Raw genomic sequence first — 43,519 nt, 5'->3', positions numbered from 1 at the left:
TCCACACCAAGTTGGGTGGCGCAAAGGTGTTTAGATGCCCAAAGTGCAACCATAGGCTACCACGAGATTGGCAAGGCGCTCTGGGTGTTATGCTCAGGGCTTTGCGGGATACCGCCTTTCTGTTTGGACTCCGTCCGAGTAGCGCGGTCGCGTCAGCGTCGCGTAGTGACAACGGAAACGGACAGAATGCTATCGCTTCACCGCTGAGCAGTAATGCTCAGCAGTGTTCAGCGTAAATGTATCAGGACGGTCAAACATGGCGGCCAAGCAACTGAAGTTCTACTGGAGCCCTCAGTACCAGATCTTTAGCTGTGACGGGGCCAAGCTGGAGGGGCACGGCTCCATCCAAACCAATCCCTCGCATGACCTGGTTCACTTGTTCATTGCCGCCAACGGCAAGATGCCTTGGCAGCCGGTAGAAAGCCGCGAGCAAACCTGCTTTGCCGAGTACAACGCTGTGCTGCTGGAGCACCTTTTGGTCAACTGCTTCAACGCGGCAGCGCTGGGATCCATGGCCCCAGAGCAGATCGTTCCGGAGGCGCGAAAGTTTTTGCAGTGGTTTGTTTCCGAGCATTATGCGCCTTTTCCGGTTTCCGAAGAAGAAGCCTTTCGGCGCTTTGCCGAACACTTGGATATCGAGCGCATGGTGCGGCTATTCCCCTACTTCTACAGCCTGCGCGCCTGGGAGTGCTTCAGCCCCACTTACCGCAACGAGGTTTACGATTTGGAATTCACTTCCGAAGACGATCCGGTCAAAGAAGCCCCGGAATGGGCGGCGGATCCCAATATTTTGGAGACCCAAGAGCTGGTGCGGCAAAAGCTCGCCGAAGCTGTGGCGGAGGCAAGATCGATCCGGCCCCGGCCAGAGCCCGTGTTAGCTTCGCCGCTGTTTAACCCCTCAGCCAAGACCAAGCAGAAGAAAGCCGGGCTCGGCTTTAAGCCCATCCCCACCTGTTGAATAGTTGTGGAACCATCGAGCTCCCCTCATAGAGGGGTTGGGGGTGAGGGGAGAAAACCAAAGCTGACTAGTTTGTGCCGACCACCAAGCGGCAGAAGGCCTTCTTGCCCACCTGCAAAACCCGCCCGTCCAGCTCAGAGGCTTGGGCAAACTCCAGGTCGGGATCCTCCACCTTTTGCCCGTCCAGCCGCACGGCGCCCCCTTGGATTTGCCGACGGGCCTCGGCAGCGCTCTTGCAGAGGCCGGATTCGCGCAGGATGTAGCTCAGTTTTACCGGGTAAGACAAGCACTGGATGGCAAAAGTGGGGATGGATCCCGTTTCAACGAGATTGCCTTGTAACACCAGCGCTTGGGCGGTGCGCTGCGCCTCTTCTGCGGCTTCAGAAGAGTGAAATTGGGCCACGAGGGTCTTGGCCAAGAGGATCTGGCGCTGGCGGGGATCCGCCGGCAGCTCCGAGGGGGGCACCGAGGTGAGCAGCTCAAAGTAGCGCTCCACCAGCTGATCCGGCACCTTCTCTAGCTTGGAGTACATGGTGAGGGGATCCTCGGTCAGGCCCACGTAGTTGTTTTTGGACTTGGACATTTTCTGGTAGCCATCTAAGCCCTCCAACAGGGGCACCGTCAGGCAAAATTGAGGGGTTTGGCCCTTCCACAGTTGCAGCTCCCGGCCAACCAGGAGGTTAAAGCGCTGGTCAGTCCCCCCTAGTTCCACGTCGGCTGCCAGGGCCACCGAATCATAGCCCTGCAGGAGGGGGTAGAGAAATTCGTGGAGATAAATTGGCGTCCCCGAGCGGTAGCGCTGGGCAAAGTCTTCCTTGGCCAACATCTGCCCCACCGTCATCTGAGCCTGCAGCTCGATTAGCTCGCTCAAGGTAAGGCGGGCCAGCCACTCGCTGTTGCGGCGCACCTCCAGCCGGCCAGGGGTGGCAAAGTCCAAAATCTTGGCAGCCTGCTCCAGATAGGTGCGGGCATTTTCCTCCACTTCTGCCGGCGTCAGACGGGGACGCGCCTCCGATTGGCCAGTGGGATCCCCGACCAGGGCTGTAAAATCCCCGATGAGGAGGATGGCCACATGGCCAGCATCCTGGAATTGGCGCAACTTGCGCAAGACCACTGCATGGCCCAGGTGCAGATCTGGCCGCGTGGGATCGATGCCCAGCTTCACCCGCAAGGGGCGATCGGTGGTGGCCAGGCGCTCCGCCAAGGCTGCCGCTCCCCCTGGGAAGACCTCGGCCACTCCCCGCTGCGTGATCTCGGCGATGCGGGGATCTCCCTGGGCTGACGAGACAGCAGTTGGAAATGTTCTCGAAGTTGGCTCCATCCACTTGGCTCGATGAGCACCATGGGCTATTTTAAGCCCATCAAAACCTTCGGGGTACTCTGGCGACGGGGGATAGAGACTGAGGAGGGCAGCTCCCCTTGGGTCTCACAACTAGCGGGGGAATTCCCAAGGCCATTGGGGAACTACTGGGCCCCCCTTTCATCCCCCCGTGTACGAGGGGACAGAGGGGGGTTAGGGAACGCTTGGGGAGATCTGGCGTAGTGACAAGTAGGTGAAGAAGTTAGTGGCCCGTCACTAATTACTAACCACTAGCCACTAGTTAGTAAGTGCTGTCGTGGAACCAAGAACAAGAATCCCCGCCCTTTAGGGATGGGGGGTATGTCGACGCAGGCTTCATAAAAGCTGCAGAGAAGCAGAAAGCTTTCTCCCCTGCAGACCCTGCCAGGATCAGCCGTAGTATCCCTGGTTGATCCGGTTTTCCAGTTGGTTGGCTCCCTCTTGGTACTCCCCAAACACGAAGTTCTCCGCGTTCGCCTTGATCAAGGCCTTCTGTTGCTCCGTCAATTCTGGGATCTGCAGCATGTCCTCCAGGCTGTTGTAGGGAGCATTTTTTACTAGGATGCGGGCCAGGGTGGGATAGAAGCCGGGCAACTGGCGGTAGTTGCGCAGGATGGTGTTGTTCACGTCGATGGGAGTGTCAAGATGTTTCACCGGCGGCAGCTCCGCCGCCACCGCCGGGATCCCCAAGGGGACCAAGCACAGACAGAGCAGCAACAGGATAGACACCAAGGCGGACAGGAGCCGACGCATAGCACCACCTCTCCAGACAGAGTTGAAAGCAGTCATGACAACGCTCAGGGGATAGGTCGCTAACATTCTCCGACCATTTAGTGTCTCATCCCCGCTCCCCCGAATCGAGACCCAGATTCAAATTTGGATCCCGACAGAAACAATTTTTAACAACTATGATCGGGGAATAGCCTTTTGGCGGCTGACCGACTTTCCATCGCTTTTGTTTTGCCCCATGTCCGACTCCACCATCCTCCATCCCCTCAGCCCCTCTGGACGGGAGACGCCTCAACCCCTCTCTGCCGTCGATGCCGAGCTGGAGCTGCTAGAGCAGCGAGAACTCTTCCTCTGGCGGCACATCGGGCCGGACGCCCAGCAAATCCGTCAGATGTTGCACGCCTTAGGGCTGAGCTCTCTACGGGAATTAGTGGATAAGGCGGTACCGGCGGCCATCCGCAGCAGCCGACCCCTGGGCCTGGGATCCCCCTGCAGCGAGCAACAAGTATTGGCGGAGCTGAGGGCGATGGCGGCCCAGAACCAGGTGTGGCGCTCCTTTTTGGGTATGGGCTATTCCAACTGCCTGACGCCGCCGGTGATTCAGCGCAACATTCTGGAGAACCCCGGCTGGTACACCCAGTACACCCCCTACCAGGCGGAGATCGCCCAGGGGCGGCTAGAGGCCCTGCTCAATTTCCAGACGATGGTGATCGATCTAACAGGCATGGAGATCGCCAATGCCTCCCTGCTGGACGAAGCCACTGCCGCCGCCGAAGCGATGAGCCTGGCCTACACCTTAGCGGGCAAGCAATCCCCAGTTTTTTGGGTGGATCGCGGCTGCCATCCCCAGACGATTGCCGTCGTGCAGACGCGGGCAGAGCCCTTGGGGATCCAGGTGCGTGTGGCCGATCCTTCGCAGTTGGAGCTGGAGAACGGCTTTGGATTGCTCTTGCAGTATCCCAACACCTATGGAGAGATCCGGGATTACCGCGAGCTGGTGGAGCGGGCCCACCAAAGGGGGATGGTGGTGGCCGTAGCTGCCGACTTGCTCAGCCTGACTCTCCTGCAGCCGCCGGGAGAATGGGGGGCGGACATCGTGGTGGGATCCACCCAGCGCTTTGGGGTGCCCCTGGGCTACGGCGGCCCCCATGCCGCCTACTTTGCCACTCGCGAGGCCCACAAACGGCTGCTGCCGGGGCGCCTGGTGGGGATCTCTCAGGATGCTCAGGGCAGGCCGGCCCTGCGCCTGGCTCTGCAAACCCGGGAGCAGCACATCCGCCGCGACAAGGCCACCAGCAACATCTGCACCGCCCAGGTGCTCTTGGCCGTGGTGGCCTCCATGTATGCCGTCTATCACGGCCCCCGAGGCCTGCGGCAAATCGCCGAACGCATCCACCGCCAGGCCCATCACCTAGCGGCCGCGATTCGCCAGCTGGGCTACAGGGTGGGGCCAGAGTATTTCTTCGACACGTTTTGGGTAAGGGCAGAGTCCCCCGCCCAGGTTGGGCAGATCCAAGAGCGGGCCGCCCAGCGGCGCATCAACCTGCGCCGGATCGACGAGATGACCCTGGGGATTAGCTTGGACGAGGCCACCACCGCTCAGGATCTGCGCGATCTCTGGCAGATCTTTGCCGGCTCTGAAGAGCCAGCCTGGGATGTCGAGGGCCTGGGTTTGGATGCCAACCAAAGCCTGCCCCCCCAGCTCTTGCGCACCACTCCCTACCTCACCCATCCGGTGTTCAACCGCCACCACTCGGAAACGGAGCTGCTGCGCTACATCCACCGCCTGCAGAGCCGGGATCTCTCCCTTGTCCACTCCATGATCCCCTTGGGCTCCTGCACCATGAAGCTGAACGCCACAGCCGAGATGCTGCCGATGACCTGGCCGGAGTTTGCCCAGCTCCATCCTTTTGTGCCCCTGGAACAAGCTCGCGGCTATCAAACCCTCTTTGCCCAGTTGGAGCAGATGCTGGCGGAGATCACGGGCTTTGCCGGCGTCTCCCTGCAGCCCAACGCCGGCTCCCAGGGGGAATACGCCGGCTTGCTGGCCATTCGCCGCTACCACCAGGCGCGAGGGGAAAGCCAGCGGCAGGTGTGCCTGATCCCCACCTCTGCCCATGGCACCAACCCCGCCAGCGCTGTCATGGCTGGGATGCAGGTGGTGAGCGTGGCCTGCGACAGGGCCGGCAACATCGACCTCGAAGACCTGCGGGCCAAGGTGGAGCAGCACCGGGAACGCCTGGCGGCTTTGATGATCACTTACCCCTCCACTCATGGGGTATTTGAGGAGGGGATCCGCGAGATTTGCCAGATGATCCACGAGGCCGGGGGGCAGGTGTACATGGATGGGGCCAACCTCAACGCCCAGGTGGGCCTCTGCCGTCCTGCGGAGCTGGGGGCCGATGTCTGCCACCTCAACCTGCACAAGACCTTCTGCATCCCCCACGGCGGCGGCGGGCCGGGGGTGGGGCCCATTGCCGTTGCCCGTCATCTGCTGCCGCATTTGCCCGGCCACCCCTTTTTGCCCGGCTGCAACGGCCCGGTCAGCGCCGCCCCCTGGGGCAGTGCCAGCATCCTGCCCATTGCCTGGGCCTACATCCGCCTCATGGGATCCGCCGGCCTTACCCTAGCTACCCAAGTGGCCCTCCTCAATGCCAATTACATCGCCAAGCGGCTGGATCCCTACTACCCGGTGCTCTACAAAGGGCCGGGGGGATGGGTGGCCCACGAGTGCATCCTGGACCTGCGCCCCCTCAAGAAAAGCGCCGGCATTGAGGTGGAGGATGTAGCCAAGCGGCTAATGGACTACGGCTTCCACGCCCCCACCATCTCCTGGCCGGTGCCGGGGACAATGATGGTGGAGCCCACCGAGAGCGAATCCCTAGAAGAGCTGGATCGCTTCTGTGAGGCAATGATCGCCATTCGCCAGGAGATTGCTGCCATCGAGCGGGGCGAGATGGATCCCGTGCGCAATCCCCTTAAACTTGCCCCCCACACCGCCGAGGTAGTGGCCGCCGACCACTGGGATCGCCCCTACCCTCGCTCCCTAGCCGCCTATCCCCTCCCGTGGGTCAAGGAGCGCAAGTTCTGGCCCAGCGTCAGCCGCATTGACAACGCCTACGGGGATCGTCACCTGGTGTGCAGTTGTCAGCCCTGGCTGGAAGGCTAACCCTCAGATCAAGCCGCTTGTGGTTTCACTTGGACCAGCTCTGAGCAAGAGGAGAGGAGTTGCTCGGCCTCTTGCATAAGGCGCTCAGTCTCTGGCAGCGAGGCCAGCACCAGGGGCAGCACCTCCTCATCGGCCTTGACGGCATTCTCGGTTTCTTGCAGGAGATTGATCGAGTCCTCGGTAAGCAGGTCAGCCACCTGCGACAGTTGCGCCTTCAGCGAGGCGTTCTCTCGCTCCAATTGCGCCAGCCGCGCTTGCAGGCTATCCACTTGCCGATCTCGCTCTCCCAGGGCTGCTTCCAGCTCACGGTTGCGGGCCTCCAACGCTTGGCGGGCTGCCTCTGCTTGGTTCAGCCGTTCTGTCAAGCTGGCCAATTCCTCCTCCAAACTGGTGAGGCGACTCAACTGTTGCAAAAGTTGGGCATTCTCTGCTTCCAGTTTTTCAATCAACGCCTGACCGCTCAACAGATCTGCTTTGGTGGACTCCAGCTCGTGACAGACTTGGTCATAGTTGGCAATCAGCTCGCCCAGCCGAGCTTCTCTCTCCCGAAGTTCTTCTCGCAGGGAACGGACCAAGCGATCCCTTTGTTCGACGCCCTGTTGTAACTGTTCGACGTCCTGCCGCAGGATAGGCAGTTCATCCAAAGCTTTCCGGGCCGTGACCAGAAGCCTCCTGAAGCTCTTCTGCAGGCGGCTGTGGGAGTGATCTAATTTGGCGAAGGCTTCGTTGAGCGAGAGATAAGCCTCGCACAGTTTCGTGTAGCGCTGGGCCAGAAAAGTAGGGTGATCCATAATGCAGAGTCCAGGTGGGGGTGCCATGTCCATTTTATGCCGCTCATTCTATCGACCCAAGCCGGAAAAGAGGTTATTCGCTACAACAACCGTGGGATTAATTTTACTTTAAGATTTTCCTCTCTCTGGGCAAACAGCTCACGTCCTGCCCCGACAAGATTCAAACTCTCTGGCAAAAACAAAGGGGCAAAAGCGGCCCTCAAGAGTGGCACATTTTTACCCCTATCGAGGAGATTATAAATTTAGCGTCTGGAGCAAAGGATTCAAAATTAAAACACTAGATATGGTTCAAACGCGCCTAGAGGGAGCATCTCCTGGCTCAGGCAGGCCGCGCATCCGGGATCCCCAGCGCTTCCAGATGGGCGGCGGCCCGCAACAGGTTGGCCTCTTGGTAGGGGGCAGCCACCAGTTGTACGCCAAAGGGCAGGGATGTTGGCAGGCCGACAAAGGAGAGGGGCTGGGTTAGAGGCTCATCTTCTCAACCGTCGGCAGCAACGGAAACTCCAGCAGCTGTTGAGCAAGGGGCAAGAAGCGGGCGAAGTTTTCGATCACCTCCGCTCGATGGTCGGGATGCAGGAGTTGGGCCCTCTGATCGATGTAGGTTTCGGGATCCCAAGGTTGCATCGATGCAAGGGGTCGGCTGGGGAAAAAGTACCACAAGCCAGCTTGCCAAAACCAGCAGAAAGTTACCCAAGGCAAAATCCAAAGACAAGACCGTCCTTGGCTAAGGGGTGGCCATCGACGCCGTGCTACCTTGCGGAGGCCAAAGGCGTTCGTGGGGAAAGACAGGGCGAGTCACTGCCTGCCGCTCCCATTCCTCCAAGCTGGGGCGACGACCGGCAGCAGAACTGGAGGCGCTGGCCTGCAGGCGCTTGCGGAACAGGCGCAACTGCTGCTGCTCTGCAGCGGGGGAAACATGCTGGGCAAAGAGGGGATGCAAGAGCTTCTCTTCCTGCTCGAACTGGGCCCGCAACTGCCGATAGAAGTGAAGAGCAGAAGTGGGATCCAACTGCTGCGGGTCGCGCTCCGCCTGGTGCAAAAAGCGCGTCAGCTCCGGGATCTGATCCCGCAACTGCTGCTCCAGCCGGTCAATTTGGGCGCTGCGGTGGGGATCCGCCGCCAGAGCCGTCCTGAGCAGCGGGTAAAGGACATGGCGCTCCAGTTGAATGTGGCGGGAGAGGCGCTGCCGCAACCTTTGCACACAGAGACGCCGCTGCTCCAGATCTAACTCCGGAGCTCGAGAGAGGCGAGCCAAGAACTGCAGGGTAACACGGTGCTGTTCAGCACAAAGGACAACCAGTGTACCGGCAGAGGCCGAAGGAGACATAGCAGCTCACCGGAGAGAGGGCTTCACTTTAGCTTAACTTTGTCAAGACACGGCAGCTTGCGTAAGGGTACGGGACTGGTGCAGGTGTCTTGGATACACTCAGACAGCAATTCCGGCAAAAGCTGCCCAGATCTGCACTCCGGTCGCTAGGCTTGCACAGGCCAGCGGCGTTTCCAGGCGGAAGTGGGCTCAAGGGGTGAAGTTTGCTGTTCTCGCTGGCGTTGCAGCCGAATCTGGGCTCTATCCCCTTGCAAGGTAGGATCCCGGTAGGGCACCGCGGCGCGGGTTCGCAGGTGCTCCCACTCCATGGGCGAGAGGGGCGGCAGGTGATGCGGTTGGGGCGAGGCCACCGTGCCCGGCCAGGGGCGGCCCACCGGCGGCGTCGAGCCAATGAATAGCCCCGCCTCCAGCAAGGCCGCCCGCACCGCCGCCGCACAGGAATAGGTGGCCAGGATCCCGCTGGGGCGCATTCGCTCGGCCACTGCCCGCAAGAAGTCCACCGTCCACAGCTCCGGGCAAACCGAAGGGGAGAAGGGATCCAAAAACACCGCATCCGCCCATCCCGGCGGCACCTGGAGCAGGGTTTGCCGGGCATCTCCCCACAGCAGGGTTCCCCGCCAGCGCGGCGATTGCCAGGATCCCTGCTCGATCAAGTGTTGCCACTCCTGGCCAAAGCTCCAGGTGGATCCCACCCCCACCTGCCAGGCCTGGCGGGGCACCTCTGGGGATCGCTCCAGGCCAATGACTTCCACAGGGCAATCGGGCCGCACCTGCCAAATCGTCTCCAAGGCCAGGCCGGAGTTGTAGCCGAGGCCAAAGCAAATATCCAAGAGGCGAATGGGATCGTCCGGATCCCGCTCCAACGGCAGGCGATCCAGCCGGCAAGGGCGGACAAACTTCTCCAGCGCTTCCTGGGCAGCGCCGCTGGTGTTATGGAAAGCCTGCCCGAACTCTTGGGAGAAAAAGGTCAGGGATCCATCCCCTGTGGTCAACACCTGCCACTGGGTTTCTGCGGTCATGGGCTATTGCAAGTCTCTATTTCCAGCTTGGCGATTCTTTGATAGCTTGAGAACGTTAAGATGAGTTTCGCAGCTCACCGGCAGGGCTTACAGATTCAGCTCTGGCCATCCCTAGCTAGGGGGGTACCTCAGCGGCTATGTCTTTACTGGATTGGTTTGCCGAGCGGCGCAAGCAGACTTCCCTTAACTTGACCGGCAGCAGCCCCTTCGACAAAGAGCGGCAAGTGCGGGAGATCGCCGACGGCCTGTGGCAGAAGTGTCCGGCTTGCGACGCCCTCACCTACACCAAGGATCTGCAGCAGAACTGGCAGGTTTGCCCGAGCTGCGGCTATCACCATCGCATCACGGCCCCGCAGCGGCTGCAGCAGCTTTTGGATCCCGGCTCCTGGCAGCCCCTTGACGAGCACCTGGCCCCCACCGATCCGCTGCACTTTTTCGACCAAAAGCCCTACGCCGAGCGACTGGCCTCTTATCAGGAGCGCACCCAACTTAAAGATGCCGTCTTGACCGGGCTGGGCAGCTTGGAAGGGATCCCAGTGGCGATGGGCGTGATGGACTTCCGCTTTATGGGCGGCAGCATGGGCTCGGTGGTGGGCGAGAAGATCACCCGTCTTACCGAACGAGCTACCCGCGATCACCTGCCCCTAGTCATCTTCTCCGCCTCGGGGGGAGCCCGCATGCAGGAAGGGATCCTCAGCTTGATGCAAATGGCCAAAACGGCAGCCGCTCTGCAAAGGCACCGCGAGGCCGGGCAATTGTTCATCTCTGTGCTCACCCATCCCACCTATGGGGGGGTGACTGCCAGCTTTGCCATGTTGGGGGATTTGATCCTGGCCGAACCCGGCGCCCAGGTGGGGTTTGCCGGGCCCAATGTTATTGAGCAAACCATCGGCAAGGGCAAGCTGCCGGAGGGCTTCCAGACGGCCGAATATCTGCTGGCCCACGGGCTCATCGACGCAATTGTGCCGCGAACCGAGCTGCGCAGGCGCCTGGCCCAGTTGCTGGCCATGCACCGTCCTCGCCTGCGTATGTCCCTTCCCGCCCTCGAGCCGACTTATGCGCTCGATCCGGCCAGGATCTGAGATGGGGAGCCAAGGTTGGATCCCTCTGCCTGCAGGCGGAGCGGCTAGCTCCCCTCTCCCAAAGGGAGAGGGGTAGGGGGTGAGGGATTGCTCCCCGTCTGAAGAGGAAGTGAGGGTAGCTGCCTCAACGCTGGGCCCCGCAGACAATCTCAACCAGTTGGAAATTGCCATGGCAAAGAGGGATACCCTCTCTTTCTGCATAAGAGGGATTTCCTGCCGAGGGGGTAATAGCAGCAACCGATGGTGCTAAGGTGGGGCATGAGGTCTTGACTGGAAACGATGGATTTTAAGCTGCGCATCCGTACTGCCGAAACCCCCCAGGGGCAAAAGCTGGCAATCGTGCCCTTAGAGGGTCGCTTTGACGCCAAAGCCGCTTCTGAAGTCCGGCAGTTGCTGCAGCAGGTTTTGGATTTTGGCTACCACAACCTGTTGATCGACATGTCGGCGGTTACCTTTATGGATAGCTCCGGCCTGGGAGTGCTGATCTCGGCCTTGCGCAAGTGCCGGGCTGCCGGCGGCAACCTCAGCCTCTGTTGCGTTCCCGAAAGTGTCTCCCTTGTCCTCAGCCTCACCTCCATGGAAAAGGTCTTGACCTGTTTTGACGACCTAGAGACGGGCATCGCCAACTTCTCCACCGCTTCTTCCGCTCGCTAGGCCGACATTCCTTTTTGATTTGCTTCGATGCCCTTCCTGCGCTGCTGACCTGGTTCCCAGGATTCGTTGAGAATGCTCAGCCATGCCCCAAACCGGCCTCGATACCTTTCAGCTTCTTTACCAGCACCACCGTGGCCCCAGCTTTTGCGAGCGCATGCTGGCCACGGCTCCTGGGCGCTTCAACGAGGCCTTTTGGCGGTTTTGGCAGCAGCACGTTGAGCCTTGCTTGCCTGCTGCGCCCTGCCTGCTGGATCTGGGAACGGGGCCGGGGTATGTCCTCCGGCAGTGGGCCCAGCGCTACCCCGGCGGACAGTTGATCGGCGTAGATCTGATGCCCTACATGTTGGAGCGGGCTAAAGCCGACCTCAAAGACATCCCCGGCATCCAACTGCTGCAAGCGGACCTCCACGATCCCCATTTGCCCCTGCCCGATAGCAGCGTTGACGCGGCCCAGGCGGTGGTGGTGATCCACGAGATGGTGCAGCCGGTGCGCCTGTTGCAAGCGGTGCGGCGTCTACTCAAGCCAGGGGGACGATTTTTGCTAGTGGACTGGGTGCGCGCCCCCCTCAGCCTCTACTTCGATGCCGCCACCGAGGTCCAACTGTTTCAGCCGGACACCCCCCTAGATACCTTGGTGGATCAATTTACCCACTTCTACGAGCACAACCGCTTCAGCGCCGAGGACTTGGCCTGGCTGTTGGAGAAGGTTGGTTTAAGAGTCGTGGCCCAGGAGCTCTACGGGCAAAATCGCTTTGTGCGTCTTGTGGCCGAAAAGCCCTAGAGGACTTCAAGGATCCGCCGCTCGCCGGACTGCACCTGGGCAAACACCTGCACCTCGGTGCTCATTTTGCGCAGTTGGCGGGCCAACTTAATCGCCTTGTCGCGGGGGAGAGGGGGGCTCACCACCGCCGGCAGACAGCGCAACAGCGGCTTCAGGGCCGTCTTGGGCAGCCGCGCATAAAACGCCAAGGTGGAGAGGATCTCGTCTTCAAAGTAGGGGTTGCGACATTCCAAAAGGCGCACTTGATACAGCTCCGGCGGCAGAGGGCGTCCCTGGGCCAGGCGAATCAGAGATCCCACCGTCCCCATCACATACAGGCGATCCCCCCGCTTCAACACCGTCTCGCCCTCTTTCTGCCAGATCTTGGGGAAAACACAGGGCCGGCCCGGTCGGGAGTGATGCAGCAAAATTGCCAGGTCGTAATCCTGGGCCAGTTGCCGCAGGGACAGCCCCAGGTAAGGGCTGGAAGGCGAGACCTCCAGCAGCGTCACCAGCAGCGTTTCCCCCTCCCAAGTTAAGGTGCCGTAAACGGATCCCACCAGCGCTGCCGTGGCAAAAGCGCGCGCCCCCAGGGCGGTGGTGCTGTAGCTGGTTCCCAGCGTCTGCAGATGCCGCTGCATCCGCGCCGCCACCTGGGGATCGGTAACCCGCAAGATGGTGCGGATCCCCGGTTGCAGGCTGTGGGCGGTCAGGGCGGTCTCGAGGTTGGTGAGATCGTCAGGCGTCGTGCAGATCAGGCAGCGGCTGCTTTGGATGCGAGCCTGTTGCAGCGTGCTGGCCAGAGCGTAGTTGCCCCGAATCACCACCGCCCCCTCCCGTTCCGCCGCTTCCACCAGAGGGTTGTCGCTGTCGGGCTCCACCACCACCACCTCATAGCCCATCTGCCGCAACAACTGCAGCACCAAGTAGCTTAGCCGCCCCAAACCGGCAATCACCACATGATCCGCTTTGGGCATACGGGCGGCTCGGCCCAAGCCAAAGCGGCTGCTCACCAACTTGTCGGTCACCAACCCGTAGATCAACCCCACCAGGGCAGCTCCCACCAAGGTCATGACCACCGCCACCACCTTCACCCCCAGCGGCGTCTCCGCCTGCTGAAAAGCCTCGATGTCGCCATACCCCCCTGTCAACACCACGATGGTCAGCAGCAGCCCGTCAACCACAGATTTGCCGATAATTCTGAAATTAATGACCCCCAGCACCAACATCGCCCCCAAGGTGAAGGTGAGGGTATGCACGATGGGCTTGACCTGCAGCAGTCCCTGCAGGCTTCTGCGCAGCCAAGATAGGAGGCCCCGCCCGAACGACTTGCCTCGCCGTTGTTGTCGCCTGTCTTGCGCCTGTCCGCTGGCCCAGCGTTGGGCCCGCGAAGAGCCGCGCCGCCCGTTGCGCTCCAACAGTTGCAGATAGGATCTGGGGTCGCAGATCACCAAAATGCGATCCCCCTCCAGCAGCTCTGCCTCGTGGTCGAAATCGTCGAAAACCCGAGACTCGGAAAAGTCGGACAGCCCGTCCACCGGGTAGTGGAACAGCACCCGCGCCCCAAAGGTTTCCTCCAGTTCCGCGAGGGGCATGTGCAGCAGACGGGAGTTGTAGCCGATGGTCAGCTCCACCACGTTCCAGAGGGTGGTCTCTTGGGGGGCGCCCAAATAAAGCGGATCGGCCAGCTCCGGCGGCAGCGTGGCCGGCTGAGCCTCCAACTGGGGCAGCTCGAAGTAGCCGACAAATTCGTCCGAGACAGCCTTGAGGGCAAAGGCCGGAGCCGCTAAGCCGGCAACCGATAGGGAAAAATGCTGCGGCAAAATCGAGTCCAGGTAGCGGGCAAGGCCGGTGTTAAACAGACGAGAGACAATGCGCGCCTGCGGGTTGAGATCTCGAATCAAGAGGGCCAGCTCGAAGTTGGCCTGGTCGTTGTCCTCCAGCAGCAGCGCCACCTTGATCCGCTCGATCCCAGCCCGGCGCAGCACCTCCGGCTGATGGGGATCCCCCTCTACGTATTGCCACGGTTCCTTTAACAAAGAAGGCCGCGGGCCAGGAGCCACCACCACCGCGCGCTGTCCAAAGTCTTCCAGAATCTGCAGCGTCAACGCTGCCAAGTCGTTGTAGCCACAGACTAGGAGGAAAGCACCTGGATCCCGGCCATTGTCTTGCAGTTGCTCATCCGGCCCTTGAGAAGGGGAGCCCACCATACTCCACCATCCACCCTGCTCCCTTTATACCCAAGGCAGCTCTAAAACCCCGACCTACCCAAAATATTCTATTCCAGTAAGGGATCCCCTTGCCCGGCCAGCCGCATGAGGAGCGACCTTGGCTCTTGTTTCCAGCGAGAGTTGGCGGATCTGAGGCCAAACGGTTCAAAGATGAGAACAACTCCCAACAGCTTGACTCGGTACTTAGGATCCTCTATCATTGCCCCAGAGCAAAGTTCTTGAATAAAAATCTCAATAAGCTTGGCCTAGACAAAGATCAAAAGGCCGGCATTTGGGAAAACTCCCCTGCTTTCAGGGGAGGGACTTTCAAGTGCTTTCTCGGGTAAAGGCATTGCTGACTGGGTCAATGCAGCAGCCTTTCTTGAAATGTTTTTGAGTTTAGGAGTTGGGTATGCGCTTATCGCGACGGCAATTTGTCAGCTGGGCCGCTCTGGGCTCTGTAGCCTTGGCGGCAGGCTCGTTGGGGCGTCCGGCCCGCGGCGCCAACCGGGAGGTGAACCTCTACACCTCTCGGCACTACGGCACAGACGAAAAATTGTACGACCTCTTCAAGCAGAAAACGGGCATTACGGTGAACTGGGTGCAGGGCAACGCCGATGAGATCGTCCAGCGCATCCGCAGCGAGGGCTCCAACAGCCCCGCCGACATCTTCATGACGGTGGATGTTGCCCGGTTGTGGCGCGCTCAGAACGAGGGCTTGTTTCAACCCATCCAGTCGGAGACGCTCTCCAAAAATATTCCCGAGTTTCTGCGGGATCCAGAGGGGTACTGGTTTGGCCTCACCAAGCGGGCGCGGGTGATCATGTACAACAAAGACAAGGTGGATCCCAAGGAGTTGTCCACCTATGAGGACTTGGCAAACCCCAAATGGCGGGGCAAGGTGCTCACCCGCTCCTCCAGCAATGTGTACAGCCAATCTCTGACGGCCTCGATCATCTTGGCCCACGGGATCCCGGAAACCGAAAAGTGGGCCCGCGGCCTAGTGGCCAACTTTGCCCGCCCGCCGGAAGGGGGAGACATCGATCAGATCAAAGCCGTAGCTGCTGGCGTGGGGGATGTAGCCTTAGCCAACACCTACTACCTGGCGCGCTTGATCAAATCCGACAATCCTGAAGATCGGGCCGTAGCGGAAAAGGTGGGCGTCTTCTTCCCCAACCAAGAAGATCGCGGCACGCACGTCAACATCAGCGGCGCCGGAATTTTGAAAACTGCTCCCAACAAAGAGGCGGCCATCCAGTTTCTGGAGTTCCTCTCCGGCCCAGAAGCGCAGGCTATCTTTGCCCAAAGCAACAACGAGTACCCGGTGCTGCCGGGGGCTGAGATCGACTCGGTGGTGGCCAGCTTTGGCACCTTCAAGGGAGACACGATCAACGCCGCCAGCATCGGTCGCGTGACCCCCGATGCCCTGATGGTTATGGATCGGGCCGGTTGGAAGTAGATCATGCCTCCAGGACAGGCCCTGAGCGCAGCCTCCCGTTGGTAGAGCCGCAAACGTTAAGCAGCTTGACAGTTTTTGGCCAAACGTTGATACTCTAGGACGGCGTTGCCTCCGTTCGAGGCCGCTCGGGCCTTTTGTCTATACTTTTTCAAGGTTTCTGGAGGCTCAGCCAATGAAGCAACTGCGCACTGCAGTCTTGTTTTTGCTCCTCCCTTTTTTAACTTCTTCCTACAGCAGTAGCCCGGCAGAGGCCATTGAAAGCCTCCCCGAAAAGGCTCCCGTTCCCAAGCGGGATCTGCTTTTAACCACGGAAAACGGCGTCAAAATCTATAATGGCGGGTTTGGCTCTGGCCTTGCCTTTGATGGCCAGTACTTCTATGCTCTCACCGATCGCGGCCCCAATATCGACGGAGCTGAATCCAACGACAAGATCTTTCCTAAGCCCGACTTTACCCCTCAAGTTGCCAGATTATCCCTGGAGGGCGAGGGCTTCAAGTTAGACAAAGTCATCCTGCTGCAAGACGAAACCGGCAAAAATCTCACGGGGATCCCCAATCCATCTGATTTGGGGGGAACAGGAGAAAAAGCTTACGATCTCAGTGGCAAACAGATAGCGCCGGATCTCAAGGGCATCGATCCAGAAGGCATTGCGGTGGCCAAAGATGGCAGTTTTTGGGTTGCCGACGAATATGGACCTCACTTGATCCACTTCGACGCCAACGGCAAGGCCATCGAGTGGCTAAATCCTTTTGGGAGCGGAGTCGGTGGCAAAAAGCTGCCAGAAGTCTACAAACATCGGCGCCCCAATCGCGGCATGGAGGGGCTGACGCTGACGCCCAATCAGAACTATCTGGTTGGCATCATGCAGTCGCCGCTTTTGAACCCAAACAAAGACGTTCAAAAGACTGCGACCGTTTGCAGAATACTCTTCTATGACCTGACCACGGGCAAGTTTAGGGAATACCTCTACCCTCTGGAGGGAACAGGCACGGCCGTTAGCGAAATTGCCGCCATCACAGACACGACTTTCCTAGTCCTCGAGCGGGACGGCAAAACTCCGGGAGCCGACAAAGACGTAACCAAGAAAATCTACAAAATTGACATCTCTGGCGCTACCGATGTCTTTGATCCTGGCCCAAACGGCCGGTTGGTCGACGGCAAAACGCTGGAGCAGTTGACCCAAGAGGAAAAGGCCGCAGCAGGGATCAAGCCTGTTGCCAAAGAAGAAGTCTTTGACATCACGTCGATCCCCAATTATCTCCACGATAAGCCAGAGGGATTGGTCATTCTCGACGCAAATACTCTGGCGATAGTGAACGATGACGACTTCGGCATTGTCTCGGAAAAAGGCGTGGTTCAGGAGAAAAAGATGCCCTACCTAGACAACAAGCTAGACGAGAACATTGTCTATTTTGTTAAGTTGCCAAAGGGTTTGTTTTGAAAGAGAACCTAGCTGTCAAAAGGGGGAAATTCCCTACGGATTTCCCTTTTTTCTCAGAGCTTGCCGGAGCAGGTGTCCCTGAAAAATTGAGATGCACACAGGAACTGGGCTAAAGTTGTTGAGCAAATCTCTGCAAAAAGTTGGCTTCCCCCCTCTCAGCGGATGGGCACTCCTGACTTTAACCCTCAGCGGCCTCATCCTCCTTCCCGTCCTGACGGTGCTGCTCAGCCTCTTTGCCGATGAGCGGCAGGTTTGGCAGCACCTGGCCGACACGGTCTTGGGGCTATATGTGCGCAATACCCTGGTGATGATGGTGGGTGTGGCAGTGGGCGTTATCCTGGTCGGCAGCGGCACCGCCTGGCTGGTGACGATGTGCGAGTTTTGGGGGCGGGCCTGGCTGGAGTGGATGCTGGTGTTGCCCCTGGCAGCTCCTACTTATGTGTTGGCCTACGCCTACACGGACTTTTTGCAAGTAACCGGCGGCTTCCAGATCTGGCTGCGGCGGGTCACCGGCTGGGGCATCGGCGACTACTGGTTCCCTAACATTCGCTCCTTGTGGGGGGCGATCCTGCTGCTCGTCCTCACTCTTTACCCCTATGTGTATCTCTCGGCGCGGCTGGCCTTCCAGGAACAGTCGGTGGCCTGTTTGGAGGTGAGCCGCTCCTTGGGCTATGGGCCGTGGGCCAGCTTTTTCCGAGTGGCCTTGCCGCTGGCGCGGCCGGGGATCGTGGCCGGCTGTCTGCTGGCTTTGATGGAGACCTTGAACGACTTTGGGACGGTCAGCTACTTTGGGGTCGATACCTTTACCACCGGCATCTACCGCACCTGGACGGCCTTGGGCAATCCGGTGGCTGCCGCCCAGCTCTCGGCGCTGCTGCTGCTGTTGGTGCTGCTGCTGATGGCCCTGGAGCAATTTTCCCGCCGGCGGGCGCGCTACTATCGCCAAGGGTTCAAGCCGTCCCTCACCCGCTACCGTCTGCAGGGGATGCGGGCGGTGGGGGCGTGGCTGGCCTGTGGGATCCCGATTGAGCTGGGCTTTGTCGTGCCGGCCCTGATCCTGCTCAACATGACTCTGCGCCAGGGAGAGTTGGGCCGCCGCTTTTGGAGCTACGCCCAGAACAGTTTTCTCCTCTCGACGATCACGGCGGTGATTGCCGTCTTGGTGGCGGTGGTGGTGCTGTACGGTTTGCGGCTGCAAGGGTTCGAGCAGGCGAGATCTGTCCGGGGCCTGCGGCTGGCGGTGCGGCTGTCTTCTCTGGGCTACGCGCTGCCCGGGGTGGTGATCGCGGTGGGGGTTCTGATTCCCCTAGGGCGGCTGGATCAACTGCTGAGCGACTTGCGGCAGGTGGTACTGCAACAGCCGCCCGGCTTGGTGATCAGCGGCACCATTGTGGCGTTGGTGTTTGGCTACCTGGTGCGCTTTTTGGCCGTTGCCCTGGCCACGGTCGAGGCGACGCTAGCGCGCATTCCTCCCAGCCTGGATGAAGCAGCCCGCAGCTTGGGGCAGGGATCCCTGGGCACCTTGCTACGGGTGCACCTGCCCCTGATGGGAGGCGGGATCCTGGCGGCGATGCTGCTGGTGTTTGTGGATGTAATGAAGGAGCTGCCGGCAACGATGGTGCTACGCCCCTTCAACTTCGATACCTTGGCCGTCCACACCTACCGCATGGCTGCCGACGAACGGCTGGCCGAGGCCGGCGCTCCTGCCTTGGCGATTGTCCTGGTGGGGATTTTGCCGGTGATCCTGCTCAACGCCCAGATAGCCCAGCGACGCAATCTAGGCTCCTCAAATGAAATGAAACGTCTCCCTACTCCCCTCTCCTAGAGGGAGAGGGGTTGGGGGTGAGGGTCGCGGCGCGAGGCGCTTGGCTTTTCTGGGCTAGAGAAGGCTGCCCTCTATGCGTCAGCTTGAGTGCAGGAGTGGGTCACTGGAGGGAAGTTTACAGGGCCTCAGCCCCGGCAACTACCTCCAGGATCTCCTGAGTGATGGCCGCCTGCCGAGCTTTGTTGTAGGCAAGGCCCAGTGTGCGGATAAGCTCGGTGGCGTTGTCGCTGGCGTTGCTCATGGCCGTCATGCGGGCCGCCAACTCGCTGGCCGCTGCTTCCTGCAAAGCCCGCAACAACTGGTTATTCAAGTACAGCGGCAGCAGCGCGTCCAAAATCTGCACCGGATCCTGCTCGAAGATCATGTCCGGCGGCGGAGCGGAAACAGCAGCCACGATCTTGCTGCGCTCGACGGTGAACTCTCCCCCGCGCACCAGAAGGTTAAAAATCTCGTCGTCGCGGGCAGCCAGGCGCGTGGGATCCAGAGGAAGCAGCGACTGGACCACTGGCCGCGAGCTAATCAGCGAGACAAAGCGAGTGTAGATGAGCTCCACCTTATCCACCTTCTCGGAGAGGAAAGCGGAGAGCAGCTCATCCCCAATTTGAGCAGCTTCAGCGGCAGTGGGGATCTGGGACAGATTCACGTAGGTCTTGGCGATGGGGGCAGAGCGGCGCTGAAAATACTGCACCGCCTTGCGGCCCACCAGGTAAAGCCGCACCTGCTGCCCCGTCTCCTGCAGCTCGCGCACCCGCTCCTCGGTGCGCTTGATAACGTTGGCATTGTAAGCGCCGCACAGGCCCCGATCCCCGGCCACCACCAATAGGCCCACGGTCTCAATGGGCCGCTGCTTCAGCAGGGGCAGGTCGACATCCTCCAGCCGCAACCGCGTCTGCAGGCGGTAGAAAACCTGGGCCAGGCGATCGGCAAAGGGACGGGTGGCCATCACCTGCTCCTGAGCCCGTCGCACCCGCGCCGCGGCCACCAGGCGCATGGCCTCTGTAATCTTGCGGGTGTTCTTCACCGCCTTGATGCGGTCGCGAATCCGCTTTAGGTTTGCCATAACCGATCCTCTCTGCTGTGGTCACTGGATGGGGATCCCCGGCAACTAGGCCGCCTTGGCCAGGAAGCTTTGCTTGAACTCCGCGATGGCGGTTTTCAAGATCTCTTCCGCCTCGTCGGTAAGCTGCTTGGTGGAGAGAACGATCTCGCCATACTTGGGATGGGCGGTGCCCAAGTAGGACAGCAGGCCCTGCTTAAAGCTGGAGACTTTCTCCACCGGAATGTCGTCCAAATACCCCCGCGTCCCGGCGTAGATGATGGCCACCTGCTGATCCAAAGACAGGGGCGAGTACTGCGGCTGCTTGAGGATCTCCTGCAGCCGTTGGCCGCGGGCCAGTTGCTTCTGTGTAGCTTCGTCCAGGTCGGAGGCAAATTGGGCAAAGGCTTCCAGGTCGCGATATTGCGCCAGTTCCACCTTGATCGAGCCGGCCACTTTCTTCATCGCCTTGGTCTGGGCTGCCGAGCCGACGCGGCTGACAGAGATGCCGACGTTGATGGCCGGGCGAATGCCGGCGTTGAACAGATCCGACTCCAGGAAGATCTGCCCATCGGTAATGGAGATAACGTTGGTGGGAATATAGGCCGACACGTCGTTGGCCTGGGTTTCCACAATCGGCAGCGCCGTCATGGATCCCTCGCCCAGCCGGCTGTTCAGCTTGGCGGCCCGCTCCAGCAGGCGCGAGTGCAGATAGAACACATCTCCTGGGTAGGCTTCCCGTCCAGGTGGGCGCCGCAACAGCAGCGACATCTGCCGGTAGGCCACCGCCTGCTTGGACAGATCGTCGTAGACCACCAGGGTATGCTTGCCCTGGTACATGAAGTACTCGGCGATGGTGGCGCCGCAATAGGGGGCCAGCCACTGCAGCGGGGCCGGGCTGTCGGCGCCGGCAGCCACCACAATGCTGTAGTCCATCGCCCCTCGCTCGCTCAGGATGTTCACCACCTGGGCGATATTGCTCTGCTTCTGGCCGATGGCCACATAGATGCAAATGACATCCTGTCCTTTTTGGTTGAGGATGGTGTCGACAGCAAGGGTGGTCTTGCCGGTTTGGCGGTCGCCGATGATCAGCTCCCGCTGGCCCCGCCCGATGGGGATCAGGGCATCGATGGCGGTGATGCCAGTCTGCAGGGGCTCGTAGACGGAGCGGCGATCGACGATGCCAGGGGCCGGCGACTCAATGAGGCGCGTCTCGGTGCAGTGAATCGGCCCTTTGCCATCGATGGGATTGCAGAGGGGATCCACCACGCGGCCCAGCAGGGCTTCTCCCACCGGGATGCTGGCAATCCTGCCCGTGGCTTTGACGATAGATCCTTCTTGGATGTTGCGCCCGGAGCCGATCAGCACCGCGCCGACGTTGTCTTCCTCCAGGTTGAGGGCAATGCCCACCGTGCCATCCTCGAACTCCAGTAGCTCGCTGGCCATCACCTTCTCCAAGCCGTAGATGCGGGCAATGCCGTCCCCCACCTGCAGGACGGTGCCGACATTGGAGATCTGCATCTCCTGGTTGTACTGTTCGATCTGTTGCTTGATGATGGTGCTGATCTCGTCTGGGCGAATTGTAGGCATGGCAGTCCTCTCGAGGGAATGGGAAGGGATCCAAAATTAAGGAAAAACGCTCGGCCAATCTAGGCTAACTGCAGCGCCAGCCGGCGCAACTGGCCGCGCAGGCTAAGGTCGATCACCTGGGATCCAATCTTAATGATCACTCCACCCAGCAACGTGGGATCTTGGCTGGTCTGGAGCTCCACGCCGCTGGCTTGTGTGAAGTCCCTCACCCGCTCGCGGATCGACTGCTGTTGCGCCTCGGTCAAAGGTACCGCTGTGGTCACCTCGGCCAGGACGATATTTTTGAGCTTCCGCTGCAGCTCCAAGAACCGCTGGCAGACGGCCCCGAGGAACATAATACGGCGACGGTCGCTCAACAGCTTGAGCGCGTTCAGCAGCAGCGGGTGGATCTGGTCGGCAAACACCTGCTGCAACAGGTTTTTCTTGGCTTCCGCCTTGACCAGGGGACTGGCGAGGAATTGGCCCAGCTCCGGCGTGGCCTGCACAACCGCGGCAATGAAACGGATGTCGGCCTCAAAGGTATCCAATAATCCCTGCGCAGAGGCCAGCGAAACAAGGGCTTCGGCGTAGGGATCCACCACTCTGGCGGCCATGGTGCTGCTGATCATAACTTCCCCTTTCCTCCTAGCGGGCAATCATCTGGATCCCCCGTTCAATCAGGCGCTGGTGCACCTGCTCGTTGAGGTGTTGCGGCAGCTCCTGCTCCACCTTGCTCAGGGCTTGGCGCACGATCTGGCGGCGCAGCTCCTGGAGAATTTGCTCTTGTTCGGCAGAGAGATCCCTTTCGGCGTTGGCGCGCAGCCGCTCGATCTCCCGCTCCGCCTGCTGCAACAGCTCCTGCCGGCGGGCTTCCGCATTGGCCTCCGCCTGTTTGCGAATGCGCTCCGCCTCCTGCTGAGCCTGCGCCAGCTTTTGCTGCTCCTCCGCCAGCCTCTCGATCGCCTCCTGCTTGCGCTGCTCCGCCTGGCGCAGCTCCTCGAGGATGCCTTCTCGCCGTTTGGCCAGAGCTTCCCCCACCACCCGGCGGCCCAAAATGTACAGCAGGCTGAGGATGATGGCGATGTTGATTAAGTTGCTTTCCAGAATCGCATCCAGGATCCCCTTTTCTGCAGAACCCTCAGTGGCTTCCGTCACCGGCTCGGCAACGGCCAAAAGCCAAGCGGGCACAAGGCTCCACACCAGCATCACGCGCTACTCCAAAGGAATGTTCAACTGGCCACTTAACGGGCGCTGCCCAACAGCTTCTCGGTGATCTGGGCGGCAATGGCATCCACTTGCTGCTGCAGTTGTTCGAGCGCCGTCTGCTTTTCCTGCTCGATTTGCCGCCGCGCCGCCTCCAGCTTAGCTTGGATCTCCGCCTGGGCCGCCGCCAGCTTCTCCGAACGGATACGGGCCGCAGCCGCTTCCGCCTCGGCGATCACCTGCTGCGCCTGGAGGCGGGCCTGGCCGATCTCAGCCTCGTACTGGCGGGTCAGGGCCATCGCCTTGTCCAGCCGCTCCTGGGCCTCCGCCTGGGTGGTGCGGATGTAGTCGTTGCGGCTGTCGATAACCCGAGTAACCGGCTCGTAGAAGAGGGAGTTGAGCACGGCCACCAGCAACAGAAATTGGACGGCAATGATGGGCAAGGTGGCGTCGAGATCGAAGAGGCCATTTTTCTCGGCAGCTTCAACGGCCAACAGGGTTGAACAGATCATGGGGCCGCACCAACAGAAACGGGATCCAACATCGAACAAGGCAGGGGGCGAACCGGCGCAACAGAGCTATTGATCCGGGCCGCCCCCAGAGACATCAGGCGAAGGGGTTGGCGAACAAGAGCACCAGCGCCACCACCAGGCCATAGATGGTCAGGGCTTCCATGAAGGCCAGGCTAACCAACAGGTTGCCGCGGATTTTGTCTTCTGCTTCCGGCTGACGGGCCAGCCCCTCCATGGCAGCGGCAGCAGCATTCCCCTGGCCCAGACCCGGGCCCAGGGATCCCAGGCCAATTGCCAGAGCGGCAGACAACACAGAAGCAGCAGAGGTTAACGGATCCATAGCAAGATGCTCCTTGTCGTTACAAAACAGATGTTGACACGAACGCAACAGCGTCTTGAGCTTGAGGTGATCTGACCGGAGTAGTCGAGCCGATCGCCTCTTTGTCGGCGGCCTCCAGGCTCAAGCCCTCGGCCCCAACAAACCTTACCAGAGAAGGGATCCCTTGCGACGACCTTTGAAGGAGAGGGGGCGTTGAACTGAGTAGAAGTCCCCACCTTCCCTCCGCAGGTCAATCGTGGTGATCCCCACCCCCATGACCTTCCAGCGCCTCTCCAATGTAAGCGGCCGAGAGGGTGGAGAAGATCAAAGCCTGAATGGCCCCCGTAAACAGAAATAGGATCATCACCGGCACCGGGATCAACAACGGCACCAGCAACACCAACACCGCAATCACCAGCTCTTCTGCCAAGATGTTGCCGAACAGACGGAAACTCAGGGAGAGGGGCTTGGTGAAGTCTTCCAGGACGTTGATGGGCAACAGAACTGGCGTGGGCTCGATGTACTTCTTAAAGTAAGACAGCCCTCGCTTGCTGATACCGGCCACGAAATACATGACGCTGGTGAGCAGCGCCAAGCCGGCGGTGGTGTTGATGTCGTTGGTGGGAGAGGCCAGCTCTCCTTCCGGCAGGGGAATCAACTTCCAGGGGAAGAGATTGCCCATCCAGTTGGAGACAAAAATAAACAGGAACAAGGTGCCAACGTAGGGCACCCAGGGCCGGAAGTTTTTCTCACCAATCTGGGCACGGGCAATGCTTTGGACAAACTCCAGGGTGTACTCGATAAAGTTTTGCAGACCAGCGGGCTCCCGCTGCAGTTGACGAGTCCCCAACAGCACCACGGTCAAGATCAGGGCGATGGCAATCCAACTGGCAATCAAAACTTGCCCGTGAACCGTAAATTTGCCCAGGTGCCAGTAAAGGTGATGACCAACCTCAAGTTCTGCTACCAGAGGAGGAGCGGAGAAGAACAGGTTCATGAGCATCACGCAGAAGAAGATAAACGGGTCAAGGTCTGAACAAGATAAATCAGCAGGGTGACCTTGTAGGTCATGAACCCCAAGAAAATGGGCAAAATCTGCAAAGACTTCACCTGGGTGGCCAGGACGATTAGCCCGACAAACAAAGCCAAACGCGTTACCCCCAGTCGGCTGCGACTTTTGCCCAGTTCCGCGACGCCGCGGCCCAGCATGCGCAGATAGACTACGCCGACGATTGCCCCCAGCAAATAATTGGCAGCCACCGCCGGCGAGTAAACCAAAGCCACCCCCACCGCAATGGCCAGGCTCACCCCCAAGGTGACCAGCACCAACCATAGCTGCAGTGCTTCATAGCTCCTGCCAGCCGTTGTCGCCTTCTCCCGCAAATCCGCTTTGCCCGGGGCAAGCGACGGCTGCAACGCACTCTGGCAGCCCAGACCCGCCTCCTGCTGTGGCGGAGGCGCCGCCTCCTCCAGGGGCGGCAAAGGCTTAGGCTTCCACGGGGTCGCCTTCCAACGGGCAGGACTGTGGGAGAGGAGTCGGGAAGAACGTGCCATGGGAATGAGGTCACCACCTCTGAGGATCTGGCCTTAACCCAAAATAACACGACTAAGTAACAATACTTAACGAGTTGGGCGAGGCCAGGGCGGGATGGAACCTTGCAACTATCGCCTCGAAAGACGACTAGCCCTTCGACAGACGGAGATGTTCCTCTAAGAATTTACCACCTTCGTGGATCGGCAACGGCAAAAATGGAAAACTTTCTGAAAGACCGCGGATGTAAAGTTTTGCCTGGGGTGGCTGAGAAGCTGCAATCTTCTGTTACCTCCTGTTGTTTTGAGGTGGATCCCGCCGATTCTGTTGCTCTATATACTATGGGGCAGTGAGAAGAAAGGGCGAGGATGATCCCAGTGAGTTGGCTGGTCAAGGCGATCTGGGTGGACTACAGCTTGGCTGTAGCGCTGACGGTGGTGCTGCCGTTGGCTCTCCTAATTTGGGCCTTTGCGGTGGGGTTGCGTCCTCTGATTCAGCTCTTGATCGTCTACTGGCGGGTATCCAGCCTATTGGCGGTGACGGTGTATTTGATGATCGGCGGTCTGCCCATCAGTTTCTTGAGCGGGGCGATGGCGCGGCTGTTGATCCCAATGGGTCTGTGGTTCTGGCAGGATTGGAGCACTGCCCTTGAGCAGTCGAGAAGCGGGGCGGCGCGAGCTTTTTTGCTCTGGCGCTGGATCTTGACTGGCTACATGGGGATTGGGATCCTCTTTTCGGGGGCCTTTGTGCCCTGTGCCTTCCGGGCTTCCCTATCGGCAGAGTGTCGAGCTTGGTTTGAGCCGCCGCTGGGGTTTCGAGAAATTTTCCATCCCAATGTGCCGCCGGAGCTGCTGGGGAGCGTGGGGGCCTGGGGCTTGGTGGCCTACCTGCTCTACAGCGTCTACTTTGTCTGGCGGCTGCGGCCTGGCGCAGACAGGGGGGAGCTGGCATGAGTGCTCTGCCCTGGCCGCTGGCTCTAGAGCGCTACAGCCAGGCCCACCCCCAGGAGGTGCTGCGGGTAGAGGTGGAAAGCGAGGGGGAAGCTGATTTGGTGTTGATCTACCGTGGCTATAGCTGCTCCCTGCAGCGGGCTACGCCCCCCGATCCAGAAGTGGCGGTGATCCCTCCCCAGGCTCGCTTTTTGCAACTGGAGCGCCTGAGCGCTCCTTATCACCCTGAGCGCTCGCAGGTTTTGGCCCTCTACCGAACCTGGGAGGAGTTGAGGGCTTGGCTGATCCAAGAAGGGATCCCCGTGGCCGAGTGAGCAATTCCCGGTCTCAGCGCCCCACTGGACTGGGCTGGCGCTGCAGGATGGTGTATTCTGCCGGCTGCAGAAGAGATTGCCCTGTCATCTCGGGGGGCTGAGGCAGGCCTAGGATCTCGAGCAGGGTGGGGCCGACATCGGCCAGGGTGCCGCCAGAGCGCAGCTTGACATCGCCACCGCGACCAGGGATCTTGCGCCTTTCCCCCTCCACCAGGATGCAGGGCACGGGGTTGTTGGTGTGGGCCGTCCAAGGGTTGCCCTGCTCGTCCCACATCAGCTCCGCATTGCCGTGATCCGCCACGATTAAGGTGGTTCCCCCCACGTCCACCACCGCCGCCAGCAGACGGCCCAGGCAGCGATCCACCGTCTCCAGCGCCCGCACCGTGGCCTTGAAGTTGCCGGTGTGGCCCACCATGTCGGGGTTGGCGTAGTTGAGCACCACCAGGCTGTATTCGCGGCGGGCGATAGCTTCGATGGCTTTGTCGGTCACCTCCACCGCTGACATCTCCGGCATTTGGTCGTAGGTGGCCACCAGCGGGCTTTGCACCAAGATGCGATCTTCCCCAGGGAAGGGCTGCTCAATGCCGCCGTTAAAAAAGTAGGTGACGTGGGCGTACTTTTCCGTCTCGGCAATGCGCAATTGCTTGAGGCCGGCCTCGCTCACCACTTGGCCCAGCAGGTGATCCAGGTTCTGCGGCTTAAAAAGCACCTGCACCGGCAAGGTCGGATCGTACTGGGTCATGGTGATGAAGGTGAGATCCGGAATCAGACGGCGCTGAAAACCGGAAAAGTCGGGACAGACAAAAGCTTGGGTAAGCTGGCGGGCGCGATCCGGGCGGAAATTGAAGAAGATGACCGCATCTCCCGACTGCACCGCCCCCGGAGCCAAGCGAGTGGGGGGAATAAACTCGTCGGTAATATCCTGGGCGTAAAAGTCTTCCATCACCTCGGCGGCGCTGCGGCCACAGCCAGGGCCGTCTTCCGTCAGGATCTCGTAGGCCTTCTGGGTGCGCTCCCAACGGCGATCCCGATCCATGGCGTAGTAGCGGCCGCTCAGGGTGGCGATGACGCCGCTGCCCAGCCATTGCAGCTCTTTTTCCAGAGCGGCCAGAACCCTGGCTCCATCGCGGGGCAAGGTATCGCGGCCATCGGTGATGGCGTGGACATAGGCAGGGATCCCCGCCTGGGCTGCCAGCTTCAGCAAGCCGTAGAGATGGTCGATGTGGGAGTGAACCCCCCCCTCAGAGCAGAGGCCAATGAAATGAAAACGGCCCCCCTGCTCCTTGAGCCGATGACAAACCTCCACCAAGAGGGGCTCGTGAAAAAGGGATCCCGTCTCGATGGCGTCGCTGATACGCACCAACTCCTGCGGCACCACCCGCCCCGCCCCCAGGGTCAGGTGGCCCACTTCTGAGTTGCCCATTTGCCCTGACGGCAGGCCCACGGCTCGCCCCGAAGCTTGCAGCAGGGTATGGGGGTAGGTAGCCCATAGGCTGTCCACGACAGGGGTTCGGGCGGCCAGCACCGCATTGCCCTCAGGGGCTTCGCGATAACCCCAGCCATCCAGGATTACCAGAACCACAGGTGCCACCGATTGTGCATCCATGAAATGGCCTCTCGTTTTTTAAGACATAATACCAGCCCAGGCAATACGATACCGAATCCTCCATTCCCTCTCAAGATTTCACCTTTCTTGTGAGGGGAAAAGAAGCAACTCCAATAGTCGGGATTGAGCAGCTACCGCCAATCGATAGGCGAGCTGCCATAAGTATTTATACATATCTGCGCAGACATCTACCCAGATAAAACACGGTCAGCCGCGGGGGCTGGGCCGCAAACGTTTGCGCAGGGACTCGGCGCGGCGCTTGGCAATGGCATTCTTCGGATCCAGTTGCAGCACCGTCTCGTAGGCCTCGAGGCCAGGGCCGTAGAGATTTTTCTTCTCGTAGGCATGGGCCAGATTGTTCCAAGCGGTTACATAGCCGGGATCCGCTGCCACCGCGTCTTTGTAGTAGCGGATGGCCAAGTCGTATTGCCCCTGGCTGAAGTAGGCAAAGCCGAGGGCGTTGCAGACGGGGGGAATGTTCTCCCCAGCCACCTCTAGAGCTTTTTTAAGCTGGACGATAGCCTGGTCGTAGAGGCGCTTTTGCAGATAGACGCTGCCCAACTCGTAGTGCTCCTGCGGGGATCCCTTGCCTTTGCTCAGGCGGGGCTGGAGCTGCCGGATGACTCTTTCCTGGGCCCGTATCCGCAGCACCTCGCGCAGGACGAAGTAGCCCACCACGCTGAGGATACCGGCCAAAGCCACCAGGTACAGGAGGGGAGCGTTGACGCCCATTTTGCCTATCCCGCTTGCCTCTTCAGATTTGCCTTGCCAGCGTTACGCCTGCAGGTGAGCCTCGATCAACCAAAGATCTTTGTCGATCTGGCGCGAGATCTCGGTAAACAGGTCGGCGGTATCGGCGTCCCCCAGTTCGGTACTGCGGTCGATGTTGCGGCGCACCGAAGCGGCATACTGGCCGTAGCGGGCCGCCAAAGCCTGCAGGTGAGCCCGGCCGTCTTCAGCCGTCAGGTCGTACTCCGGCAAGGCTGAGGTTTGGGCGACGATGCGGGCCGTGCCGCGGGCAATGCCCCCCAAAGCTGTAACCCGCTCCGCCAGCATGTCCACGTAGTTCTCCAGAGTGCCGGCAAAGGTGTCGAACATCTCGTGCAGGGCGATGAAGTTCATGCCTTTGACGTTCCAGTGGGCCTGCTTCACCTGAGTTTTCAAATCCAGCGTGTCCGCCAAGGACTGGTTGAGCAGCTCCACCAGTTGCGCGCGGGCCTCCGCCGGCAAGTCGATCTGGGTGGGGTAGAGACGGGTTTTTGCGGCGGTAACCATAGCCAACCTCCTAAGTTGTGTTTCCATTATCTGGGATCCGCCTCGGCTCTGGGGCCTGCTGATTCCCGACTGAGTCCATACTAACACAAACTCGGAATGAGTATGAGTTAGCAAGCGCTTACTTGCCGATGCAGAAGCGGCTGAAGATCTGATCCAGCACCGCTTCGGAGATCTCCTCGCCGGTGATTTGGCCAAGGGCGTGCAGGGCGCCGCGCAGGTCGATGGTCCAAAAATCGAGGGGGAGCTGCGCCTGCATAGCCTGAACGACTTGTTCCAGGCTGGCTTGGGCCTGGCGGAGGGCGGCGGCCTGGCGTTGGTTGAGGCTCACCTCCAGGTTGGGCTGGGGCCGCCCCTGAGTCACAAGCTGCTCCAAGGCCTCTTCCAGCTCCGGGATCCCTTGGCCTTGGGCGGCGACGGCGGGGACGCGGTAGGCGATCTCGGGCGGGAGGCGGATCTTGTCGGCGGGGGCGAGGTCGGTTTTGTTGATCACCAGGATGAGGGGGCGGTGGCGGATGGAGGCATAGATAGCCGCATCAGCCTCCGTCCAGCCGGCCTGGGCGTCGATGACCAGCACCAGCACATCGGCGGTCTGGGCCAGCCGTTGGGAGCGCTCCACCCCTAGCCGTTCCACCGGATCGTCGGTGGCGCGAATGCCGGCGGTATCCAAAAGCTGGACAGGCATCCCTCTGACCACCAACTGGGATTCCACCACGTCGCGGGTGGTGCCGGGCAGGTCGGTGACGATGGCGCGATCCTGGCCTGACCAGGCGTTGAGCAGGCTGGACTTGCCCACATTGGGCCGCCCGACGATGGCCACCTTGACCCCGGTGCGCAGCAATTGCCCCCGCTCGGCGGTGGCCAGCAGGGCCTGCATCTGGGCCTGGATGGCTTGCAGCCGGGCCTGCCAAGCGGGGACGTCCAGGGGGGGCAGATCCTCTTCAAAGTCGAGGCGGGCTTCGATCTCGGCCAATAAACCCAGCAGCTCCTGGCGCAGGGCGCGGATGGACTGCCCCAACTTGCCCTGCAGCCCCGCCAGGGCCATTTGGGCCGCCTGCGGGGAGCGGGCCGCCACCAGATCGGCCACGCTTTCGGCCTGGGTGAGGTCGATGCGGCCGTTCAAGAAAGCGCGCAGGCTGAACTCCCCCGGCTGCGCCAGCCGTGCCCCCTGGCGCAGGCACTGCTGCAGCGTGGCCTGAACCACCATGATGCCGCCGTGGCAGTGCAGCTCCACTACGTCCTCGCGGGTGTAGGAGCGGGGAGCCTGCATCCAGACGGCCAGGGCCTCGTCCAACCGCCGGCCCTTCTCGTCGTGGATCCAGCCGTAGAGGAGGCGATGGCTTTCCCAGACTGCGTTGCGGCGGGCGGGAGTAAAGATAGCCTGGGCAATGGCCAAAGCCCGCGAACCGGAGAGGCGTACAATGCCAATGCTGCCCTGTTCGGGCACCACTGCCGTGGCAATGGCAGCAATGGTATCGGCCAAGGGCGCAGTCAGATCCATCCTCGACAAAGCCCGGCTTGAATTGTCGCAACTGTTGGATTCCCCATCGGCTTTCCCCGATCCCCTGCAGAGGTCTCTTGCGCCTATTGGCGCGCCTCCCCGAAGTCGGAAAAAGCTATAAAAAGCCGTGCGACCCGGTGAAGGCCGGGGTAGCCTGACAGTGGCAACTCACGCTCGTCCCGGATACTTATGAAGCCGTTACGCACGTTCAAGGTCACTCCCTACCTGCCGGCTGCTCTGGAAAGTCTGCGCTTGTTGGCCTATAACCTGCATTTTAGTTGGAACGTGGAAACCCGCAGCCTGTTTCGGCGCATGGATCCAGATCTGTGGGATGCCTGTGGCCACAATCCGGTGGCTTTGTTGGGGCAGATTCGGCAGGAGCGGCTGGACGAGCTGGCGGAGGATCCTGGTTTTTTGGCCCACCTGGAGCGGGCCAGCCAACAGCTCCAGAGCTACCTGCAGGAAGACACCTGGTATCGCAAGTATCGCTCGGCCCAAGCGGTGGAAGGGGAGTGCTACGCCTATTTTTCAGCCGAGTTTGGTCTGGCAGATTGTTTGCCCCTCTACTCAGGAGGCCTGGGGGTCTTGGCCGGGGATCACCTCAAGGCGGCCAGCGACCTGGGCCTGCCGCTGGTGGGGGTGGGCCTGCTCTACCAGAAGGGGTATTTTCGCCAGTACCTCAACCCCGACGGCTGGCAGCAGGAGCGCTATCCCGTTAACGATTTTTTCAATATGCCCCTGGAGCTGCAAAGAGATGCGGAGGGCCGCGAGATTCGCATCGAGGTGGACTACCCCAAACGCAAGGTGTTTGCCCGCATTTGGAAGGCGATGGTGGGGCGGGTGCCCCTCTACCTGCTGGACACCAACATCGAGCCCAACAGCCAGTACGACCAGGACATCACCGATGAGCTGTACGGCGGCGACCAGGATGTGCGCATCCACCAGGAGATCATGTTGGGGATCGGCGGCGTGCGGGCTTTGCGCGCCCTCGGCATCCATCCCACCGTCTACCACATGAACGAGGGGCACTCGGCTTTTTTGGCGGTGGAGCGCATCCGCCTGTTGATGGTGGAGCAGGGGTTGAGCTTTGAAGAAGCCTGGCAGGTGGCCAAGTCCAGCCAGATGTTTACCACCCACACGCCGGTACCTGCCGGGATCGACCTGTTCCCGCCCGACAAAATCGACTACTACCTGGGCTCCTACTACCGCCAGATGGGCCTAAGTCGGGAGCACTTTTTGGCCCTGGGTCGAGAAAATCCAGGCGACTTCCAGTCCCCTTTCAGCATGGCGGTGCTGGCCATCAACATGGCCTCGTTTGTTAACGGCGTCAGCAAGCTCCATGGGGCGGTCGCCCGCAAGATGTTTGGCCCCCTCTGGCCTGGGATCCCGCAAGAGGAGGTGCCGATTACCTCCATCACCAATGGCGTGCATGTCCGCACCTGGGTGGGGGAGGAAAACCAAGCTCTCTACGACCGCTACCTGGGGCCGGATTGGGCGGAGGCTCCCCCCTCGGATCCCCTGTGGCAGAAAGTGGATCGGATCCCGGATGGGGAGCTGTGGCGGGCCCACGAGCGCAGCCGCTCGCGCCTGATCAACTTCGTTCGCGAGCGCCTGGTGGAGCAACTGCAAAAGCGGGCGGCCTCAGCGGTGGAAATTCAGTGGGCCTCTGAAGCCCTCAACCCGGAAGTGCTCACCATTGGCTTTGCCCGCCGCTTTGCCACCTACAAGCGGGCCACCCTCTTGTTTCACAACCTGGAACGGCTCAAAGCCTTGCTCAACCATCCCCGCTACCCGATGCAGTTTATCTTTGCCGGCAAGGCCCACCCTCGCGACAACCCCGGCAAGGAGCTGATCCGGCAAATTGTGCAAGTGTCGCGCCAGCCAGAGTTCCGCCAGCGGCTGGTGTTTATCGAAGACTATGACATGTACATCGCTAGCTTAATGGTGGCCGGGGTGGACGTGTGGCTGAACACCCCCCTGCGCCCCCGCGAGGCCAGCGGTACTAGCGGCATGAAGGCAGCGGCTAACGGCGGACTGCACCTGAGCATCTTGGACGGCTGGTGGGATGAGGCAGATTACTACCAGACTGGCTGGCCCATTGGCCGCGGCGAGGAATACGAGGATCGCGCCTACCAAGACGAGGTGGAGTCCAACGCCCTCTACGACCTGCTGGAACAGGAGGTTGCCCCTCTGTTTTACCAGCGCGGTAGCGATGGCCTGCCCCACGCCTGGATTCGGCGCATGAAGCAGGCCATTCAGCTCAACTGCCCCCGCTTTAGCACCCAGCGCATGGTACTGGAGTATGCCGAGCGGGCCTACATTCCCCTCAGCAACTACTTCGACCGCATGCGCCGCGATAACTTCGAGTCGGCTCGCCAGTTTACCCGCTGGCGCAGCCATCTGCAGGAGAACTGGTACAACATTCGGGTTGTCAATGTCCAGGTCGAACCCCCCAAGAAAGCTTCCGCCGCCGGCCTCCCCTCGGCGCAAAACGACCAAGTGGTGATGGCCCGCGATCCCCTCACGGTGACCGTTGAGGTGCGGCTGGGATCCCTGCAACCCCAGGATGTCATCGTCCAGGCCTACCAGGGGCCGGTGGACGACAACGGCCAGATCCGGAACGGCCAAGCAACCCCCCTGCGCTACGTGGAGACGGTGGAGGATCGGGCCATCTTCTCCGGCCAGATTCGCTACGAGGCCAGCGGCTTGCAGGGGCTGGCCATCCGCCTGCTGCCCTTTCATCCTGACATGCACGATCCCTATGAGCTGCGGCTGATGCTCTGGGCCTAGAATGTCCGTTCCACCCAAAAGGGAGAAGGAAGGGGAACAGCAGGGATCCCCTTCCTATGCGGATCCAGCCTGAACAAGAGAGACTCCCCAAATTCGTGCGGATGGGTGTTTCTCGCTGCCCAATCAGGCAGAATCAGAGAAACCAGCTCCGGGTTGATGCCATGCTCAAAGCCCACGACTCGGCCGGTTTGCGCCTGTTGCTCGCGGCTGCCCTGCTGTTGGGGGGCTTGGCCAGTTGGCGGCAGGATCGCCTCTCGGCAGTGATGGGTCTGGCCAGTGCGGCAGCCATTTCAGCCTTCACCCGCCCCGCCATCTTGGCTTACAACCGGGGTCGCGAACGGTGGCTGAACCGGGATCTGATAGGGGCTGTCGAGCAGCTCAACCTGGCGCTGCAGCAGGATCCCTGTCTGACCAACGCCCACCTTCTGCGCGGCCAGGTTTACCTCGAACTCGGCCAACTTCCCCAGGCGCTGGCGGACTTCGACCAAGCCACCCGGTTGGCCCCGCGCCGGCCAGAGTCCTATCTCTACCGCGGCCTCCTTCTTCAGTTGCAGGGGGATTTGCAGGGGGCAATAGCCGAGCTTGCCGAGGTAGTACGCCGGCATCCCAGCGCCCCCCACCACCTCCGCTTGGCCAACCTGCTCAGGCAACAGGGATCCCTGCCTTCAGCTCTAGCTCACCTGGACGAGGCCATTTGTCGGGATCCCACCTCGGCGCCTGCCTATGCCTGCCGCGCTACGGTGTACGGCTACCTGGGAGAATGGGAGGCGGCTGTGGCCGATTGGTCCCAGGCCATCCGCTGGGATCCCTGTCCGGCCCACCACTATGGGCGGGGCGTTGCCTATGCTTGGGCCGATTGCTATGACGAGGCCATTGCCGACCTCAGCCGCAGCCTCGAGGCAGAACCCTGCCAACCCCACGTTCTCTACATCAGGGGCAATCTTCTCTACGAGCTGGGGGAGATCAAAGCTGCCCTCGACGATTACGACCAGGCCTTTCGCTTGGAAGCCGACGGCAACCTCGGGGATCCCACCGACGAGTACGGCTTGTACGGTCGGGGGCTGGCTTACGGAAATATGGGAGATAGGGCAACGGCTATTTCCAGTTGGCAAGCCGCTTTGCAGGTCAGCCGCCAACACCACAACCTAGTTTTGCAGGAACAGGCGCATCGATCTTTGCGGCAGCTCCAGGATTTGGACGGAGATCCCGGAGCCTTTGGCTAGCGAGGTCGAAGGGATCCCCTCAGAACATTGCCGCGAAACTGGCGTAAAATTTGCTTATCGCCATCTCAATTCCCCTGATCTGCAGTTGGATTTTTCCCACCTCCTTCTGTGGCTGCCGTGAAACACACCCTCAGCGCTCTTGTGCAGGATCAGCCCGGGGTCTTAACCCGCATCGCCGGCATGTTTGCCCGCCGGGGCTTCAACATCGACAGCCTCACCGTTGGCCCCACCGAGCGGCCTGGCATCTCCCGCATCACCATGGTGGTGCAGGGGGATGAGCACGATGTGGAGCAGATGACCAAGCAGCTCTACAAGCTGATCGACGTGCTGAAAGTAACCGACATTACCCATGTCCCCTGTGTAGAACGGGAGCTGATGCTCGTCAAGGTCAACGCCAGCATCGAAACTCGCTCGGCCATCATGGACGTGGCGCAGATGTTCCGTGCCCGGATTGTGGATGTGGCGGAAGAGTCTTTAACTTTGGAAGTGACAGGGGATCCGGGCAAAATGGTGGCCATCATCAAGATGTTAACCAGCTTCGGCATTCGGGAGATTGCCCGCACCGGCCTGGTAGCTCTCACCCGCGAGTCGGGAGTCAATACCGAGTACTTGAAGCAGCACCCCACCGTGGCAGTCGTCTGAGGGGCTTGGCCACGATGCCAACAGAGATTGCTTAGGGAGGAGGCCATGGCAAAACCGGAGAGAAGCCGGCGCCATAGGGGGCAGGCCCTGCGCAATAGCCTGCGTTGCCTGATGAGCCTCCTGGCCATTGGGCTGTTGGGGTTACTGGGGGGCTGTGGCCCCCGACCTCCCAAGTCGGTTGTGCAGCAGGCTCTGGCCTACCAGATCTCCCACCCGGCTGAGCCGGTTGCCTCGCTGGTGGGCAGCGACCGCTTAGCAGGCCGTTTGGAAGTGCAGGATGTCCAAATTCGTCAGGATAGCCGTGAACCCCTGCTGTTGGCCTCAGGAGAGAAACTGGAAGGCCACCACCTCAGCGGCACCTATACCGTAATTGTCAAGCCACCGGGATCCCGCCGCCCCTACCGCCGCAAGGGGGATCCCTTCCAGCTCACCCTGGCCCACCAGAAGGCGCAAAGTTCCCCTTCCCCTGGGGGAGCGCAGCCCAAAACCCTGCCCGAACGGTGGCTACTGGCCCATCCCTCTCCCGATGCCAAGAGCTGGGAGGTCATCGACTTTTTCCCCCAGCCGGCACCGCTGCCGGAGCTGCCTCCTGCCGAACAGGCGTACCGACACCCGACTGACCTTGACGCTCTCCCCGCCCCTATAGCTGGCTTTCGCCCAGGGGTAAGCCAGAGAACTCTTTCCTAGGCTGGAGGACTGCTCCCACCGGAGAAGTCAGCTACCTTCCCTGGGGAGGAAGAGATCCTTCGCGGCTACCTGGCCACAACAAAGCGCTACGTAGAAACTCCAAACAACGGTAGGCAGGCTCCTCTGCAGGCCTCAATGTTGTCCCTTGCGCCGCCATTTTCTGGGTCAGCACCGCAGAGGTGGTTGGCTCAGCGAAGCAAGGCCGCCCCCCACAGAAAGAGCCCATCCACCAACAGGGTATTCAGCACTGCTCCGGCAAAGGCCCAGTGGTGCAAGCGACGGGATCCCTGAATGACCCACAGGCCAACCCCAAGGAGCAGAAGGCTTAAGCCGATGCCCCAAGCTACCCCCCAAGGGGCGGCCATTTTGTCGAGCGCAGCCATAAACGGGACGGTTGCCTGATCCAGCCGGTCAAACCGCATCGCCTGCCGCCACTCCGGCAACAGCCCCACCGAGTAAATGTAAAGATCTGTAACCGCTGTGCCCCACAAGGAGCCGAGATAGAACCAGGTGCCGATGCGGGCAAAGCGTTGCCGTGCCCCCCACCAGACCATCGGGATCCCCAGAGCTTCCACCGGCATGTGCCAGAGGGGCTCCCAGCGCAGCCAGCCCCAGTAGAAGGATCCTGCCAGCCAAGTCAGCGTGAAGCCGTAGAGCAGATCCCCCCAGATGCGGGTGCGGGGCCGCGAGTAGAGCCGCCAGCTAAGGCCCAGCCAGCCTAGAGTCATCGCCAAGCTCAGCCAAGGGCTATAGCGCACCAGGGGCGCTGCCACAAAAACGGGTAGGCACACCAGCACAGCCGCCGCTCCCCCGATGGCGTGGTGAGAGGGAAACCGCCTTCGCAGAGAAGAACGGGGAATCTCCCGTCCGACTGGGCCCTGGGAGGCCAGGGAAGGCTCTTCTTGGAGAGGCGGCGAACAAGAGGTAGGAAACAAAACGCAATCTTAGAAACTTTTACATCAGTTAACATAGCATCTTCCCTGCCCTTTCCCGCCCCGGCCGAGAGGGGCCGGCGTTGCCAGGGTACTGCCGAAAATGTCAGGGTGAGAATAACGCGCTGCCCGGAAAACACTATGGAGTTGCTGTTGGCGGGAGATATCGGGGGCACCAAGACCAGCCTCAGCCTCTTCAATGCCCAAGATCCCGATCACAGCCTCTACCACTGCCGCTACGCCAGCCAGAGCTATCCCAACCTCACCCCGGTGGTGCTGGAGTTTCTGGCCCAGGCACGGCAGGAGCTGGGGCGAGATCCCCAACCGGTTGCCGCCTGCTTTGCTGTGGCCGGCCCCGTAGTGGAAGAAAAAAGCAGTCCAGGAGCCGGGGGACAGAGGGCCAAAATCACCAACCTGCCCTGGAGCCTGCACTCAAGCCAGTTGGCGGCGGAGCTGGGGATCCCCCGCCTAGCGTTGATCAACGACTTCAGCGCCGTAGGCTATGGGGTGCTGGCCCTGCGAGATCAGGATCTGGAAACGCTGCAGACAGGAGAGCGGCAGCCCCAGGCGCCCATCGGCGTCATCGGGGCGGGCACAGGGCTGGGGCAGGCCTACCTCACCTGGGGAGAAGGCGGCTACCAGGTTCATGCCAGCGAGGGGGGGCATGTGGATTTTTCTCCACGGACCCCTTTGGAATGGGAGCTGCTGCGGTATCTGCAACAACGACATGGGCGCGTCTCCACCGAGCGGGTGGTCTCGGGGCAGGGGATCGTGGCCATCTATCAATTTCTGCGGGATAGCCGCTGGGGCCAGGGAGAGGAGCAGTTGCTGGCCCAAATTGCCGCCTGGGAAAGGGGAGCCAGCCCCGTCGACCCAGCCGCCCAAATTGCCAATGCCGCCCTGGAGGGACGGGATCCCTTGGCGGTGGAGTGTTTGCGGCTGTTTACCAGCTTGTATGGGGCCGCTGTCGGCAATTTTGCCCTGCACCTGCTGCCCCGTGGGGGCCTGTTCATCGCCGGCGGGATCGCGCCCAAGCTCCTGCGCCTGTTGCGGGAGGGAGAGTTTTTGCCCTCCTTTTTGGATAAGGGACGGATGCGCACTCTGCTGGAGCAACTGTCAGTGCAGGTGGTGGTGAACGCCCAGGTGGGCTTGATAGGGGCTGCCCACTATGCCGCCACTTTGCTGTAGAGGTTAAGCCTGTTGGCGGCAGGGATCCCCCGCTCCCTTCTCCCAGGGGGAGAGGGGGGCTGGGCAAGGCGCAGGATGGCCATGCCTAGGGCTTGTTCCTGCTCGCAAAGGCCGCATTTTCCGCTGCCAAAAACAACTGGGCCCGCCAAAAGCAGGTGATGGATTTGCTGTCGAAATCCAGGCCAAAACGGGCCATTTCTGTCAGTTCGGCAGGCGAAAGCTCCACCACCGCAATGTCTTCATCTTCATCCTTGGCCGGTGGAGCATCCAGCACTTCCAGATCCCGCGCCAGGTAGGCGTACATGATCTCGCTGGAATAGCCGGGGCACAGATAAAATTGGCCGAGGGGATCCCAGCGGTGGGCGCGCAGGCCGGTTTCTTCTTCCAGCTCGCGGCGAATGGTTTCATCAGGATGTTCCCCTGGCTCGACGGTACCGGCGGGAAACTCGTAGAGGTAGGCGGCGACGGCAAAGCGATATTGGCGAATGCAGACGAACTTGCCTTCGGCAGTGACCGGCACGGCCACCACGCCGCCGGGGTGGAGGAGGTACTCCCGCTCCCCTTCGGTGCCGTTGGGAAAGCGCAAGCGCTGGCTGACAAAGGTGTACTTGTGGCCTTGAAAGCGCAGGCGCTCGCGAAGGATCTGCGATGGGGTGTGCATGGCAAGGTTGCTTAGAGAAAGGCCCCCCTCAGCTTAATCGGTGGCGGTGCTGTTGGAGCATGACTCTAGTCAATAATAAGCTCAACTATACTGAAAATAATGTATAATATGTTCAGTACGGATTACTACCAGTTGATCTTTCTGTTTACTTTCGAGTCTGCCAACATGGTAGCCAAAGCAAAGCAGAAAATTGGTAGTAAGACGACACGGAAACTGCGCTTTGGGTATTCTACTCAAAGCTTTGCGGGATACCGCCATTCTGTTTGGACTCCGTCCCGCTAACGCGAATGGAAACAAGCAGAATGCTATCGCTGCATAGTTGAACAGTGATGTTCAGCAGTGTTCAGCGTAAATGTATCAGCTCCCCCCTTAAGGTAAAGTCAGAGGGGCAAGCGAAGGTGCAGGCCATGATCTCCCCTTCTCTGAAGGAGTTCCTCGCCCTCAGCCAACAGGGCAATTTCATCCCGGTCTACCAAGAATGGGTGGCGGACTTGGAAACGCCTGTCTCTGCCTGGTACCGGGTCTGTGCCGGGCGGCCCTACAACTTTCTGCTGGAATCGGTGGAGGGAGGGGAACAGGTGGCCCGCTACAGCTTCCTCGGCTGCGACCCTTTGTGGGTTTTGCAGGTGCGCGGGGATCAGGCCTTGCAGATCCACCGCGATGGGCATCGAGAGCAGCACCAAGGGGATCCCTTTGCCGTTTTGGCCCGCTGCCTGCAGCCCTATGAGCCGGTGCACCTGCCGGAGTTGCCCAGCAGCATCGGCGGGCTCTTTGGCTACTGGGGCTATGAGCTGATTCGCTGGATCGAGCCCAAGGTGCCCATTCACCCCCTGCAGCCGGGGGATCCCCCCGACGCTATCCTCATGCAGGTGGACAGCATCCTGATCTTCGACCAGGTCAAGCGCAAGATCTGGGTGGTGGCCTTTGCCGACACACGCCAGCAGCCGGCGGAGCAGGCCTACGCCCAAGCCTGCCGGCGGGTGGAACAGTTGGTGCAACAGCTCAGCGCCCCCCTTTCTCTTGCCCACCTCAGCCTCGACTGGAAGCCGCAACTGCCCGATGCCATTCCCCCCAGCACCCTCAGCCGCGCCGCCTACTGCCAGGCGGTGGAGCAGGCCAAAGCCTACATCCGGGCTGGCGAGATCTTTCAGGTGGTGCTCTCGCAGCGCTTCACCACCCCTTTTGCTGGAGATCCTTTCCGGCTCTACCGCTCCCTGCGGCTGATTAACCCCTCCCCCTACATGGCGTTTTTCCAGTTTGGCGATCTCTGCCTTGTCGGCTCCAGCCCAGAAGTGATGGTCAAGCTCACTCGGATAGGGGAAGAGCGCATCGCCACCGTGCGTCCCATCGCCGGCACCCGCCCCCGCGGCGCCACCCCCGCCCAAGACCGCCAGTTGGAGCAGGAGCTGTTGGCGGATCCCAAGGAGCGGGCAGAGCATGTGATGCTGGTGGACTTGGCCCGCAACGACCTGGGGCGGGTCTGCCGCCTGGGATCCGTGCAGGTGGACGACCTGATGCAGATCGAGCGCTACAGCCACGTGATGCACATCGTCAGCAATGTGGTGGGGCAGTTGGATCCCCGCTACAGCGCCTGGGATCTGCTGCGGGCCACCTTTCCTGCCGGCACGGTTACTGGCGCTCCCAAGATCCGCGCCATGCAGATTATCCACGAGCTGGAAGGGTGTCGCCGCGGCCCCTACGCCGGCGCCTATGGCTACTACGACTTTGCCGGCCAACTGAACACCGCCATCACCATCCGCACCCTGCTGGTTCAGGGGGACCAGGTGAGCATCCAAGCCGGGGCGGGCATCGTGGCCGACTCGGATCCGGAGCGGGAGTACCAAGAATGCCTGAACAAAGCGCGGGGCATGCTCATGGCAGTGGCCAGCTTGCAGAAGGAGTAAAGGCTCGTGTTAGCCCAGGTGCACTTTAGCCATGCCGAGCGGGAGCGCCGGCAGCCGGATCCAGAGACCGTAGAGCAGGCGTTTCACCTGTTTTCCACCGAGGGCTACCTGGTGCTGCCGGAGATCTTCCCCACGGCGCTCATCGACAAGCTACACAGTAGCTTTCTGACCACCTACAGCCGCTACTGCACCCACGAAAACCACCCCGACGCCCTGTTGGTGGGCAATCGACGAGTGATGGTGACGGTGCGCCTGGAGGGGCCCTTTAACGATCCCCTGCTCTATGCCCATCCCTTAATCCTGCCTATCTTGCAGCGAATCTTGGGATCAAGCCTGATCCTGAGCGGGCTGGGGGTGGTAGTTTCTCTGCCGGGATCCGCCGACCAACAGGTTCACCGGGATCTCTCCCACCTCTTCGGCGACGCAATTCTAGATGCCATCGTCCCCTGCTATGCCCTGAATTTGCTTATCCCGCTGGTGGAGGTCAACGAAGAGAACGGCATGACCCGCCTCTGGCCTGGCAGCCACGCTGTTTTCGAGGCCCACTACACCGAGCTGGCCCGGCAGATGCCCTTTGTCGATCCGCCGCTGGCCAAGGGATCCTGCCTGCTGTTCGACTACCGCTTGATTCACCTGGGCCGGGCCAATCGTTCTGCTGCTCCCCGGCCCCTCCTCTACAACACTTACAGCCGACCTTGGTTCCGGGATCCCGTCAACTATACCCGACAGCCCCCCCTGGTGATCCCGGCAGCCGAGAAAGAGCGGATCCCGGCCCAGCACCACTCCCTATTCGTGGCAGCGCAGATTGTGTAGAGGAAAGTTTTGAGGAATGTGGGAAGATGCCTCAGAATGGGGGTGGGTATCCCCGTTGTTGAAGTTTGATTGCGCACCCCACCATGAGCGAAAGCACCTCTCAAGAGCCATCTTGGGCGCCGACGGCAGACGAAATGGCCCCTGCTGTGGGTCCTGGCGCAGAAACCGCCCCGGCTCCTGAAGCCGACAAGGGATCCGCCGCCCGGCGTGTCCGCCAACTCTTGGGCATGAAAGGGGCAGAGGTGGAGTCTCGCTCCGTTTGGCAAGTCCACCTGCAACTGATGAAGCCCGTGACCTGGATCCCGCTGGTGTGGGGCCTGATTCCGGGAGCGGCCTCCTCCGGCCACTTCACCTGGACTTGGGAAAACGTGGCCCTCATCTTGGTGGGCATGATCCTGGCCGGCCCCTTGATGACGGGCTACACCCAGACCCTGAACGAATACTACGACCGCGACATCGACGCCATCAACGAGCCCTATCGCCCCATCCCTTCCGGGGCCATCTCCCTGCGGCGGGTGGTCATCCAAATCTGGGTGCTGCTGATCCTGGGGCTGGCGTTGGCCTATGCCCTGGATTGGTACACCGGCCACGACTTTCCGGTGATCACCTGCATTGCCCTGGCGGGAGCCCTAATTGCCTACATCTACTCGGCGCCGCCCCTGAAACTAAAGCGCAACGGCTGGCTGGGGAACTACGCCCTGGGGGCCAGCTACATCGCCCTGCCCTGGTGGACGGGACATGCCCTCTTTGGCGAGCTGAACTGGACAATCTGCATTCTGACCCTGATCTACAGCTTGGCCGGCCTGGGGATCGCCGTGGTCAACGATTTCAAAAGCATGGAGGGGGATAGACAATTTGGCCTCGCCTCCTTGCCGGTGATGTTTGGGGCGATGGGGGCGGCCTGGATCGCGGCGCTGATGATCGACCTGTTTCAGTTCGGCATGGCCTCGTTTTTGCTGGGAGCTGGCCTAAAGCTCTACGCCGCAATTTTGGTGCTGCTGATTATCCCGCAGATCACCTTCCAAGACATGTACCTGCTGCGGGATCCCCTCAACAACGACGTCAAATACCAGGCCAGCGCTCAGCCTTTTCTGGTGTTGGGCATGCTGGTGGTGGGGCTGGCGCTGGGCCGCTTGGGGCTGGGGTAGTCGAGCCGAGGCCAAAGTGCCCATCCTGGCAACCGAGGTGACGGCTTCCGCCCTGGGGTGCTCCCTCTGCCTGGGCCAAGATCAAGTCAGGATCCCATCGGGGATGGCCGATGGATCCCAAAAAGTGGGATGGCCCTGGGCCAAAGGAGATATCCGATGAAGCTGTCTATTCCCCTCCAACTCAGCCTCAGCCTGGCTCTGCTCTTGGGGGCGGTCGTCCCTGCACAAGCCCAGCGGATCGTCATCGACGGGCGCGGGATCCTGGTCGAACCCAGCACCGGTGGCTCGGTCATCCTCAACCCCGACCAGCCGCTCTTGGCTCCGATCCCGCCTGGGGGAGTTCCTTTTTCCCTCGATGCAGAGGGCCAAGTGGTCTCTGCCCCTGGCTACCGCTGCAGCGCCGCCACCGCTGCCGACAACTCTCCCATCATCTGCCGCTCCCAGTTCAACCCCAACGACGTGGTGGTCTACGAGCGGGATGGCCGCTCCAACACCTTCTTCGTCAATACTGACAACCCTGTGATCCAGCCTTCCGGCAGCGGCCTGCGGATTCTGCCCAACTCCGAGCCGGTGCAGCCCTCCGGCAGTGGCTTGCGCATCATCCTCAACTGACAGACGGGAAGCGGCCCCCTGTCTAAGGGGATCCCTCAGGAGCAGCTGATACATTTACGCTGAACACTGCTGAGCATTACTGCTCAGCGGTGAAGCGATAGCATTCTGTCCGTTTCCGTTGTCACTACGCGACGCTGACGCGACCGCGCTACTCGGACGGAGTCCAAACAGAAAGGCGGTATCCCGCAAAGCCCTGAGCATAACACCCAGAGCGCCTTGCCAATCTCGTGGTAGCCTATGGTTGCACTTTGGGCATCTAAACACCTTTGCGCCACCCAACTTGGTGTGGATGTGCCCGCACTTGGTACAGGTTTTGCTGGTGTACGCTTCCGATACTTCCACG

42 protein-coding genes and 1 pseudogene are annotated in these 43,519 nt (G+C 60.8%); 21 read left to right on the top strand and 22 right to left on the bottom strand.

What is annotated here, in order from left to right:
- A pseudogene (locus SYN63AY4M2_RS14255) lies at positions 1–236 on the top strand (RNA-guided endonuclease TnpB family protein); the annotation flags it as partial.
- Positions 237–256: 20 nt separating this feature from the next.
- On the top strand, positions 257–958 hold the full coding sequence (locus SYN63AY4M2_RS11025; RefSeq protein ID WP_011430909.1) for a hypothetical protein: 702 nt from the start codon (positions 257–259) through the stop codon (positions 956–958).
- A 67-nt stretch (positions 959–1,025) separates the two neighbouring features.
- Here SYN63AY4M2_RS11025 and tyrS read toward each other — a convergent pair whose 3' ends face one another.
- Together tyrS and psbU are read right to left on the bottom strand one after the other, a co-directional pair.
- Positions 1,026–2,279: a tyrosine--tRNA ligase gene (tyrS, locus tag SYN63AY4M2_RS11020; RefSeq protein ID WP_099812990.1), complete on the bottom strand. Its 1,254-nt coding sequence runs from the start codon at positions 2,277–2,279 to the stop codon at positions 1,026–1,028.
- 408 nt (positions 2,280–2,687) lie between these two features.
- Positions 2,688–3,050, bottom strand: coding sequence for a photosystem II complex extrinsic protein PsbU (psbU, locus tag SYN63AY4M2_RS11015; protein WP_041438474.1), 363 nt, complete (start codon positions 3,048–3,050; stop codon positions 2,688–2,690).
- 214 nt (positions 3,051–3,264) lie between these two features.
- Here psbU and gcvP point away from each other — a divergent pair, with 214 nt between their 5' ends.
- Positions 3,265–6,195 carry an aminomethyl-transferring glycine dehydrogenase gene (gene gcvP / locus SYN63AY4M2_RS11010; RefSeq protein ID WP_099883741.1) on the top strand — a complete coding sequence of 977 codons (2,931 nt, stop codon included), beginning with the start codon at positions 3,265–3,267 and terminating at the stop codon, positions 6,193–6,195.
- Between the two features lie 8 nt (positions 6,196–6,203).
- On the opposite strand, the gene SYN63AY4M2_RS11005 is transcribed toward gcvP, so the two are convergent.
- Positions 6,204–6,986: a hypothetical protein gene (locus tag SYN63AY4M2_RS11005; protein WP_240527933.1), complete on the bottom strand. Its 783-nt coding sequence runs from the start codon at positions 6,984–6,986 to the stop codon at positions 6,204–6,206.
- 283 nt (positions 6,987–7,269) lie between these two features.
- Between SYN63AY4M2_RS11005 and SYN63AY4M2_RS13835 the strand changes: the two genes are divergently transcribed.
- Positions 7,270–7,452 (top strand): hypothetical protein, encoded by a 183-nt coding sequence (locus SYN63AY4M2_RS13835; RefSeq protein WP_168174230.1) that lies wholly within the window; start codon positions 7,270–7,272, stop codon positions 7,450–7,452.
- Here the strand turns inward: SYN63AY4M2_RS13835 and SYN63AY4M2_RS10995 are convergent.
- From SYN63AY4M2_RS10995 to SYN63AY4M2_RS10985, 3 genes are all read right to left on the bottom strand, one after another.
- On the bottom strand, positions 7,449–7,610 hold the full coding sequence (locus SYN63AY4M2_RS10995; RefSeq protein ID WP_099883740.1) for a DUF4089 domain-containing protein: 162 nt from the start codon (positions 7,608–7,610) through the stop codon (positions 7,449–7,451). The two genes, SYN63AY4M2_RS13835 and SYN63AY4M2_RS10995, sit on opposite strands and share 4 nt — an antisense overlap.
- 100 nt (positions 7,611–7,710) lie before the next feature.
- Positions 7,711–8,313, bottom strand: a complete 603-nt coding sequence (locus SYN63AY4M2_RS10990) for a hemerythrin domain-containing protein (protein WP_099883738.1) — start codon at positions 8,311–8,313, stop codon at positions 7,711–7,713.
- A gap of 146 nt (positions 8,314–8,459) precedes the next feature.
- On the bottom strand, positions 8,460–9,332 hold the full coding sequence (locus tag SYN63AY4M2_RS10985) for an MnmC family methyltransferase (protein ID WP_041438476.1): 873 nt from the start codon (positions 9,330–9,332) through the stop codon (positions 8,460–8,462).
- A gap of 137 nt (positions 9,333–9,469) precedes the next feature.
- On the opposite strand from SYN63AY4M2_RS10985, the gene accD reads away from it, so the two are divergent.
- The 3 genes from accD to SYN63AY4M2_RS10970 all read left to right on the top strand — a co-directional run bounded on the left by accD (position 9,470) and on the right by SYN63AY4M2_RS10970 (position 11,849).
- Positions 9,470–10,414: an acetyl-CoA carboxylase, carboxyltransferase subunit beta gene (gene accD / locus SYN63AY4M2_RS10980; protein ID WP_011430918.1), complete on the top strand. Its 945-nt coding sequence runs from the start codon at positions 9,470–9,472 to the stop codon at positions 10,412–10,414.
- Between the two features lie 279 nt (positions 10,415–10,693).
- The gene (locus SYN63AY4M2_RS10975; RefSeq protein ID WP_011430919.1) at positions 10,694–11,068 is read left to right on the top strand and encodes an STAS domain-containing protein; all 375 of its coding nucleotides are present in this window, start codon (positions 10,694–10,696) and stop codon (positions 11,066–11,068) included.
- 82 nt (positions 11,069–11,150) lie between these two features.
- Positions 11,151–11,849, top strand: coding sequence for a class I SAM-dependent methyltransferase (locus SYN63AY4M2_RS10970; protein WP_011430920.1), 699 nt, complete (start codon positions 11,151–11,153; stop codon positions 11,847–11,849).
- On the opposite strand, the gene SYN63AY4M2_RS10965 is transcribed toward SYN63AY4M2_RS10970, so the two are convergent.
- The gene (locus SYN63AY4M2_RS10965) at positions 11,846–14,038 is read right to left on the bottom strand and encodes an NAD-binding protein (protein ID WP_011430921.1); all 2,193 of its coding nucleotides are present in this window, start codon (positions 14,036–14,038) and stop codon (positions 11,846–11,848) included. The two genes, SYN63AY4M2_RS10970 and SYN63AY4M2_RS10965, sit on opposite strands and share 4 nt — an antisense overlap.
- Before the next feature lie 412 nt (positions 14,039–14,450).
- Here SYN63AY4M2_RS10965 and SYN63AY4M2_RS10955 point away from each other — a divergent pair, with 412 nt between their 5' ends.
- The 3 genes from SYN63AY4M2_RS10955 to SYN63AY4M2_RS10945 all read left to right on the top strand — a co-directional run bounded on the left by SYN63AY4M2_RS10955 (position 14,451) and on the right by SYN63AY4M2_RS10945 (position 18,763).
- Entirely contained in the window at positions 14,451–15,497 is a 1,047-nt protein-coding gene (locus SYN63AY4M2_RS10955) for a Fe(3+) ABC transporter substrate-binding protein (protein ID WP_099887376.1), read from the top strand.
- A 172-nt stretch (positions 15,498–15,669) separates the two neighbouring features.
- On the top strand, positions 15,670–16,938 hold the full coding sequence (locus SYN63AY4M2_RS10950; RefSeq protein ID WP_099812978.1) for an esterase-like activity of phytase family protein: 1,269 nt from the start codon (positions 15,670–15,672) through the stop codon (positions 16,936–16,938).
- A gap of 115 nt (positions 16,939–17,053) precedes the next feature.
- Positions 17,054–18,763 carry an iron ABC transporter permease gene (locus SYN63AY4M2_RS10945; protein WP_240530375.1) on the top strand — a complete coding sequence of 570 codons (1,710 nt, stop codon included), beginning with the start codon at positions 17,054–17,056 and terminating at the stop codon, positions 18,761–18,763.
- Between the two features lie 115 nt (positions 18,764–18,878).
- Here the strand turns inward: SYN63AY4M2_RS10945 and SYN63AY4M2_RS10940 are convergent, their stop codons facing one another.
- The 8 genes from SYN63AY4M2_RS10940 to SYN63AY4M2_RS10905 form a co-directional block, all read right to left on the bottom strand.
- On the bottom strand, positions 18,879–19,823 hold the full coding sequence (locus SYN63AY4M2_RS10940) for a F0F1 ATP synthase subunit gamma (protein WP_011430926.1): 945 nt from the start codon (positions 19,821–19,823) through the stop codon (positions 18,879–18,881).
- Between the two features lie 45 nt (positions 19,824–19,868).
- A complete protein-coding gene (atpA, locus tag SYN63AY4M2_RS10935; protein ID WP_011430927.1) occupies positions 19,869–21,389 on the bottom strand; it encodes a F0F1 ATP synthase subunit alpha in 1,521 nt (506 codons plus the stop codon).
- Between the two features lie 59 nt (positions 21,390–21,448).
- On the bottom strand, positions 21,449–21,997 hold the full coding sequence (gene atpH / locus SYN63AY4M2_RS10930; protein WP_011430928.1) for an ATP synthase F1 subunit delta: 549 nt from the start codon (positions 21,995–21,997) through the stop codon (positions 21,449–21,451).
- A gap of 16 nt (positions 21,998–22,013) precedes the next feature.
- A complete protein-coding gene (locus tag SYN63AY4M2_RS10925) occupies positions 22,014–22,574 on the bottom strand; it encodes a F0F1 ATP synthase subunit B (RefSeq protein WP_049749774.1) in 561 nt (186 codons plus the stop codon).
- A gap of 35 nt (positions 22,575–22,609) precedes the next feature.
- Positions 22,610–23,083, bottom strand: coding sequence for a F0F1 ATP synthase subunit B' (locus SYN63AY4M2_RS10920; protein WP_011430930.1), 474 nt, complete (start codon positions 23,081–23,083; stop codon positions 22,610–22,612).
- 94 nt (positions 23,084–23,177) lie between these two features.
- Positions 23,178–23,423 carry an ATP synthase F0 subunit C gene (gene atpE, locus SYN63AY4M2_RS10915; protein WP_011430931.1) on the bottom strand — a complete coding sequence of 82 codons (246 nt, stop codon included), beginning with the start codon at positions 23,421–23,423 and terminating at the stop codon, positions 23,178–23,180.
- 229 nt (positions 23,424–23,652) lie between these two features.
- Entirely contained in the window at positions 23,653–24,399 is a 747-nt protein-coding gene (gene atpB, locus SYN63AY4M2_RS10910) for a F0F1 ATP synthase subunit A (protein ID WP_011430933.1), read from the bottom strand.
- Positions 24,400–24,404: 5 nt separating this feature from the next.
- Entirely contained in the window at positions 24,405–24,956 is a 552-nt protein-coding gene (locus tag SYN63AY4M2_RS10905) for an ATP synthase subunit I (RefSeq protein ID WP_228375272.1), read from the bottom strand.
- Between the two features lie 345 nt (positions 24,957–25,301).
- On the opposite strand from SYN63AY4M2_RS10905, the gene SYN63AY4M2_RS10900 reads away from it, so the two are divergent.
- A complete protein-coding gene (locus SYN63AY4M2_RS10900) occupies positions 25,302–25,886 on the top strand; it encodes a DUF3177 family protein (RefSeq protein ID WP_099812974.1) in 585 nt (194 codons plus the stop codon).
- The gene (locus SYN63AY4M2_RS10895) at positions 25,883–26,197 is read left to right on the top strand and encodes a hypothetical protein (protein WP_099812972.1); all 315 of its coding nucleotides are present in this window, start codon (positions 25,883–25,885) and stop codon (positions 26,195–26,197) included. Before SYN63AY4M2_RS10900 ends, SYN63AY4M2_RS10895 begins: the two co-directional genes overlap by 4 nt.
- 13 nt (positions 26,198–26,210) lie before the next feature.
- On the opposite strand, the gene gpmI is transcribed toward SYN63AY4M2_RS10895, so the two are convergent.
- The 4 genes from gpmI to mnmE all read right to left on the bottom strand — a co-directional run bounded on the left by gpmI (position 26,211) and on the right by mnmE (position 30,576).
- Positions 26,211–27,803, bottom strand: a complete 1,593-nt coding sequence (gpmI, locus tag SYN63AY4M2_RS10890; protein ID WP_099883736.1) for a 2,3-bisphosphoglycerate-independent phosphoglycerate mutase — start codon at positions 27,801–27,803, stop codon at positions 26,211–26,213.
- 207 nt (positions 27,804–28,010) lie between these two features.
- Positions 28,011–28,535: a tetratricopeptide repeat protein gene (locus SYN63AY4M2_RS10885; protein WP_011430938.1), complete on the bottom strand. Its 525-nt coding sequence runs from the start codon at positions 28,533–28,535 to the stop codon at positions 28,011–28,013.
- Positions 28,536–28,577: 42 nt separating this feature from the next.
- On the bottom strand, positions 28,578–29,078 hold the full coding sequence (dps, locus tag SYN63AY4M2_RS10880) for a DNA starvation/stationary phase protection protein Dps (RefSeq protein WP_011430939.1): 501 nt from the start codon (positions 29,076–29,078) through the stop codon (positions 28,578–28,580).
- A gap of 118 nt (positions 29,079–29,196) precedes the next feature.
- Positions 29,197–30,576: a tRNA uridine-5-carboxymethylaminomethyl(34) synthesis GTPase MnmE gene (mnmE, locus tag SYN63AY4M2_RS10875; RefSeq protein WP_099887375.1), complete on the bottom strand. Its 1,380-nt coding sequence runs from the start codon at positions 30,574–30,576 to the stop codon at positions 29,197–29,199.
- 189 nt (positions 30,577–30,765) lie between these two features.
- Between mnmE and glgP the strand changes: the two genes are divergently transcribed.
- The 4 genes from glgP to SYN63AY4M2_RS10855 all read left to right on the top strand — a co-directional run bounded on the left by glgP (position 30,766) and on the right by SYN63AY4M2_RS10855 (position 35,918).
- Complete coding sequence (gene glgP / locus SYN63AY4M2_RS10870; RefSeq protein WP_099812968.1) at positions 30,766–33,366, top strand: alpha-glucan family phosphorylase; 2,601 nt, start codon at positions 30,766–30,768, stop codon at positions 33,364–33,366.
- Positions 33,367–33,527: 161 nt separating this feature from the next.
- Complete coding sequence (locus tag SYN63AY4M2_RS10865) at positions 33,528–34,589, top strand: tetratricopeptide repeat protein (protein WP_011430942.1); 1,062 nt, start codon at positions 33,528–33,530, stop codon at positions 34,587–34,589.
- Between the two features lie 117 nt (positions 34,590–34,706).
- Positions 34,707–35,231 carry an acetolactate synthase small subunit gene (gene ilvN, locus SYN63AY4M2_RS10860; protein WP_011430944.1) on the top strand — a complete coding sequence of 175 codons (525 nt, stop codon included), beginning with the start codon at positions 34,707–34,709 and terminating at the stop codon, positions 35,229–35,231.
- A 45-nt stretch (positions 35,232–35,276) separates the two neighbouring features.
- Positions 35,277–35,918, top strand: a complete 642-nt coding sequence (locus tag SYN63AY4M2_RS10855; protein ID WP_011430945.1) for a hypothetical protein — start codon at positions 35,277–35,279, stop codon at positions 35,916–35,918.
- Positions 35,919–36,106: 188 nt separating this feature from the next.
- On the opposite strand, the gene SYN63AY4M2_RS10850 is transcribed toward SYN63AY4M2_RS10855, so the two are convergent.
- Positions 36,107–36,853 carry a DUF3120 domain-containing protein gene (locus tag SYN63AY4M2_RS10850; RefSeq protein WP_099812964.1) on the bottom strand — a complete coding sequence of 249 codons (747 nt, stop codon included), beginning with the start codon at positions 36,851–36,853 and terminating at the stop codon, positions 36,107–36,109.
- 138 nt (positions 36,854–36,991) lie between these two features.
- Between SYN63AY4M2_RS10850 and SYN63AY4M2_RS10845 the strand changes: the two genes are divergently transcribed.
- On the top strand, positions 36,992–38,038 hold the full coding sequence (locus SYN63AY4M2_RS10845) for a glucokinase (protein ID WP_011430947.1): 1,047 nt from the start codon (positions 36,992–36,994) through the stop codon (positions 38,036–38,038).
- Between the two features lie 85 nt (positions 38,039–38,123).
- Here SYN63AY4M2_RS10845 and SYN63AY4M2_RS10840 read toward each other — a convergent pair whose 3' ends face one another.
- Positions 38,124–38,699 (bottom strand): NUDIX hydrolase, encoded by a 576-nt coding sequence (locus tag SYN63AY4M2_RS10840; protein ID WP_011430949.1) that lies wholly within the window; start codon positions 38,697–38,699, stop codon positions 38,124–38,126.
- A gap of 407 nt (positions 38,700–39,106) precedes the next feature.
- Between SYN63AY4M2_RS10840 and trpE the strand changes: the two genes are divergently transcribed.
- The 4 genes from trpE to SYN63AY4M2_RS10815 all read left to right on the top strand — a co-directional run bounded on the left by trpE (position 39,107) and on the right by SYN63AY4M2_RS10815 (position 43,176).
- A complete protein-coding gene (gene trpE / locus SYN63AY4M2_RS10830) occupies positions 39,107–40,603 on the top strand; it encodes an anthranilate synthase component I (protein WP_011430950.1) in 1,497 nt (498 codons plus the stop codon).
- Between the two features lie 6 nt (positions 40,604–40,609).
- Positions 40,610–41,416 carry a phytanoyl-CoA dioxygenase family protein gene (locus SYN63AY4M2_RS10825; RefSeq protein WP_099812963.1) on the top strand — a complete coding sequence of 269 codons (807 nt, stop codon included), beginning with the start codon at positions 40,610–40,612 and terminating at the stop codon, positions 41,414–41,416.
- Positions 41,417–41,499: 83 nt separating this feature from the next.
- Positions 41,500–42,564: a chlorophyll synthase ChlG gene (gene chlG / locus SYN63AY4M2_RS10820; RefSeq protein ID WP_071813560.1), complete on the top strand. Its 1,065-nt coding sequence runs from the start codon at positions 41,500–41,502 to the stop codon at positions 42,562–42,564.
- Between the two features lie 156 nt (positions 42,565–42,720).
- Complete coding sequence (locus SYN63AY4M2_RS10815; protein WP_011430954.1) at positions 42,721–43,176, top strand: hypothetical protein; 456 nt, start codon at positions 42,721–42,723, stop codon at positions 43,174–43,176.
- A 54-nt stretch (positions 43,177–43,230) separates the two neighbouring features.
- Here the strand turns inward: SYN63AY4M2_RS10815 and SYN63AY4M2_RS10810 are convergent.
- The coding region (locus SYN63AY4M2_RS10810; RefSeq protein ID WP_143597111.1) for a zinc ribbon domain-containing protein at positions 43,231–43,519 on the bottom strand (289 nt) is incomplete at its 5' end.

The organism is Synechococcus sp. 63AY4M2 (assembly GCF_002760475.1).
In the GTDB taxonomy this organism is placed as follows: domain Bacteria; phylum Cyanobacteriota; class Cyanobacteriia; order Thermostichales; family Thermostichaceae; genus Thermostichus.
This window is presented reverse-complemented; position numbering and strand designations above follow the sequence as displayed.

What these genes read in the sequence shown, in the direction of transcription:
- SYN63AY4M2_RS11025 (WP_011430909.1), top strand. Translation starts at nt 257, where the DNA reads ATGGCGGCCAAGCAACTGAAGTTCTACTGGAGCCCTCAGTACCAGATC.
- tyrS (WP_099812990.1), bottom strand. Translation starts at nt 2,279, where the DNA reads ATGGAGCCAACTTCGAGAACATTTCCAACTGCTGTCTCGTCAGCCCAG.
- psbU (WP_041438474.1), bottom strand. Translation starts at nt 3,050, where the DNA reads ATGCGTCGGCTCCTGTCCGCCTTGGTGTCTATCCTGTTGCTGCTCTGT.
- gcvP (WP_099883741.1), top strand. Translation starts at nt 3,265, where the DNA reads ATGTCCGACTCCACCATCCTCCATCCCCTCAGCCCCTCTGGACGGGAG.
- SYN63AY4M2_RS11005 (WP_240527933.1), bottom strand. Translation starts at nt 6,986, where the DNA reads ATGGATCACCCTACTTTTCTGGCCCAGCGCTACACGAAACTGTGCGAG.
- SYN63AY4M2_RS13835 (WP_168174230.1), top strand. Translation starts at nt 7,270, where the DNA reads ATGGTTCAAACGCGCCTAGAGGGAGCATCTCCTGGCTCAGGCAGGCCG.
- SYN63AY4M2_RS10995 (WP_099883740.1), bottom strand. Translation starts at nt 7,610, where the DNA reads ATGCAACCTTGGGATCCCGAAACCTACATCGATCAGAGGGCCCAACTC.
- SYN63AY4M2_RS10990 (WP_099883738.1), bottom strand. Translation starts at nt 8,313, where the DNA reads ATGTCTCCTTCGGCCTCTGCCGGTACACTGGTTGTCCTTTGTGCTGAA.
- SYN63AY4M2_RS10985 (WP_041438476.1), bottom strand. Translation starts at nt 9,332, where the DNA reads ATGACCGCAGAAACCCAGTGGCAGGTGTTGACCACAGGGGATGGATCC.
- accD (WP_011430918.1), top strand. Translation starts at nt 9,470, where the DNA reads ATGTCTTTACTGGATTGGTTTGCCGAGCGGCGCAAGCAGACTTCCCTT.
- SYN63AY4M2_RS10975 (WP_011430919.1), top strand. Translation starts at nt 10,694, where the DNA reads ATGGATTTTAAGCTGCGCATCCGTACTGCCGAAACCCCCCAGGGGCAA.
- SYN63AY4M2_RS10970 (WP_011430920.1), top strand. Translation starts at nt 11,151, where the DNA reads ATGCCCCAAACCGGCCTCGATACCTTTCAGCTTCTTTACCAGCACCAC.
- SYN63AY4M2_RS10965 (WP_011430921.1), bottom strand. Translation starts at nt 14,038, where the DNA reads ATGGTGGGCTCCCCTTCTCAAGGGCCGGATGAGCAACTGCAAGACAAT.
- SYN63AY4M2_RS10955 (WP_099887376.1), top strand. Translation starts at nt 14,451, where the DNA reads ATGCGCTTATCGCGACGGCAATTTGTCAGCTGGGCCGCTCTGGGCTCT.
- SYN63AY4M2_RS10950 (WP_099812978.1), top strand. Translation starts at nt 15,670, where the DNA reads ATGAAGCAACTGCGCACTGCAGTCTTGTTTTTGCTCCTCCCTTTTTTA.
- SYN63AY4M2_RS10940 (WP_011430926.1), bottom strand. Translation starts at nt 19,823, where the DNA reads ATGGCAAACCTAAAGCGGATTCGCGACCGCATCAAGGCGGTGAAGAAC.
- atpA (WP_011430927.1), bottom strand. Translation starts at nt 21,389, where the DNA reads ATGCCTACAATTCGCCCAGACGAGATCAGCACCATCATCAAGCAACAG.
- atpH (WP_011430928.1), bottom strand. Translation starts at nt 21,997, where the DNA reads ATGATCAGCAGCACCATGGCCGCCAGAGTGGTGGATCCCTACGCCGAA.
- SYN63AY4M2_RS10925 (WP_049749774.1), bottom strand. Translation starts at nt 22,574, where the DNA reads ATGCTGGTGTGGAGCCTTGTGCCCGCTTGGCTTTTGGCCGTTGCCGAG.
- SYN63AY4M2_RS10920 (WP_011430930.1), bottom strand. Translation starts at nt 23,083, where the DNA reads ATGATCTGTTCAACCCTGTTGGCCGTTGAAGCTGCCGAGAAAAATGGC.
- atpE (WP_011430931.1), bottom strand. Translation starts at nt 23,423, where the DNA reads ATGGATCCGTTAACCTCTGCTGCTTCTGTGTTGTCTGCCGCTCTGGCA.
- atpB (WP_011430933.1), bottom strand. Translation starts at nt 24,399, where the DNA reads ATGAACCTGTTCTTCTCCGCTCCTCCTCTGGTAGCAGAACTTGAGGTT.
- SYN63AY4M2_RS10905 (WP_228375272.1), bottom strand. Translation starts at nt 24,956, where the DNA reads ATGGCACGTTCTTCCCGACTCCTCTCCCACAGTCCTGCCCGTTGGAAG.
- SYN63AY4M2_RS10900 (WP_099812974.1), top strand. Translation starts at nt 25,302, where the DNA reads ATGATCCCAGTGAGTTGGCTGGTCAAGGCGATCTGGGTGGACTACAGC.
- SYN63AY4M2_RS10895 (WP_099812972.1), top strand. Translation starts at nt 25,883, where the DNA reads ATGAGTGCTCTGCCCTGGCCGCTGGCTCTAGAGCGCTACAGCCAGGCC.
- gpmI (WP_099883736.1), bottom strand. Translation starts at nt 27,803, where the DNA reads ATGGATGCACAATCGGTGGCACCTGTGGTTCTGGTAATCCTGGATGGC.
- SYN63AY4M2_RS10885 (WP_011430938.1), bottom strand. Translation starts at nt 28,535, where the DNA reads ATGGGCGTCAACGCTCCCCTCCTGTACCTGGTGGCTTTGGCCGGTATC.
- dps (WP_011430939.1), bottom strand. Translation starts at nt 29,078, where the DNA reads ATGGTTACCGCCGCAAAAACCCGTCTCTACCCCACCCAGATCGACTTG.
- mnmE (WP_099887375.1), bottom strand. Translation starts at nt 30,576, where the DNA reads ATGGATCTGACTGCGCCCTTGGCCGATACCATTGCTGCCATTGCCACG.
- glgP (WP_099812968.1), top strand. Translation starts at nt 30,766, where the DNA reads ATGAAGCCGTTACGCACGTTCAAGGTCACTCCCTACCTGCCGGCTGCT.
- SYN63AY4M2_RS10865 (WP_011430942.1), top strand. Translation starts at nt 33,528, where the DNA reads ATGCTCAAAGCCCACGACTCGGCCGGTTTGCGCCTGTTGCTCGCGGCT.
- SYN63AY4M2_RS10855 (WP_011430945.1), top strand. Translation starts at nt 35,277, where the DNA reads ATGGCAAAACCGGAGAGAAGCCGGCGCCATAGGGGGCAGGCCCTGCGC.
- SYN63AY4M2_RS10845 (WP_011430947.1), top strand. Translation starts at nt 36,992, where the DNA reads ATGGAGTTGCTGTTGGCGGGAGATATCGGGGGCACCAAGACCAGCCTC.
- SYN63AY4M2_RS10840 (WP_011430949.1), bottom strand. Translation starts at nt 38,699, where the DNA reads ATGCACACCCCATCGCAGATCCTTCGCGAGCGCCTGCGCTTTCAAGGC.
- trpE (WP_011430950.1), top strand. Translation starts at nt 39,107, where the DNA reads ATGATCTCCCCTTCTCTGAAGGAGTTCCTCGCCCTCAGCCAACAGGGC.
- chlG (WP_071813560.1), top strand. Translation starts at nt 41,500, where the DNA reads ATGAGCGAAAGCACCTCTCAAGAGCCATCTTGGGCGCCGACGGCAGAC.
- SYN63AY4M2_RS10815 (WP_011430954.1), top strand. Translation starts at nt 42,721, where the DNA reads ATGAAGCTGTCTATTCCCCTCCAACTCAGCCTCAGCCTGGCTCTGCTC.